Annotated in this window: 51 protein-coding genes and 1 pseudogene (1 of these 52 running past the window's edge); 5 read left to right on the plus strand and 47 right to left on the minus strand. The window is 37.6% G+C overall.

From position 1 onward, the window contains the following. The 5 genes and pseudogenes from J0A69_RS18775 to J0A69_RS18795 form a co-directional block, all read right to left on the minus strand. Nucleotides 1–244 (minus strand): annotated as a pseudogene (locus J0A69_RS18775) (hypothetical protein); the annotation flags it as partial. Between the two features lie 176 nt (nucleotides 245–420). Further along, on the minus strand, nucleotides 421–1,062 hold the full coding sequence (locus J0A69_RS18780) for a DUF6266 family protein (RefSeq protein WP_206588166.1): 642 nt from the start codon (nucleotides 1,060–1,062) through the stop codon (nucleotides 421–423). A 586-nt stretch (nucleotides 1,063–1,648) separates the two neighbouring features. Further along, complete coding sequence (locus J0A69_RS18785; protein WP_206588167.1) at nucleotides 1,649–1,843, minus strand: hypothetical protein; 195 nt, start codon at nucleotides 1,841–1,843, stop codon at nucleotides 1,649–1,651. A 17-nt stretch (nucleotides 1,844–1,860) separates the two neighbouring features. Then, a complete protein-coding gene (locus tag J0A69_RS18790; RefSeq protein ID WP_206588168.1) occupies nucleotides 1,861–2,787 on the minus strand; it encodes a terpene synthase family protein in 927 nt (308 codons plus the stop codon). After that, nucleotides 2,784–3,371, minus strand: a complete 588-nt coding sequence (locus J0A69_RS18795) for a cyclic nucleotide-binding domain-containing protein (RefSeq protein WP_206588169.1) — start codon at nucleotides 3,369–3,371, stop codon at nucleotides 2,784–2,786. The genes J0A69_RS18790 and J0A69_RS18795 overlap by 4 nt, the downstream gene beginning before the upstream one ends. 264 nt (nucleotides 3,372–3,635) lie before the next feature. On the opposite strand from J0A69_RS18795, the gene J0A69_RS18800 reads away from it, so the two are divergent. Beyond that, nucleotides 3,636–4,124 carry a MauE/DoxX family redox-associated membrane protein gene (locus J0A69_RS18800; RefSeq protein ID WP_206588170.1) on the plus strand — a complete coding sequence of 163 codons (489 nt, stop codon included), beginning with the start codon at nucleotides 3,636–3,638 and terminating at the stop codon, nucleotides 4,122–4,124. Nucleotides 4,125–6,240: 2,116 nt separating this feature from the next. Further along, complete coding sequence (locus J0A69_RS18805; RefSeq protein WP_206588171.1) at nucleotides 6,241–6,513, plus strand: DUF6520 family protein; 273 nt, start codon at nucleotides 6,241–6,243, stop codon at nucleotides 6,511–6,513. A 57-nt stretch (nucleotides 6,514–6,570) separates the two neighbouring features. On the opposite strand, the gene J0A69_RS18810 is transcribed toward J0A69_RS18805, so the two are convergent. The 5 genes from J0A69_RS18810 to J0A69_RS18830 form a co-directional block, all read right to left on the minus strand. Further along, nucleotides 6,571–7,923, minus strand: a complete 1,353-nt coding sequence (locus J0A69_RS18810) for a RagB/SusD family nutrient uptake outer membrane protein (RefSeq protein ID WP_206588172.1) — start codon at nucleotides 7,921–7,923, stop codon at nucleotides 6,571–6,573. 136 nt (nucleotides 7,924–8,059) lie between these two features. Continuing rightward, nucleotides 8,060–11,287 (minus strand): SusC/RagA family TonB-linked outer membrane protein, encoded by a 3,228-nt coding sequence (locus J0A69_RS18815; protein ID WP_206588173.1) that lies wholly within the window; start codon nucleotides 11,285–11,287, stop codon nucleotides 8,060–8,062. After that, complete coding sequence (locus J0A69_RS18820; protein ID WP_206588174.1) at nucleotides 11,284–12,948, minus strand: TlpA family protein disulfide reductase; 1,665 nt, start codon at nucleotides 12,946–12,948, stop codon at nucleotides 11,284–11,286. Before J0A69_RS18820 ends, J0A69_RS18815 begins: the two co-directional genes overlap by 4 nt. 402 nt (nucleotides 12,949–13,350) lie before the next feature. After that, nucleotides 13,351–13,512, minus strand: coding sequence for a hypothetical protein (locus tag J0A69_RS18825; protein ID WP_206588175.1), 162 nt, complete (start codon nucleotides 13,510–13,512; stop codon nucleotides 13,351–13,353). A 3-nt stretch (nucleotides 13,513–13,515) separates the two neighbouring features. Further along, nucleotides 13,516–13,740 (minus strand): hypothetical protein, encoded by a 225-nt coding sequence (locus J0A69_RS18830; RefSeq protein ID WP_206588176.1) that lies wholly within the window; start codon nucleotides 13,738–13,740, stop codon nucleotides 13,516–13,518. Nucleotides 13,741–13,853: 113 nt separating this feature from the next. On the opposite strand from J0A69_RS18830, the gene J0A69_RS18835 reads away from it, so the two are divergent. Continuing rightward, nucleotides 13,854–14,060, plus strand: a complete 207-nt coding sequence (locus J0A69_RS18835; RefSeq protein ID WP_206588177.1) for a helix-turn-helix domain-containing protein — start codon at nucleotides 13,854–13,856, stop codon at nucleotides 14,058–14,060. 52 nt (nucleotides 14,061–14,112) lie between these two features. Here the strand turns inward: J0A69_RS18835 and J0A69_RS18840 are convergent, their stop codons facing one another. The 6 genes from J0A69_RS18840 to J0A69_RS18865 form a co-directional block, all read right to left on the minus strand. Continuing rightward, the gene (locus tag J0A69_RS18840; RefSeq protein ID WP_206588178.1) at nucleotides 14,113–15,099 is read right to left on the minus strand and encodes a polysaccharide deacetylase family protein; all 987 of its coding nucleotides are present in this window, start codon (nucleotides 15,097–15,099) and stop codon (nucleotides 14,113–14,115) included. Between the two features lie 658 nt (nucleotides 15,100–15,757). Continuing rightward, on the minus strand, nucleotides 15,758–16,870 hold the full coding sequence (locus tag J0A69_RS18845) for a hypothetical protein (RefSeq protein WP_236033010.1): 1,113 nt from the start codon (nucleotides 16,868–16,870) through the stop codon (nucleotides 15,758–15,760). A 331-nt stretch (nucleotides 16,871–17,201) separates the two neighbouring features. Continuing rightward, the gene (locus J0A69_RS18850) at nucleotides 17,202–18,416 is read right to left on the minus strand and encodes a glycosyltransferase (RefSeq protein WP_206588180.1); all 1,215 of its coding nucleotides are present in this window, start codon (nucleotides 18,414–18,416) and stop codon (nucleotides 17,202–17,204) included. Nucleotides 18,417–18,453: 37 nt separating this feature from the next. Further along, on the minus strand, nucleotides 18,454–19,530 hold the full coding sequence (locus J0A69_RS18855) for a glycosyltransferase family 4 protein (RefSeq protein ID WP_206588181.1): 1,077 nt from the start codon (nucleotides 19,528–19,530) through the stop codon (nucleotides 18,454–18,456). Next, complete coding sequence (locus J0A69_RS18860; RefSeq protein WP_206588182.1) at nucleotides 19,527–21,161, minus strand: glucosamine inositolphosphorylceramide transferase family protein; 1,635 nt, start codon at nucleotides 21,159–21,161, stop codon at nucleotides 19,527–19,529. Before J0A69_RS18860 ends, J0A69_RS18855 begins: the two co-directional genes overlap by 4 nt. After that, nucleotides 21,151–22,380, minus strand: coding sequence for a glycosyltransferase (locus tag J0A69_RS18865; RefSeq protein WP_206588183.1), 1,230 nt, complete (start codon nucleotides 22,378–22,380; stop codon nucleotides 21,151–21,153). Before J0A69_RS18865 ends, J0A69_RS18860 begins: the two co-directional genes overlap by 11 nt. A gap of 160 nt (nucleotides 22,381–22,540) precedes the next feature. Here J0A69_RS18865 and J0A69_RS18870 point away from each other — a divergent pair, with 160 nt between their 5' ends. Further along, entirely contained in the window at nucleotides 22,541–23,311 is a 771-nt protein-coding gene (locus tag J0A69_RS18870; protein WP_206588184.1) for a methyltransferase domain-containing protein, read from the plus strand. Nucleotides 23,312–23,372: 61 nt separating this feature from the next. Here J0A69_RS18870 and J0A69_RS18875 read toward each other — a convergent pair whose 3' ends face one another. The 24 genes from J0A69_RS18875 to J0A69_RS18990 all read right to left on the minus strand — a co-directional run bounded on the left by J0A69_RS18875 (nucleotide 23,373) and on the right by J0A69_RS18990 (nucleotide 47,493). Beyond that, nucleotides 23,373–23,810 (minus strand): serine O-acetyltransferase, encoded by a 438-nt coding sequence (locus tag J0A69_RS18875; protein WP_206588185.1) that lies wholly within the window; start codon nucleotides 23,808–23,810, stop codon nucleotides 23,373–23,375. A gap of 106 nt (nucleotides 23,811–23,916) precedes the next feature. Beyond that, complete coding sequence (locus J0A69_RS18880; protein WP_206588186.1) at nucleotides 23,917–24,786, minus strand: glycosyltransferase; 870 nt, start codon at nucleotides 24,784–24,786, stop codon at nucleotides 23,917–23,919. 5 nt (nucleotides 24,787–24,791) lie between these two features. Further along, a complete protein-coding gene (locus J0A69_RS18885; protein ID WP_236033012.1) occupies nucleotides 24,792–25,700 on the minus strand; it encodes a glycosyltransferase family 2 protein in 909 nt (302 codons plus the stop codon). Between the two features lie 8 nt (nucleotides 25,701–25,708). Continuing rightward, nucleotides 25,709–26,596 carry a glycosyltransferase gene (locus tag J0A69_RS18890; RefSeq protein WP_206588187.1) on the minus strand — a complete coding sequence of 296 codons (888 nt, stop codon included), beginning with the start codon at nucleotides 26,594–26,596 and terminating at the stop codon, nucleotides 25,709–25,711. 11 nt (nucleotides 26,597–26,607) lie between these two features. Then, entirely contained in the window at nucleotides 26,608–27,456 is an 849-nt protein-coding gene (locus J0A69_RS18895; RefSeq protein ID WP_206588188.1) for a glycosyltransferase family 2 protein, read from the minus strand. Next, nucleotides 27,443–28,363 carry a glycosyltransferase family 2 protein gene (locus tag J0A69_RS18900; RefSeq protein ID WP_206588189.1) on the minus strand — a complete coding sequence of 307 codons (921 nt, stop codon included), beginning with the start codon at nucleotides 28,361–28,363 and terminating at the stop codon, nucleotides 27,443–27,445. The genes J0A69_RS18895 and J0A69_RS18900 overlap by 14 nt, the downstream gene beginning before the upstream one ends. Before the next feature lie 37 nt (nucleotides 28,364–28,400). Further along, nucleotides 28,401–29,519: a glycosyltransferase gene (locus J0A69_RS18905; protein WP_206588190.1), complete on the minus strand. Its 1,119-nt coding sequence runs from the start codon at nucleotides 29,517–29,519 to the stop codon at nucleotides 28,401–28,403. Beyond that, entirely contained in the window at nucleotides 29,516–30,442 is a 927-nt protein-coding gene (locus J0A69_RS18910; protein ID WP_206588191.1) for a glycosyltransferase family 10 domain-containing protein, read from the minus strand. Before J0A69_RS18910 ends, J0A69_RS18905 begins: the two co-directional genes overlap by 4 nt. A gap of 53 nt (nucleotides 30,443–30,495) precedes the next feature. After that, nucleotides 30,496–31,386 carry a glycosyltransferase gene (locus J0A69_RS18915; protein WP_206588192.1) on the minus strand — a complete coding sequence of 297 codons (891 nt, stop codon included), beginning with the start codon at nucleotides 31,384–31,386 and terminating at the stop codon, nucleotides 30,496–30,498. A gap of 2 nt (nucleotides 31,387–31,388) precedes the next feature. Next, nucleotides 31,389–32,108, minus strand: a complete 720-nt coding sequence (locus tag J0A69_RS18920; protein WP_206588193.1) for a class I SAM-dependent methyltransferase — start codon at nucleotides 32,106–32,108, stop codon at nucleotides 31,389–31,391. Beyond that, entirely contained in the window at nucleotides 32,101–32,727 is a 627-nt protein-coding gene (locus tag J0A69_RS18925) for a class I SAM-dependent methyltransferase (RefSeq protein ID WP_206588194.1), read from the minus strand. Before J0A69_RS18925 ends, J0A69_RS18920 begins: the two co-directional genes overlap by 8 nt. Next, a complete protein-coding gene (locus J0A69_RS18930; RefSeq protein ID WP_206588195.1) occupies nucleotides 32,724–33,641 on the minus strand; it encodes a glycosyltransferase family 10 domain-containing protein in 918 nt (305 codons plus the stop codon). Before J0A69_RS18930 ends, J0A69_RS18925 begins: the two co-directional genes overlap by 4 nt. Nucleotides 33,642–33,671: 30 nt before the next feature. Then, nucleotides 33,672–34,865 carry an ABC transporter ATP-binding protein gene (locus J0A69_RS18935; protein ID WP_236033013.1) on the minus strand — a complete coding sequence of 398 codons (1,194 nt, stop codon included), beginning with the start codon at nucleotides 34,863–34,865 and terminating at the stop codon, nucleotides 33,672–33,674. A 47-nt stretch (nucleotides 34,866–34,912) separates the two neighbouring features. Further along, nucleotides 34,913–35,779, minus strand: coding sequence for a polysaccharide pyruvyl transferase family protein (locus J0A69_RS18940; RefSeq protein WP_206588196.1), 867 nt, complete (start codon nucleotides 35,777–35,779; stop codon nucleotides 34,913–34,915). A 2-nt stretch (nucleotides 35,780–35,781) separates the two neighbouring features. Then, entirely contained in the window at nucleotides 35,782–36,744 is a 963-nt protein-coding gene (locus J0A69_RS18945) for a hypothetical protein (protein WP_206588197.1), read from the minus strand. After that, nucleotides 36,744–38,282, minus strand: coding sequence for an MBOAT family O-acyltransferase (locus tag J0A69_RS18950; protein WP_206588198.1), 1,539 nt, complete (start codon nucleotides 38,280–38,282; stop codon nucleotides 36,744–36,746). The genes J0A69_RS18945 and J0A69_RS18950 overlap by 1 nt, the downstream gene beginning before the upstream one ends. Before the next feature lie 3 nt (nucleotides 38,283–38,285). Beyond that, a complete protein-coding gene (locus J0A69_RS18955) occupies nucleotides 38,286–39,110 on the minus strand; it encodes an FkbM family methyltransferase (RefSeq protein WP_206588199.1) in 825 nt (274 codons plus the stop codon). A 604-nt stretch (nucleotides 39,111–39,714) separates the two neighbouring features. Next, complete coding sequence (gene rffA, locus J0A69_RS18960; protein ID WP_236033033.1) at nucleotides 39,715–40,848, minus strand: dTDP-4-amino-4,6-dideoxygalactose transaminase; 1,134 nt, start codon at nucleotides 40,846–40,848, stop codon at nucleotides 39,715–39,717. Nucleotides 40,849–41,483: 635 nt separating this feature from the next. Further along, nucleotides 41,484–42,389 carry a glycosyltransferase family 2 protein gene (locus J0A69_RS18965; protein WP_317194888.1) on the minus strand — a complete coding sequence of 302 codons (906 nt, stop codon included), beginning with the start codon at nucleotides 42,387–42,389 and terminating at the stop codon, nucleotides 41,484–41,486. Between the two features lie 540 nt (nucleotides 42,390–42,929). After that, nucleotides 42,930–43,586, minus strand: a complete 657-nt coding sequence (locus tag J0A69_RS18970; protein ID WP_206588200.1) for a GNAT family N-acetyltransferase — start codon at nucleotides 43,584–43,586, stop codon at nucleotides 42,930–42,932. An 821-nt stretch (nucleotides 43,587–44,407) separates the two neighbouring features. Continuing rightward, the gene (locus J0A69_RS18975; protein ID WP_206588201.1) at nucleotides 44,408–44,785 is read right to left on the minus strand and encodes an endonuclease domain-containing protein; all 378 of its coding nucleotides are present in this window, start codon (nucleotides 44,783–44,785) and stop codon (nucleotides 44,408–44,410) included. Nucleotides 44,786–44,958: 173 nt separating this feature from the next. Then, nucleotides 44,959–45,786, minus strand: a complete 828-nt coding sequence (locus tag J0A69_RS18980; RefSeq protein WP_206588202.1) for an ABC transporter permease — start codon at nucleotides 45,784–45,786, stop codon at nucleotides 44,959–44,961. Nucleotides 45,787–46,543: 757 nt separating this feature from the next. Then, nucleotides 46,544–47,050, minus strand: coding sequence for a winged helix-turn-helix domain-containing protein (locus J0A69_RS18985; RefSeq protein ID WP_206588203.1), 507 nt, complete (start codon nucleotides 47,048–47,050; stop codon nucleotides 46,544–46,546). Between the two features lie 86 nt (nucleotides 47,051–47,136). Continuing rightward, a complete protein-coding gene (locus tag J0A69_RS18990) occupies nucleotides 47,137–47,493 on the minus strand; it encodes a four helix bundle protein (protein ID WP_206588204.1) in 357 nt (118 codons plus the stop codon). 442 nt (nucleotides 47,494–47,935) lie between these two features. On the opposite strand from J0A69_RS18990, the gene J0A69_RS18995 reads away from it, so the two are divergent. Further along, a complete protein-coding gene (locus J0A69_RS18995; protein WP_206588205.1) occupies nucleotides 47,936–49,330 on the plus strand; it encodes a hypothetical protein in 1,395 nt (464 codons plus the stop codon). Here J0A69_RS18995 and J0A69_RS19000 read toward each other — a convergent pair. The 7 genes from J0A69_RS19000 to J0A69_RS19030 all read right to left on the minus strand — a co-directional run. After that, nucleotides 49,291–50,457, minus strand: coding sequence for a hypothetical protein (locus J0A69_RS19000; RefSeq protein WP_206588206.1), 1,167 nt, complete (start codon nucleotides 50,455–50,457; stop codon nucleotides 49,291–49,293). The genes J0A69_RS18995 and J0A69_RS19000 overlap by 40 nt on opposite strands. Continuing rightward, a complete protein-coding gene (locus J0A69_RS19005; RefSeq protein ID WP_206588207.1) occupies nucleotides 50,457–51,806 on the minus strand; it encodes a hypothetical protein in 1,350 nt (449 codons plus the stop codon). Before J0A69_RS19005 ends, J0A69_RS19000 begins: the two co-directional genes overlap by 1 nt. A 110-nt stretch (nucleotides 51,807–51,916) precedes the next feature. Then, the gene (locus J0A69_RS19010) at nucleotides 51,917–53,464 is read right to left on the minus strand and encodes a hypothetical protein (RefSeq protein ID WP_206588208.1); all 1,548 of its coding nucleotides are present in this window, start codon (nucleotides 53,462–53,464) and stop codon (nucleotides 51,917–51,919) included. 244 nt (nucleotides 53,465–53,708) lie between these two features. Next, nucleotides 53,709–56,159, minus strand: a complete 2,451-nt coding sequence (locus tag J0A69_RS19015) for a leucine-rich repeat domain-containing protein (protein WP_206588209.1) — start codon at nucleotides 56,157–56,159, stop codon at nucleotides 53,709–53,711. Next, the gene (locus J0A69_RS19020) at nucleotides 56,146–56,988 is read right to left on the minus strand and encodes a hypothetical protein (protein ID WP_206588210.1); all 843 of its coding nucleotides are present in this window, start codon (nucleotides 56,986–56,988) and stop codon (nucleotides 56,146–56,148) included. Before J0A69_RS19020 ends, J0A69_RS19015 begins: the two co-directional genes overlap by 14 nt. Then, complete coding sequence (locus J0A69_RS19025) at nucleotides 56,985–57,563, minus strand: hypothetical protein (protein ID WP_206588211.1); 579 nt, start codon at nucleotides 57,561–57,563, stop codon at nucleotides 56,985–56,987. Before J0A69_RS19025 ends, J0A69_RS19020 begins: the two co-directional genes overlap by 4 nt. Nucleotides 57,564–57,590: 27 nt before the next feature. Then, nucleotides 57,591–57,671 carry the 3' portion of a nucleoid-structuring protein H-NS gene (locus tag J0A69_RS19030; RefSeq protein ID WP_206588212.1) on the minus strand. It continues 390 nt past the right edge of the window, so 81 of the gene's 471 nt are visible here — the last part of the coding sequence; its start codon lies off the right edge, out of view; it ends in the stop codon at nucleotides 57,591–57,593.

A 57,671-nucleotide genomic window follows, 5' to 3' on the forward strand; every position in this document is an offset into this window, starting at 1 on the left:
TCAGTCGCTTGTCTCCGATCTGGGAGATCACCGGTCTCAAGGCATCTCTCAGCAGTTTGGAGGCATTGGCATTGTCGGTGAATTCTCGGATGTTTTCCCGGGTTCTTGCAAAGCGGGGATCATTCATAATCCTGGATTTCTCCACTCCTCCTTTTTCACGGGCCAAATAACCATCCTTGGTCTTGTAGAAAGACAATCTTCCTACAGGTCCTTTCAGTGTAATAATTCCTGTTTGTTTTGCCATATGTATATGGGTTTTAGGTTAAACATGCAGGAAAATTCAATCTTATTGAACTGGCTATCAATTGAATGTGCGGATATTGCGGATCTTTTGGATGAAGTGGTGTTGATGTGTGATTTTCGCTTTTACGATGTTTTATGATTGCTCTTCGGATGCTACGTTTTTATCATTTATTCAAATTATACCATTCCAAGGCAGCTTGAGTTTGAAAAGCTTAATGCTCCCTTTTTCTCTTGATAAAAGGACAGGTAAATCCATACTTCCTCACCGGTTTCCATTTGCCAAGGGATTTTAACTACTTCTAAACCTGATTTTCTAAAGGTGCCTTTGCGGAAAGCTGCTACTCGTTGCTGAACTGAATCATAAATCAGAACATAAGCGATATCACCTTCTCGGGCAGAACCCTCCCATGCATTAGGTTGCCAGCTAATTCTAAACTCATCTTCTGAGAGTCTTGCTGCAAAGGGATTTTCAGGACCGGGAAGAGTGCCCATAGAGACCATCAGTTTTTCTGGGAGCACTTTAGGAAATTCACCATGTACAATCCCATTTCTCAAAAGCCAACTTAAGCCCTGATGGAATCCTTTTTTACCTCCTTTTTCAAAAGCAGACATTGTAAAATTCAACTCTTCTTTGAATGGCTTTAAAAAGGATGTTGCAATTTTGAAAACCTGCTGATGGTACTTTTGTAGGGGGGATAGTTCTCTTTTTTCAGGATCTGGCTTTTTTCTGACAAGAGTTTGACCATCTCTTTCGTAAAAAATGAGGTTTCCGAGTTTGCCTTTAATTTTCCCTAATACTGATGATTCTAACTTCCCCATGTTTTTGATTATTAGAGTTTTACCAAATTTCTTTTATATAAGCAGAGAGCTTATTTTGTTTCTTAACAATGTAATTTTCTCCTTAAACAAAAAGAGGTTAAGAGTATCAAACCCAAGTAGGTTTTTGAAAGATGGCTTGGAGGTCTTAATTATATATTTCCTACCAACTTTTGATGGCCAAAAGTTGCAAAAGCCTTCGTCGTGGCAAAGCTTCAACCGCACAGACCCAACAGCCTGCCCCGCGGCCACGACAGCCCAACGCACAGACAAATTGACAATTCTTGAATCAGCAGCATTAAAAGGTCATTTCTAATTTGTTTTTCGAAGTGAAGTTTCTGACAGATTATTAAGCCAAGTTTCCAAAGCAGGGTAATTCCAAATTTTAAAATTCAATTCTCTTATTCTGTTCTTTCAATTGTTTTTTAACTAATCTATTTACCTCGTCATTGACATTGTTCTGATTCGAATCCTCTCCTAGTTTACTTCGAGTTCAACTCGTAGAAAAGTCGTAAGTGAGTCGTAGGAGAGTCGTAGCAAAGCGGTATAAGAAAAAGAAAAAACGGTCCATTTATTACCTCATTTTTTCTTAGTGTATAAAACTTTCTATGGTGTCTTTGGGGATACCTGAGAACTCTGCAAACTCGTCGACTGTGACAAATTGATGGGGCTTTTTACGAAAGATGATCCTGATCTTGCTGAGGATTACCTGTCCGTATCGCTCACTTCTGCCGGTGATATTCTGGATATCCTTGGGATAAATGACACAGCGTTTCTTGATCATGAAAGCTCCTTTTTCATTCAGTATTTTTCCATCCCGTTTATGATTCCGGAATACCGGACCGTGTCTTCCTCAGACCAAAACATGCATCCTCCCAGTAAGAGTAGGAGTTCATCTATCCAGCTTTTCGGTAAGTTTCCTGCTTGTTTTTCACACAGTTCCATCAACTGGAACAACTGCTCAAAAAGTCCCTGAACCTGCTTCTCTGCATATTCCTTTACAGCAGTTTCGGTACAACCTGTCTGATGTTGAAGCAAAAGCAATTCATTGTGAAAATCCCCTGCGCTCTTTTCCTTATCTGCAGATTTAATATCATTGGACAAACATATTATTCGGGCTGCTTTTCTTTCCAGCCAATTGACTGGGCAGGATTGATCAGGCCAATCCACCTTCAATAAATGAAGGGCCAGAAATACTCCCGAACTGAAAAGTCTCCTTTCTTGGTATTCGGAAAGCATGGGGAGTTCATTCTTACTTTTATTTTCTATCTCCCAGATCTGTGCGTCCAAGTAATCCTCCCATATCTCTATGAAGTCATTCATCCATACATCATTCCCTAAACATGATATCTGCCTAACAAGTAGGTTCAAATGATCAAAAAGGGAATCGATACTTGCTGGAAAATCTGTCACTGATTCTGATGCCTGAACCGGAGTTTCAAGGGTTTTCAACCTTTCAATTTTAAGGAGATAGTCCATTGCAAATTTGCCATCAAGCAAATCATCTAAGAGAAAAAGACAGTCAAAAAAGCGCATCACTGTTTCCAATCTTCCTGCTTCCATTTCAGGAAAAAGATAGGCAGCAAACCAACTGAATTTCTGTTGCTCAATCTGAAACAGCAGCCTCTGGTCAATCAGCAGTTTGCTACTGATCAACCAATCCAGAGTTTTCCTTTCCAAAGGAAATACCTGTAATGAAACTGCTATGGGAATAGGATAGCTTTTCATAGCTCGCCTTCTTTGAATTTCTTCTGAACTGAGCGGACAGTTCGGGCTGTACAGTTAAAATAGGAGGCAATCCTGCTTTGGGACAACAATGCTTCTATACCGGGAAATTCCTGAAGAAACTTTTTATATCCTTTATGGATACCCATGTTCTTGATGGAAGATCTTTTGACCAACCTATCCTGAAGGCGGTGGTTGATTGCCAGACCCAAGTCGACAAACTCAGGAAAGGTTTTGACAAGATCATGTTCTGATTTTTTACTTACTTCAAAATAAGTCACATCACTCAAGCAGCTCAGGTAAGACTTGGTCTTTTTGTTTCTCCAATAGGATTTGAAATCAAAGGCTACATCCGTTACTTTGAAAATCTCCTTTAGCACCTCTCCTTCCTCTTTCTGGACAAATAGTCCCAGGTAGCCATCACATACATACCTGCTACAGGTTTCAACAGAGTGGGCTTCCTTGAGAACCATTCCTTTTTTGCCCCTTCGGAGATACATGTAGAGCTTTAGCTTTTCATAATCAAGGTTGAGTCCGGGGACTAAATTGTCATAGTCCTCCCTCATTTTCATTAAGTTGTTATTCATAATTCACAGCGTTAAAAAATCTATTGAGTTGAATGGAAAGAGGGCCTTGCTACCCACTTACCCTAAAACTATACTGTTAATTTAAAAACAACTAATTCATAAATACAATAGTTAATTTTTAGTCATATATATTTTTCCTTATAAAAAGCGGAAATATTTCCTATAAAATCCTATTTATTTTATGATGGAGGAAATTTTACCTATAAGCTTTTGACAATTATCAAATAAGTTTGATGAGGTTTTCAAATCAAGAATATGGATAGAATGGCTTCAACGACCTCTCCCCAGCCCTCTCCTGAAAGAGAGGGAGTACAAGGCGTTTTTCAAAAAATTGGCTTGAAATTCTTTTTAGCGGCAGAAATAGTAAGCCCAATTTTTCTGATTCTCCTCTGGACCTATACAGGATTAGATAAACTGATCCGCTTTGAGGAAAGCCGAAAGGCTTTTCACAATCAGACTTTTCCTGAGGACTTGGCAGAGGTACTAGCCTATTCAATACCAATGGTGGAGTTGCTACTTGCCCTGCTCCTGCTTTTTTCTGTTACCCGTTGGTGGGGGTATCTGGGAAGTGTCTTATTGCTTTCGGTCTTTACCGCTTATGTGGGTTTGATTTGGGTGGGAGCTTTTCCTCGCGTTCCATGTAATTGTGCTGGGATTTTGGAAAGTCTGGGGTGGGCGGAGCACTTTGTTTTGAACCTGGGATTTATTTGGGTGGCAGTTTGGGGACTTTATAATTTAAAATGTAAGAATTAGAAATTTAAAATGGATTGGAGAATGATAATGAGAAATGAAGAATTAAAAATGAAGAATGAGGAGTGAAAGTCAGAAGGATAAAGTGAGAAAGCTGAAAAGACGGAAGACAGTGATCAGTCTCAGTGGGCAGTTAATTCAGAAGGATAAAGCCTGCCTACCGGAGGTAGGTTAGAAAGCTGAATTAAGAATGAGGAATGCTAAATGAGGAATGTTGAATGGTCCATGTGGCGATTTTTGATCAGACCCCGGAGGGGTCTAATATCAATAGCCCAGGGTTTCAACCCTGGGTAAAAAAGGAATACCTATGTATCAGCGCTGGGCCGGGATCGTCTTTCGGAGAGGATGGCGTGACGCCAGCAAGAGGAACACAAAAACGGATTGGAAATCCTATGATAAAGGTTCTGGATTACAAATCCAGAACAGCGAGGATATTTGATTTATGATCTTGGATACCAAATAAAGGATTGTAATCATGTACGCGAGTGGAGACACTCGCTATGGCTAAATAATCTAAAAAGATCCACCTGCGACACGAATCGCATTGAGAGAATGGTCTGTGAAGACCCGCCTGCGGACGGGCAGGCACAGACCAAGGATTGTAATCATTAACGCGAGTGGAGACACTCGCTTGGGCTAAATGTGTGGTTATTGAATCAAAAAACCTTCGGGGTTTTGGAAACCCCAAAGGTTTTGGTAAGCGGCGTTAAGTAAATCTGGTATTAAGCAACTTTACTATAAGTTAACTAATTAGCTCCAATGATTTACTCTTTTAGGTGATTATTATCAAATAAAAAAGGGCGGCCCTGTGAAACCGCCCCACAGCCCAAAAATGCAAGGATTGGACTGCAAAAAATGTAAAGGCAGCCAATGGCTGCGAGATATTCAATCCCCCTAACCCCCTTTATAAAGGGGGAGTTGTTTAGGGTTCAAAATTGAATAATAGAATAAAACCTAATTGGTCTGTGAGACCCGCCTTCGGACGGGCAGGCACAGACCATGGTTGAAAACAAATAAACGAGATCGCCACGCTTTGCAAAAGCAAGCTCGCGATGACGGTAAAAAGAGGCTCATTCCTCTCGAAAGCTTGACAGTAGGCAGTCTCAGATAGCAGTAGACAATGATAAAGCCTAAAAGCTTAATTAAGAATACTGAATGAGGAATGTTGAATGGTTCATGTGGCGAATTTTGATCCGACCCCAACGGGGTCAAATATTAATAGCCCAGGGTTTTAGCCCTGGGTATGAAGTAATGGTATTTCACCAGCGCTGGCTCGAGCACAGCAATTGGAAACGAAAAGGTTTTGCCAGCAAGATGAAAACAGATCGCATTGAGAGAATGGTCTGTGAAGGCACAGACCATGTTTGGGAAGACGCGAGTGGAGACACTCGCTTGGGCTAAATGTGTGGTTATTGAATCAAAAAACCTTCGGGGTTTTGGAAACCCCAAAGGTTTTGGCAAGCGGCGTTAAGTAAACCTGGTATTAAGCAACTTTACTATAAGTTAACTAATTAGCTCCAATGATTTACTCTTTTAGGTGATTATTATCAAATAAAAAAGGGCGGCCCTGTGAAACCGCCCCACAGCCCAAAATTGCAAGGATCGGACTGCAAAAAATGTCAAGGCAGCCAATGGCTGCGAGATATGCCAGCTCTTAGCTGGCGAAATATAGCCTCCTGCGGAGGCTGAAATATTAATCTTTTAAATGGTCTGTGGGACCCGCATTCTGGCGGGCGGGCACAGACCATGGATTAGGAGGCTTCGACTCCGCTCAGCCTGACAGGTTAGCAATTGTAAATGAACTCAAAATGGTCTGTGGAGACATAGACCATGGACGAATGACCCGCCTGCGGACGGGCAGGCACAGACCATGGTTGAAAACAAATAAACAAGATCGCCACGCTTTGCAAAAGCAAGCTCGCCTTCCTACCGGAAGGCAGGCGATGACAGTAAAAAGAGGCTCATTCCTCTCGAAAGCTTGAGTTGAGAGGCAAGCTTGCAACTGATGAACCTCCCAAAGGGAGATGCCGAAAACCCTTTTTTAGAGTAGGCAAACAACCTGAAACGGTTTTCCTGTTTTTGATCGGTTAAAAAACGGGACATAACGATGAATAAATTAATGAAATACCTTCCAGCCTTTGCCTTGGTATTGGCTTCAGGACTGGCTGTGGCAGTGAATCTGCCTGAAGGCCCAATTGAAAATCCTCCTTCCAAAATCTGGACACCAGATGTCGATGAGGATTCAGGTTACCGTGAGATCACCTCAGAAGTCCTAGGCACCAATTTTCAATGCAACAGCGGTGGTCCGGAATGTCGGGTTCAGTTTCATAATGATGACCCGATGACAGGTACTAAGTCTGTTTTGACGGCAGGGACTTATAATGCGCTGTAAGTATCCGATAGTCTGAATTTGAAATCCCGAGGGTTTTTGGCCTTCGGGATTCTTTCTTTATCGCTCATTCTGACGGATTCCGGTCAATTGGATTTCCTCCTGTGGAATCGGGAAAACATACTTTGGAGATTCAGGCTCAAGCTTTACCAAATTTCCATCTATTGTTCTTTCCAAGGTTTTCGAAAATCCGGTTTCCTGATTCAATCTCCTCAGATCTGAAAACCGAATTCCACGACCTACCAGCTCTTTCTGCCGCTCCTCCAATATTCTTCGAAGCAGATCATCCCCTCTCCCTTGAAGCTCTGGACTTTTTCCCTCTTCATACCTTCTGGAGAGGAAAGACCCCATTATTTCCAAGGACTCCTCTTCCCTGCCCGTCCTAATCAATCCTTCTGCAGCCATTAATTCGAGTTCGCCTACACTCAAACCTCCAAAGAGTGAGAAATTTCCAGTAAGCCTGCCTCTATATAAATACCTGTTTATCCCCACTGAATCAAAATATGCCGGAAACCGAAGGTCCTTTTCTTCATATTTTTCCATCAAAAGGGTGTCTAAAAACACTTCAGGAGAAGAGCTTAGCCTTACCGAAACCAATTCTGAATAAAAGACAGTCTCATCCCCAAAGATCACAAAGGGACGGCTCTGACTTACATCCAGCTCATTAAAGTCAAATCGGCCTGTATAAATCGATAGTGCTTCCATGGCCGATTCGGACACTTTTTCGAACTCAAACATGACTAAATAAACTCTTGCCAAGGCACCCAAAGCAGCAGCTTTTGTTGGACGGGTTTTGGGAACTTGGTTTTCCGGAAGAAGACTGACAGCCCTATTTAGATCATCCAAAACCTGTTGGTATGAGCTTTCCAAATCACTGCGAACAGCCTTTTCATTGATATCGGGACTGTTCTTTAATACTATCCCCAACAAAGCATCATTTCCACCTTCTTTTTGGTAGGCCGGTGCAAACTCCTGCAATAACTGAAAATATGCATAGCCTCTGTGGAACAAGGCCTCTCCCCTAAGCTGGTCCAACTCGGGTTGATCTGAGGAAGGTAAATTCTCCAGAGATTCCAAGGCAATATTGGCATAAAACACCTGCTGGTAAGGCACAAACCAATCGTCGATCCTATCTCCCTGGAAGGGATCATCCAGCCATTTATAAGTCCCAACTTCTGAATTACTCATGCCTGCCAAGCCTGCCTCTGTAATGAAAAACTCATCACCTGCATGGATATTCAAAACTGGCTGTCGGTTAAATACATTGGTATTATCCAATAAAGCCCTGACATCTGCTATAGAACTGGGAACGACCAGACTGTTGTCTGGCTTGGGATCCAGGAATTCCCCACATCCGCTGAGCATAATCATAAAGACCATGCCCCATGTATTTATTAAATTTCCTTTTTTCATAGAATGAATAATTGATAAAGGGGCTGTGGAATCCGAAAATCCCACAGCAGAGGAGAGATTTGGCAGGGAGGTAATATGCTCCCGATAGAAACCAGTATGAAGAAAGCTTCCTCTTTTCCCTTTGGTAAAACATTGGTTAAAAATCCAGGCTCAGGCCTACAGCCACACTTTTCCTGGGTCGGTTCCATCCATAGTCGGGATCCCAAGTGGAATCCGTCTTTTTCCAGAGTATTCCCAGATTATTGGCATAGAGGAAGAACTCTGCCTTTCGGAAGCTTTTCAAAAAGCCTTCCCCAGCAAGTTTTGGGCTGTATCCCAAGCGGATATCCTGCAATCGGATATGATCACCTTTTTCCACCAGCACTTCTGCCATAGAATAGAATCGGTCTCGAAAGGTATTTCTGGAAGCAGGCATAGAAGGGATTTGAGTTATCAATTCATCTCCTGGCTCCTGCCAACGATCTGCAAAATCGGAATGTCCCCCTCGAGCCATGAAAATGGTATTGTACTGGATAGATGATCTTTTGAAATAATAGCCGAACCTGTAGGATATATTTGCTGATATACTGAAAGGCCCATAGGAGAAGGTATTCCTGATTGAACCAAAAGTGGTGGGTCTGGCAGGACCATTGTAAAGAATATTTTCCATGGTTGCCCCATTGACGATAGTCCTGTAATCCTCAGAAAGCTCTCCATCCACATATCCTATCGGAGCTCCTGTTTCCGGATTCAGCCCAGCCCAAGGTAAACTGTATACCCCAAACAAAGGCCTCCCCTTCACTGGGAAATAAGTTCCTCCCAATCCTGCATCAGCATAATTCAATAGATTACTGACCACAGGTTCTATTTCATAAGAAGTCACTTCTTCCTTCAGCCCTGAAAGCAGCAGCACCGTGTTCCATTGGAAGGCTCCCCTCAGGTTCTTGCTTTCCAACATCAGATCATATCCTTTGGTACGCGTACTGGCATTGTTGCCAGTGAAAAACTGGATCCCAGCACTGGGAGCATAGGGAGACTGGCCGATCAGGTCCAGACCTTCCTTCCAATAGAATTCCAAAGTACCAGAGATCCTGTCTTCCTTGGTAGAAAAATCAAGTCCCAGATTCGTGATTTTGATCCGCTCCCATCTCAGGTTCCTGTTTGGGGAATTTACCACCTGCGCATATGGCAGTTGGGTCAGGTAATTGTTGGAAATAATCTGGGCCGTAGTAAATGCCGAAAGACTTCTGTCCACATTTCCATTGTATCCATAGGATCCCCGCAACTTCCAATAAGGAATAGCTTTCCATTTATAGAACCCCTCTTCACTACCTGTCCAACCCAGCCCTGCTGACCAAAGAGGAACCGCTTTTTGGTTTGTGGCAACCCCAAATAAATTGGAAGCATCCTTTCTCACACTTGCATTCAGCAAGTAGCGTTTTTTATAGATCAAAGCTGCATTAGCAAAAAGGGAATAAAAGCGGTCTTTTCCACCGGAAAGCCCATCCTGATAGGGAATCCTGGAAGTCAACCAGGAATCATTGAACTGGGGAAACAAAGTGGTATAATCTACCGGAAGCGTAGTGGACCGGTCCTTATCAAAGCCATAGTATCTAACCGAGGAACTCTCCCGATCCAAGGCTTTCAGCTCCGCTCCTGTCAATGCATCCAATCTCCAGTCTTCCTTCCAAGAATGGCTGTATTCCAAAAAGCCTCTCAGGGAATGGCTGTTGGATCTTACAAAAGACTGATCCCAGATTCCTCCCAGCGGGATGTTTCTTTGCAAATTCCCGCTTTCATCTATTTCGGTAAACAGGTTGATCAGTTCCCTTGCATAATAGCTATCCTGATGATACAGTGTTTCATTGGAGCTTGATTGCTGCCAATATTGGTAGAGTAATTTGGCATTCAGGCCTTTCAATAGCTGATAATCCAGCCCCAGATTAATCCGCCAATCATCCGAACGCATATGGCTAGGACTTTTGCCGATTTCATCCAATGGTATGTAATTCCAGTCCAAAAGGCCCTGCTGTCTTGCCTCCTCTTTGAAGGCATTGCTGAATTGGCGGTTCAGTATGGCAGGTCTTCCCGACTCATCTTTCAAGCTGGCATAAGGATACATGTCCTGAAGAGAAGTGAAATAAAGATCCTCCGGACCTGCATTTTGGTCGATGGAAAGAGTCTTGGTTCCATAAAAACCCAGTTGAATCCCCAAACGGTCTTTTAGTGCCTTGTATCCGTTTTTGATATTAAGCGTCAATCGATCAGAGGAATTGCCTACTACCGGCAACTGCTGATGATCATAACCCAGGGCCACCCGGTAATCGATCTGGTCACTTCCCCCAGAAAGCGCGAGGCTGTATTGTTGGTTGACTTGGGTACGGTAAAGGTAGCGGTTCAGGTCATTTCGGAGATCCTGTCTTTCCAAGGAAGCCAGTTGTGAATTCACTTCCTGATCTGAAAGTAATCCCTGCTTTTGTTTATTAAGGATTTCCACCACAGGAGTCACTGCAGGGCGGGATGAACTGTTCAAAGTAGAATTATAATAGCCGGTAGCAAAGAGCTGCTTTTCCACAGCTATGTAATCGGAAACGGATAGGTTTGGAGCAAGAAAAGGATCAGGATGTTGGATCCAATTGGTATTGGCCATCAGGCTGACCTGCATTTTTTCAGAAGCTTTTCCGGATTTGGTGGTGATGACGATCACCCCGTTACCTGCTCTCGCCCCCCAGATGGAAGCCGCAGCAGCATCTCTTAATACCGTGATAGATTCCACATCGTTGGGATTGATATCCTCCAGATTGCCGTCAAAGGGAAAATTATCTATGACGATCAAAGGCTGTGAAAAGCGGCCCAAAGTACTTCTACCACGGATAGAAATAGGATCCCTCCCCGTATCACCAGTCCGGTTGAAAATCAGACCGGAAGTCACGTCTTCCAATCTGTCAATCAGGTTGGTGCTGACCCTTCGATCTACCAGTTCTTCGTCAAGAGAAACAAAGGAACCCGAGGCCCTGCTGCGTGGGATTTCCTGATAACCTGTGGAAACCACTTCCACTGCATCCAGATCCAAATTGATGGAGTTCATCTCTAGGATCAGTTCTTGGGATAGAGGTAATTCCAGTTTTGTACTTAAGGTCTGGTAACCCAGAAACTGGACAATCAGCTCGTAATCACCCGGTTCAGCATTCAGGATAAATCTCCCTTCCTGATCGCTGATTACCGTCTGTCGCTTTGGGATCAGGGTGATCATTGCACCTGGGAGGGGTAAACTTGATTCACTATCCACAACCTTACCTTTAAGCGGTACTTGCTGGGCCATCACAGGAATACTTCCCAATAGAGACAAGAGGAATAAAATAATGAAATATGATGTATTTTTCATGGGGCAAGGAATTTAGGTTCAGAGATCTTTTTGAGTACGAGTACAGGTATTTGCTCCTCTCGGAGGATCAGGTCAAAGCCCTGTTTCTGAAGCGCATTTTTGAGGCTTTCGGGATCAGAAAGCCTTACTCTTAATTCCAGATCGATTGGATAATCAATCCCTGTTAGGTTGATGACAGGATAAGGGCTTTGGCTCAAAAAATAGGCGTTGAGATGGTACACAAATCCCTGAAGAGGATAGTTTGTCATTTTCAATCCCTGAGAAGTGGAATAGGATTTTTTAGAACCTGATGATTCGGGGTAATTCCTCCCTTCCTGCTGTAGCAGGGCATACACTTTTCGGGTTCGCCGCTCTACCTTGGCTTCAATATGCGGGAAGTAACGCTTCAGGTCCTCCCGCATCAATTGGTAGATGTCCAGGTTCTTGGGCGTAATGATTTCATACCCGAAGACATGGGTTCCCTCTGCCATCCAGTCATTATAATCCATCCCTGATTTATCAGACCAGAGTTCCTCAGGTTCGAAACCTTCTTGGATAATCCTGTTCCATCCGAAATAGTCTACCAGATCCTTTCCTGAAAAGGCAGTTTGGTAGTGGTAAAGCAGACTCATGTTTATGATCCGAATCTGGTTCATATCCTCAAATCTTTGGATCAGGGAGCCGGAAACCTCGGGGATATAGCCAGTCAGAGCTGATTCAAACCAGAGATTTTTATTTTTGAGCTCTGGAGTCTCTGTCAATAGTCTGGCTTCTATGGGTATTTCTATCTGCCTGTCTTCTTTGGCCCGGAAGAGATTCTCTCCCGAATCCAGAAGTTTGTCCAGCTTTTCCTGACTCAGGTCCTCAATTCCCGTAATCGCCAACACCTTACCTTCCCGATCCAGAATCACCACATGCGGGATAATAAAATGTGGGAAATATGCCGCAAGTTTTTGGGCATTGACCACGAGAGGCAATTCCATTTTTTCAATCTCAGGATAAGCTTGAAGCAGTGCCTGGATTTGTTTTTCCTGAAATACCGTGACAGGAATAATTTCAATATCCTGCTTATAGGAATCTTTTAGCATATCCAAATGGGGAAGCGAAGCAATACTTGCCGTGCAGGTAGGAGCCCAAAATTCCAGGATCACATACTTGCCCAGATAATCATCCAATCGGAGCTTATCATCATCAAAATTCAGCACTTCGGAGAACTCTATTCCAGATGGGATCTGATCACCGATAGTGAGAGTATCGGAACTGGCCTCCCCATCGGCAGGAGAGCCTAAACTCCCCTGCCCTGCGGGAATAGCGGTATCAACTAAACTAAATCCCTTTTTATTATAGTCATCAGTCTTCGGTCGACAGTCGACAGCCGATTCGTTTACGTCACTGCGAGGAGCCCCTAAGGGTGACGCGGCAGTCTGATTTAAAATTTCATTTCCAACAAGTTGGCTTTCTACTCTGACTTCAAACCCCGGACCGCCATCTATATCCAGTGCGGTAACAGAGTAGAAAGTATCGGAGCGGGTTACCCCACTCCGATGGGATCCTGCCAAAGCAGGCAATCCGGGGCAATCAACCAACTCAAACCCCGGTGGTGAACAAGCAACTTGTGCTTTTAAAGTGCTTCCGTAAAGACATAGCAATACCAGGAAGCATGAGAATAGAATTTTTTTCATGCTTTTGATTTTTTGATGCTGGAGCCGCCTAGGTCAGACAGGTGTTGGATGTCCGGTGTCCGAAGAATGGATCGTCATTGCGAGGCTAGGTACGAGCCGTGGCAATCTCGAAATAGGAAGTCTGAAAGCTTAAGTCAGAAATCTGAAAGCCTCAAATCCTCATATGACTTTTCCGAAAAGGACATTCATACGCCACGGCGCACAAGTCTCTCACCTTGCCCCAATCGAGCAACCAGCATTAATGAATAAATAAGATGTAAGTGTCAGCGCTACCAGCTATATCAGCTTGCTGACTTGAGAATTAGTAACCATACTTCTGGGAGCTGCGCAGGTCTCCTGGGGCATGTCCCACCCTCTTGCGCGAAGAATGGGAGCAAGTATGGTCTAAAAATACGGTAAGCCTCAAACAGGCTTTTTAGGCTTTAAAGGATACAGGCGGTCAACCGCGGTAATGCCGAATGCTCCTCTTTGAATTTCTTGTAACCTGATGAACTGAGCAAAAATCTTCCTCTCTCCTATTTGTAGGATATTTTTAGCTACTGAAGAAAATTGGATGCTGTTCATGACTTATTCTTTATCTGAAAAATACTCTAACAGCTGATAGATATGCTTAATATCTGCTTGCTGTACCTTCCGTTCAACATGACTTATTTGTTTATCGGATTTGCAATCTTCTAGCTTTACCAAGGCCAAGATCCTTAAAATGGATTCTCTAAACTGGCTTGCTTCATTTCTTGGAATCAGGACTGATTTTTCTAAATCCTGAGTATCTCCTTTGTTTCTATGAATCATTAATCATGTATTTCTGTAAATATATCATGTTTTTCTTGTTTTTACAAAACTAGTTATCATGTTTTTCATGATATTTTTAAAGAATTATTACATTTAAGTAAAGAAAAAAAGGAATGACACGACTTGGAGAAATTTTTAGCAGAAAATCGATTAACAAATCTGATGTTGCTAGAAAAACTGGATTAACACCACAGAGAATAGGTGTTCTTACTCTTGACGAGAAAGCTAAACTCACTGCAGCTGAATTATATTTAATTGCAAAAGCAATTGATGAGGATCCTTGCAAGCTATTGGATTATGTCTGTCAGGATTTAAAATAAAAAAGGAACCCGAGGGTTCCTTTATGATCATTAGATTAAAAGTAAGATTCTATTACATCTCTATAAGCTTTCTCTTTTCTACCAGCTCCCCTATTCCTTTCATATGTAAGGACTGCATGCCGTAGGTTTCATTTAATTTTTTGTACAAACCTAAAATCTGATCCAGTTCTTTCAGAGAGGCAATGGGATCCTTGCCGAAGTTATGAGGATGCCACCAGAGATGGTATACTTCTCCATGTTTAGCTGCAAATTCCATTTCATGGAGAATCCTACCTAGTCTCCTAGAATTCATTAAAACATTCCCTTTAATGACTGGTCTTAGAATCCTGGATGCTGGTATGATTATAGGTTCGTTTTCAAAGATCTTCACTTCTTCCAAATCGTAGCTTGTCCTTGTTCCCACTTGGAAAAAGCAATCCGCAGAACGGAAGAATTTCTTGCTTAGGTTTTCATGTTGGGTTTCCTGCCAGAACCAATTTTTTGGATTACCTCTAACATATTGATATCCTTCCTCCACACAAATTCCTAAATACAATTCATTGATGTGGTTTCTTGGAAATACCAAAGATTCTAGTTTTACCCCAAACTTATCTTTGGCGATTTTTTGGGTGGCTTGAAGATCTTGGCGGAACTGCTCGGGGCTTTGGCCACGCATCAAAGTATAATAATGTGCATAGGAATGGGAACCCAGCTCCTGTCCCGGTGTCTCCAAAATCTGTTGGATCAGTTCTGGTGCAAAATGTACTTCCGGACGGATGCCATGCTTCTTGATCCATTCATAAGCGGAGTATTTTCTATCTCTATAAGATGGTAAAAAGCTTGGAGAAAAAGCTCTCCACTCTTCTTCATTTTCGGCAAATAGCATCCCCACTGTAGCCCAGGTTACTTGGACTCCAGCCTTTGCAAATTTTTGCAGCATATCTGGAACGATATCTCGGGTATTCCGAAAGTAAGAGGGTTCGTAGCTTGTTCCTACCTTATCAAAGATTCCCCAGAGGAGTTCGAAGTCGAGGCTTATGGTTAAGGTTCCTAAGGGCATTTTGTTTTTTTTACTAAACTAAATTTAATCAATTGAAGTGAAGGTCTATTTAATTGTTGGATTGAAGTTTTGGGTTTTTAGAGAAAAAGGATTTTTATCAAGACGTTTTAAAGCGTTAGTGAAAACAAGGCTAAATCATGGATTCTTTTTCTGATACTTTTGAAACTATCTCTTACAAGTAATTGGAAGTTCTAAACAACTCCCCCTTGAATACCCAATTGTGATTGGATTTCAAATATTATTAAAGGGGGGTAAGGGGGTCTTAATCTAATTTATCCAACTTTTGAAGGCCAAAAGTTGGCAAAAGCCTTCGTCGCAGCAAAGCTTCATCCGCACAGATCCAACAGCCAGCCCCGCTGCTGCGACAACCCACCGCACAGTCCAATTGACGTCTTTTGGACTGACCCCGGCGGGGTCAAATGTCATAGCCCCGGGTATGGAGGTACGACGCAACCCGGGGATTGAATGATTTTTATTTGAACCAGCGCTAGCTCAAGAATGTATTTAGGAGACGTAAAAGTTTTGCCAGCAAGATGACCGTAAAACTAGATTACAAATCCTTCTAACGGTCTGTGGGACATAGTGCATGGTAAGAGGGATATATTATTTTTATTTAAAAATCTGAAAGGATAAATGAGGGCAAACAGCCCTTAAAACATCACTTCTCCACCAACTCAGCTTCGGCAAGGCGTCTTCTTTCTTCCTCCACAATTCTATTAAAAATCTCTCCTCGTTTTTTGATGCGATTGGTTTTTTGCCAATCCATAAAGGCGACCACCACAAAGAGCATAAAATACATAATCTGGGATTTTTGGCGGATGATGATCCCTAGATTAGACATTACAAAGGTCATAGAAATGGAAATGGAGATAAAAACCACTGCCGACATCTTCACCATTGCAGGAGCAATCTTGATATAAGTAATAAAATCCTTGCGAACGATTTTACTAAACATATAAATATACAATGCATTTTCAAAGGAAACTGCGATACCAAGTATATTTGGAGAATCTACAAAAAGTGGTCTAAACCAAAAAGTAAAAAGCTTCATTGGAAGACTATATGACCCCATATCTACTGCTGAACCTGCCGCCTGCAATCTTTGCATATTCAAAGCAGATTCTTCTTCAAAACTTCCAGCCAAGTTATTAGGATCATAGCCTAGATAAACTATTAAATCTTCATAGACATAAATACTCATACCAATTGCAAATACAACAACCATATACTTTTGATATAGTGGCACTTTTTCCCTTCCTAATACAAAGCCTACTCCCATCCCAATAAGAATAGCAAAAAGAATATGAGGTCTCACCATATAGCATAAAAAACTACCAAATGCGATGTGAGGAATTCGTTTTTGAGGCCAAGAAAGGCCATAAACTAAAAACCCAATCCCCGCAAATATCACAGCCCCTTTTCCTAATGAGGCAGTCCAAAAGTGCATATTGGGCAAAAACATAAAAATGGTAATGGCATCCCAACCCTCAAATTTGGGATTAAAGCGTAAATTCTCTTTAAAGAATAAATAAAAATAAACAAAGCCCCAAAACCCCAACCAAGTTGTCAGGAACATCATCATATCGTAATTAAAACCAAACCAACGCACAAAAGGAAAGGCCATCCATTCTATAAAATCCGTCCCAGCTGCAAATGAATCGAACCAATTTCTCCAAGCAAAGGTATGGTTATAATAATTTACAGAATCTGATCTATTCAACTGGGCATAGGTCCAATAAACTAATCCAAAGAACATATGGTACCAGTACATCTGATTCAGCAAACCCGCCTTGACCCATTTATGCTCTTTCTGGAGATTTCCCAGAATGGGTTGGCTTATGCCAAAGAGGAGGAGTATGAGGATGACGGCGCCTAACACTTCGTGAATTTAAAATTATTGGATGAGTAATTTAAAATTAAAGTAAGGAATTCAAATAGGAATTGGTGGACATTACATGTTTTGACAGAGCGTGCAGGAGAAACGGGATTATAGAAGGACTAGAACAAGAGATTGAAAGGAGTATGGGTTTCGACTTCGCTCAACCTGACATGGACTTAGCTCAACCTTAGATAGATTTATTTATGCTGCTTTTTTAAACTAGTTATTTGGCAATCACAGATTCATAAACCCCCTCCAATTCCTCTACCATTCTTTTCATACTGAATTGCTGAACCACACGTTCGCGGGCAGCGAGGGACATCTGGGAATGGAGCTCTGGATTTTGGATTAGTTGGATGCAGTAGTCTACCAAATCTTCGTATTCTTCTATTTCGGATAAGAAACCCTGAACTCCATGTTGAACCACTTCCCCTATCCCTCCTGCTCTGGTGGCAACAACAGGGACTTCACAAGACATGGCTTCCAGCATAGCAATGGGTAATCCCTCAAACTCGGAAGTACTGAGGTAAATATCCATAATTGAGAGATAAGGAATTACTTGTTTTTGAACTCCAACCCAATGGAATTTTTTGGACCTACCAGATAGAGCGATTTGCTCTAAAATTCGCTCTCTCCAATCTCCATCTCCAACAAGTAAAAAATGAGTGTCAGGACAAGTATCTAAAATCTTTAAGGCTAGCTCCACCCAAATCCATAAGCGCTTTTGAGAACGGAAAACGGCCACTTTACCGATTACTTTGGAATCAGTTGGAATGCCTAAGAATGATTTCAATTCGTCATTTTGAAGTGTGGAAAGATTAGAAGTATCCTTGTGATAGTCATTGGAAGAAGAGTCAAAATCTGACATCTGACATCTGACATCTGATATCCTTTTAAACACTTCGGTATTCACTCCATTCTGGATCATTTTGACTTTGAGGCGGGCTCCGCGCTGGTAAGGGTCGATCATGGAGTTGAGCTGCATGGACAGGGCTACTTCATTGGAAACTGCAATGGCAATATCCTGCTGCTTAAAGGTCATGCGATTACCCCAATACGAAAGCTTATTATATCGCTCCCAGGTATTATGCTCTGTGTAGACAATTGGAATATTAAGCTTATTTCCTACAAAGCGAGCTAAAATCCCAGCCCAAGGTAAGTGGGCATGGATGATATCAATTCCCAAATCTTTGGCAAATTTCCGTACTTTATTTACTTGAAAAAATAAACCCAAATTGCCCGAAGGAATCAAGTGAACTTTGATTCCTGCCGCCTCTAATTCATCCACAATATTCTTCTCCTGCTGATAGAAATACAGGCAATGAAACTCAAATCTATCTTGATGATGTACCAGAGCAGTTTCAGGAATCAACTTTTCCGCACCACCTCTGCCGAGGGATTTGATGAGGTGGAGTATTTTTATTTTTGTTTTTGACAAAGTGGGTAATTAGTAAATCAGTTTATTAGGAAATTAGTTACTTAATTATTTGAAAATAGAAGGATTCGAACTTTTTGGCAATTTGATGCAATTGGTAGTTTTTTAAAACAAATTCTTTTGCAGAAGTAGTGATTTTATCAATTGCTTTTGGGGATAAATTTATGACCTCTATGATAGCTTCTTCAAATTTCTTAGAATTTCCAGGATCAATTAGCCAACCTGTTTCACCATCTATTACTACTTCTGAAATCCCTCCAACAGCATAAGCAATTACTAGAATTTTATGGGCAAAGGCCTCCAGAATTACAGAAGGCAAACCCTCTATTATACTAGGCAAAACGAGAATTGCATTCTGTGGAATTTGTTCGAATGGATTTTCTACAACTCCTTTAAATAGAACTGTATTATTTAAACCTAAATCCATTATTGATTTTTGAATCTCTTGTTTTAAAGGTCCATCTCCAAACAACCATAGGTTGAGATCTGGAAATTTCGATTTCAGATTAGAAAAAATAGAAATCAGTTCTTGATGATTTTTCTCAAAGGTAAATCCACCAATATGCACTAACAAGGGAGTTTCTGAAGTCTTTTTCTCAAATTGCTTATTAGGAATTTCTATTCCAATTGGAATTACTTCATGAGCTTTATTAAAATGAAAAATTGAATTGAAATCTGATTTGGAACTTTGGCTTACAGACAAAATACCATCAACTTGTTTATACAGGTATTTATTAAAATTCTTAATTAATGCACTTTGGATGTACTGACTTATTTGAGAAGCATTTCTAAAAATTATTGGTGTTTTCCATCCAAATACTTTCTTGGAAAAAACGGTGAATTTTAAAGTATCAGCTGCATTTGCTTGAATAAGATCTGGCTTTTCAGTTTTAATTAATTCCGCAAATTCTCTCCAAGCTTTAAGATCCCAAAGTCTGTTTTTAATAGATCTTTTTAATTGAATTTGTTCTCCTGAAAAAGGTAATTCAAAATTTCCCTCAAAAAGAGAAATTAGAATAACCTCATGCCCTATTTCTTTTAGTTTTTCAGAAAGAAGGCAAGTAAAAAGTTCAACTCCTCTTGCTTGTGGCTTTTGAATAACCTGAAAAATTTTCATTTTCTATAGTAAGCGTCTGAAAAAACCCATTCATCCGTAAAATTAAATGTATGGGTACCCAGTTGATTTTTTGAATTATCTGGCTCTAGGACTGCCACCGTTGCTTCTTTATATTCTTCAGGGGTAAGATTTAAAATCTCCTGAATTTTCACTTTATGACCGTACCTCAAACCTGAATCCTGAGCTGGTCTAAATAATTTTCCTCCCTTTTGAAAAATCCTTCCAGCAGGCCTGGATGAATTAACATCAGACACTATTGGATTTAATGAATGGGCTATCCATTTTGGTTCTAATAAACTTGCTGAATAATAGGCATATAATTCTACAAAGGCTGAAGTACCTTTATGAGGCCTTTGATTCACAAACAACCAATACCTGTCTTCAACTTTTATTAGTGTGGGATCATAAGCTTCTCCTTCAAAAAACACTTCTACTTTTGTCCATTTAAAAGGGAATTCTAAAGCTTTGTAAATAAATAGCTTTCCTATTTCTCCCGATTCTGGGATCAAATAAAACTCATTATTTTCTACCCAAATAAAAGGGTAGGAAAGATGCCATTCTTCCTCCAATACATCTTTTGGGTCTATCATTTTCTTTCCATCCCATTCTGCGACAGAAATTTTTCCTTTATTGGAATGGTATTTAAAATCTTCAAAAAATACCCAGGTCTTTTTGTCTTTTTCTATAGGAAAAGGATCTGCCCAGAAAGATCCTTTTGAATGTAAACCTTTTGGAGGTTTAATGGAATGGAAATTAAAGACACTTAAATTTGATAAAATATTTCTCTCATTTCTAGCTACTACTATTTCCCAGTAAGGTTTTTTAAATCTCTCATTTATTTTCCTGAATATATTTCTGAAAGTAAGTTCAGAAGCCAAAATCGCCATCTTCACTAAGGCTGGAGGTGTTAAAAGTGGGACCTCTGACTTTATTGGGAATAGATTATTATGTAATTCTTTTTCCCATTTATCAATTCCACTTGTCTTTATTTGACGGATAACACGAGGGATTATAAAGCTTGAGAGCCAGAAAATTTTATTAGCATTTCTCTGTACGGAAAGTGGATCTGTTTGTGAAAAGGATTTATACAAAACTTGTCCATCATCAAGTCTTTCAGATAATCTTTGAAGAACCACTCCAGTAGTTTCCTTTTTCAACATTACTTCCCAAAACCCTGGAGGTCCTCCTTTATAAAATTGATTATCCCCATGATGGAAAGACCAGACGCCTAGTTTGGGGATCTCGAGAATTTTACCCCTGAGAATTCTAAAGCCAAAACGAAGAATAATATCAGGATTTATTGTACTGATTTTATCCAGATCCTCTTTTTGAAAATAATCTGAGTACTTCTTTTGAATTGGGGTAATTGGTATAGAAGGTATATCCCATCCTTTTATATTCCTGATATCTTTTTGTGCAAAAGCATCAGGAGTTATTAAAAAAAGTTTCCGGTCTATTGCTCTATACAAGCGGTACAGGAATGGGGATTTTTTACCGCTGGATTTAGGCTTTTGATTAATAGCAGCTAAAACTATTTCCGCATTTTTTTCTTTGAGGACTTGTTCAACAGCTTCAAGCACCCATGCAGAAACAATGAAGGAATCCAACAAAAGAATTACCCTAAGCTTCACTTCTTAAGTTTTGATAGATTTTATGCAATGTTTGTTCGTATTGGACAGCAATTTTCTCAATATCAAACCTGGTAATTGCTTCCTCCTTAGCCTTTTTTCCTAATTCCGCCATATGTACTGGATTTTCTATGGCAAAAACCATCTGATTGGCCAAATGTTCTGAATTTTGAACTTCAAAAATCAAAGCATTCTTAGTACTCACAGCCTCTAAATTCATAGAAATATTTGAGGCAATAATTGGAATTCCCGCCATCATGGCTTCTACTAGAGCACCCGAAAAACCTTCATACCAACTAGGGAACAGAAAACAGTTGAATGACGTCGGATGTCCGATGTCCGATGTCGGATGTTCTTGAAAGTTTTGATCAATCACTGATGAATTTCCACCTGAGGACAATAAGTCAATAGGATTGGGGATTTTTCCCGGAAGAAAGATCGAGTCTTTGAGGTTTAAATCCTGGATTAGCTTTTCAAACTCTGATCTAAAAGGCCCTTCCCCAAAAATAGTCAAGGAACAATTTGGGTACTTTTCGACAACTATCGAAAAAGCATTGATTGCATTTTGAAAGCCTTTGCGTTCCAGCAGTCTACCATAAGAGATAAAGTTAAACTGGCCGTCATTGCGAGGAGGAACGACCAAGCAATCTTGTTTATCATCACTACAATCAAGACTTTTAGGAAATATTAGAGGCACCTCCCTCCCCCTATATACAACTGAAATCTTTTTTGGGTCTAATCCAAGTGCCTTTACATGCGAGTCTGCCAAAGCATTAGCATTTGATATCCAGTGCTTAGGAATCCCAGCTGTCAATCGATCTAGCCAATAAACAAGTTTGTACTTTAATCCCTTTTTGTCCTTCCATGCAAATGTACCATAGCTATCATTTACTAAGGTTCCAACCAAGGGTACCCCGCTGATCTTTGAGGCAATTCTAGAGACAATATCCGCTCGCCAAAGGCTGGAAATCAGTAGATCTGGTTTTTCTCTTTGAATCAGTTTTAACAATCGGGAAACTGCCAATGGAAAATGATAGGACTCAGGAATATCTAAAAAAATAAGCCGGATTCCGGCTCTTTCATATTTTTCTCTTAATTCATGCCTAGGATAGAAGTACACAAAAAGGATTTCTACATCTTTCGAAAACCTAGAAAGAATTTCTAGATGACTTTTTTCTGCACCAGCATTTATTAAGGCATCTTGAGTAAAGATGATTTTCAAAAGAGAAAGTTTAAACTATTAAATGACATTTATCTTTTTGATTTTATTGCTTTATAATCAATACCCGCTGTATAGCCATAGATTTTATAGGTGTTACTTATGAAAAATTATTAAATAAGCTATTCGGGTAAAACAGAGTTTATATTTCTAAATTCAAAAGATGAAATCGAATAAATACTACAAAGACAATTTCTATAAATCCAGAGACTCAAACACTAAAGAATCGGCATCTCAAATACTCCAATTATTATTTAACTACTTTAAGCCAAAATCAATGGTTGACTTTGGCTGCGGCGTAGGCACTTGGGTTAAAATAGGACAAGAACTTGGGGTTCAAGAAATCCTTGGTCTTGAAGGAAATTGGCTTGACAAAAGTCATTTGGTAATTCCTGAAAGTAGTTTTCAGCATAAAGATTTAACTACGAGTTTTATCCTCAACAAAGAATACGATTTAGCAATTTCCTTAGAAGTCGCTGAGCATATCAATGAAAAGTATTCAACTAATTTCATAAACAATTTAACTTCAGCCTCTAAAATCATACTTTTTTCAGCAGCAATTCCTGGTCAAAGGGGTGCTGGACATGTTAATGAACAATGGCCAGAGTATTGGATAGAAAAATTTAAGTCAAAAGGATATGTAGCTCTTGATCTGATTCGGCCTTATATCTGGGACAACAATGATATCAAGAGTTGGTACAAACAAAATACCCTAGTGTTTATAGATAAAAACAAACTTGAGGAATTACCTGTACTGCTTAAATTTATTGATGAGAAGAAAAAAATGTGGGCTATTGTTCATCCGGATACTTTTAAAAGGCAGATCGATATATCTCACCCAAGATTTTCTACACTCCCCAAAGTTTTAGGAAGTATCCCAAGGTTAAGTTTTAATGCCATTAAAAATTTGGCAAAAAAAGCTCTCAATAGGTAAATAAAAATACTTTTTAGTTTTTAAAGTCAACTGAGTCATGAAAAGGTCAATAAAATGGATATTAATTATAAAAATTTATATAATCTTCAGAAGATTTACCTTCAATTATTTTCGCTGGGTTTCCAATTACCATGCAATTGTCAGGAACATCTATATTAACAAAAGTTAGTGGCGCGATAAGGACATTATCTCCTATGATGATATTTCCAGCAAGCACTGCATTGGGCCCAATCCATACTCTATTACCGACTAAAGGAGCACCTTTTCGTGGGCCTTTGTTAATTCGACCAATTGTAACCCCTTGAGCAATGTTACAATTTTCTCCGATTACCGCTTCATTGGAAATCACTATTCCACCGAAATGCCCCATGAATAAGCCTCCTGAGATTTTAGTGATGTGAGGAATTTGAAATCCATATTTGACCTGCATCCATTTAAAAAATAATCTCGATAAAAGGCCAATTGGATGCAACTTTGAATAATGAGAAGAAATCCTCATCAAAACCAGGAATCGAAATGCGGGATTTGAAACTCCATTTATAAATGTTGAACCATACCTCTTTCTATCCTGATTGATAAGTTCTTTTAAGCCCATATTTTTTTCTTCAAGAAATAAAACGAATTGTAATCGGGTCTAGGGTCATTCCTTTTTTGTTTAAAAGGCCATGCCATAAACCCATAAACTTTAATCCAATCCGCAGGGAGCGATCGGGAGCTGGTATGCAAGCTAAAACTCGCTTTGTGAAAAAAAATATAAAATCAGCAAAGGTGATTAAGGTAAAATGTTTTTTCACAAATAACACATAGTTTCTCTCTGTGTAATAACCTCTCCAAAGCGACGATTTAGTAAAACCAGAGCCATCTCCTAAGTGAAGCACCTCATGGAAATCATTTTCAACAACACCAATCCTAAAGCCTGCTTTTTTAATTCTGAAACAATATTCATAATCATCTACCATCATAAACCAATCCTCTTCAGGTATCCCAATATTCTTTACAACCTTAAAACTTAGTATTGCTCCATCAAATACAACAAAATCTACTTCTTGGATAGATTTATCTAATGGTTTTACAACATGGCGCTTTCCTACTTTATTTATACTTCCCAAAGGAGCTAACAAATCGTAAGGAGATTGATCAATTTGTCTAACTAAAATTTCTACAAGAGATTTAGAAGGGATACTATCATCTTCCAAAAAGACAACATATTCAGGATGAATAGGATTAGTAAGTAATAATTCTAGTGCCAGAGCTAATCCTGCACCATGTCCAATATTTGAATTTGCCCTTAATATATCTAATTGTAAAATGCCTGAAAACTGCCTTAATAATTCAGGAGTATGATCCGTACTACAATTATCTACTATGACAAAATTCAAATAATTCCAATTGTAGACTTTTATCTTTTTCAATAAAACTTCTAATTCATTAGCTCGATTATAAGTAACTAGAATTATCGAGACATTATTTTCCATTAAGATTACCGTCCAGAAATAGTAAATTTATTATTAGAAAGCTTTCCTGAGATCCCATGTACCACTCCTTTCACAATATTTTGAAAATTCTCTTTACCATAATTAAAGCCATACTTAAAACCAATTAAAGATTTTAAACAATTTTTAAATATTTGGTAAAGAAGTGCAAATATGAACCTATTCGACTTAAGAATGTAAATTAGGTTCCTTGTGCTATAATATTGTCTTTTAAGGCCAGCCGAAGACTTTTTTAAATAGATAGGCCTATTAAAATCAATTCTATTATACCTTTTTCTTAAAGACAAGAAAAAACCACTTTCAACAATTGATTTAAACCCTTTTTTCTTAAGTTTCAAATCAAAATCAAGTTCCTCAAATCCATAAAAAAGATTATGATTAGGAAGAACACCTGCTTCTATTACTGTCCTGTTTACAATTTTACATTGCCCACCAGATATTGTATCAACTTGTAGCAAATCTGAGTTTTGAAGTTCATAATCAGTGATCCTTATAATTTTTCCTAAATGACAATTAAATCTCTGACCAACTATTCCAAGTTGACCGATATTATGGATTTTAGAATCTTTTATTGCCAAAAACTGCTTTTCAAAAGTCTCAGGAACCGGTGGAGGGTCATCATCATCACCCCAAAGAATCCAGTCATAACCCGCATTAGAGACTAACTCCAAGCCAATTCTAGCAGCTCCTGCTGGTCCTGAATTGAATCCAACTCTATGGTATATCAATCGCTCATCTTCAAGATTCTTAATTAGATTTTGGGTGAACATATCTTCAGAATTATCGATAATCCACAATTTTTCAGGAGGACAGGATTGTGAAAATAATTTTTGAATAGTCTCGTGTAAGATATTTGGTCTTTGATAAGTGATAACAAATCCAGCAAACTTCAGCATGTTTGGTATCAATATTTAGAAGGATCATATGTTCTCCCTCTTCTATTTAAAAGGGCATCTCTTACGGCTCTAAACTTAAAGTGAAGCCTTTCTAGTTTCCTATCACCAAAAAAAATGATTGCGTAGGTATATTTTAATTCCCGTATTAACCATCCTTTAATTATCATAAAAGACTTTCGGTTAATACCAAGCCAAAGAAGATTTCTTGTATTATAATATTGTCTCCAAGGAGGGGTTCCCGATATGGATCCTAGTTTACCATCTTCTAAAAGTCCATTTGGTAAAACATAACAGGAATACCCTGCATCTTTAGCTCTTAAACAATAATCGTATTCATATACTCCCATGAAAAATTCAGGATCGCAATATCCAATTTTTGTTATTAATTCAGATGAAATCATACATCCATCAAATGTGATCAAATCGGTTTTGATCAATTTATCACTAATTGGAATTGAATACTGAACCCCAATTCCTTTCCATTTAAGTAATAAAGCTTCACCATTTGGATTTAAATTAGCCACTTTAAGAAAAGCCAACTTATGATCAGAGCATGAATTCAATGCTGAAATCATTGATTCTAAGCAACCTTTTTTTGGTCGTGAATCATCATTACATAAAAAACACCAATCATACCCTTTTTTAAAAGAAATCTCCAGTCCTTTTGCAAAACCTCCTGCAGATGCAATATTTTCTGGAAGGTTAATTAAACTCAAGTTTGGAAAAATTGATTCAATTAATTCTTGAGTCCCATCATTGCTATTGTTATTTATAACAAAAATATCACACTCTTGAAATCCATTAAATCTTAGAGACTTTATTGTTTTAATCAATTCATCTTTTCTATTGAATGTAACAACTAGTGCGGAAATTTTTAATTTTAAGTTAAATACCAAAATAATTTAATTTAACAATCCACCTCAGAAGAATAGAATAAAGTAGTTAAAAATGGAAATAGAGAAATAAAGAACCTAAATAAAGTAGAAACTTTATATGGTTTTAATAAAAAGGCTTGCCATAAATTAGCTCGAGCTTCTTTATAATTCCGAAATCTCATTTGATTGACTCCAATAATCTGATGATAAACATGCTTCATATTATTTGAAAGGGTATTCCTATGTTTTTCAAGAATCCTAATATTTGAATTTGTCATGTTTTTCAAATTCCTACTCCCCCCTAATTCATGTTTATGGTAATTAACCGTTACTATTTCTAAAGGGAACTCTTCACTATTTATCAATCTCATTCTGTGAAATAATTCCGTATTTTCACCAAAACTTAAATCCTCATCATATCCATTTAAAATATTAAAGGAGGTTTTCTTCAAACAAAATGCACCAGGTATTTTAGCTAAGTTTTTAACCTTACCAGGAAGACGTTCCATGCTACCAGAATTCGAAATAACATTTATCCCACCAACAATTAAATGAATATCATGAATTGTAGCCTCGGCAAATGCTGTTAGGGAATTTAATGTTAAAGTATCGTCAGAATCTAAAAAAATAAGCCATTCACCAATTGCCATTTTCACTCCAAAATTTCTTGCAGCTGAAACTCCACTATTCTCTTGAAAAAAATATGAAATTCTGCTATCAGTCAAATACTGACTTACTACTTCAGCCGTAAAATCCACACTCCCATCATCCACAATTATTAGTTCCCAATCTTCAAACGTCTGTTTCAATACACTTTGAATTGCAGAAGATAGCGATTGGACTCGGTTATATGTAGGAATAATAACACTAATCAAAGGCATACCTATCTCTGAGTTTCTTTAAAAATTCCTTTTTTTGAAATCTTTTCAAGGCAAAAGAACTAAAATAATTAATTCTTCTGATCCAATGATTTTTAAATATTCTGCTCTTTTCTCTAAGGCTTCTTTTATAGAAAATATTGACTTCAAAATCATAAAGATTATCCAAACCAATGTTATCAATTTGGATTGCCATCATTTTTAAGTGAGTTTCAATATTTCTTGAAGTGATATTATTCTTTCCATGCCTCCTGATTACTGACACAGGGTCTTCCCATTCAGAAGCTATAAAAACACCCCTTCTAATCAATCTATTCCACAATTCTGTATCTTCATGCAATCGGAGCCTCTCATCAAAGGTTTTATCTTTTATTAAAAATTCGCGCTTTAGGGTTACGGTATTAGTATGAAAAAGTACTCTATTTAATGTTATTTTCTTTTTGTAAAAGTCATAGGGCAAATCCCCTTCCTTAAAAGTAAAGCCTGGGTCATTCCGTATTCCGTATCTTTTTTCATTATTACCCAAATGCTCTTCTAGTATTGCACAAGAATATGCAGCATCAGCATAATTATTCTTCTCAAAAATAACTTTATCCTTATTAAACCGATGAGGCAAATACCAATCATCTGCATCCAAAAATGCAATATATGGATAAACGGCTTTCTCTATCCCAAAATTTCTGCTTGCGCTAATTCCCCTATTTATTCCGCTAGGATGTTGAAAACATCGTACTTTTTCAAATTGCTTTTCTAAATCTTTGCAAACTGACAAAGAATCATCAGGTGAACCATCCTCCACTAAGATTATTTCGGCAACTTCAGGCAAATTTACAGCAGATATTACAGCTTGGTTTATATATTCTGCAACATTATAGACTGGTATAATAACTGAAACTTTAAAATCAATCATTTAACGAAAACGATACCAATGTTAAAATCTAACAAGGTTAAGTGGAAAATGTCAATCGATTAACCAAAGCTCCTAGAAGTCTTCCGTATCGAAAATGATTCCATTTTTTCAATTGAGGAGAAAGTATAAGATTAGAAATTCGAACAGAATCTATATTTGAATAACCAAGTCTATTAAAAAATTCAAAAAGTTTAGGTTGTATCTTATCCAAAATAGTTTGGCAATCCTTTTTACTGAGGAAATATTTCCAATTCAGGTAGGAACTCATACGAGTCCATTCTTCTTCTTTTATATCCCATTTCCAAATTGACTTTTCCTCCAAATACCAAGAAATTGCCTCGGGGAGTTTATCCTGTTGAATAAGCAACCCTAGAAATGGAAGAAGATGCTTCTTTTGGATACTTGAATAATTAAGATTAAAAGGTTCCTTGAAAGGAGCAGATTCAGGAAGCCTATCATCTGATTGACCTACCCTTCTGGTAACTTCACTTAAAGACTCGTACATTAGTCTGGGATTTCTGCTCATGCTATAAGAGACATATCGATAGGCAACCAAAACTTCATTAATTGAAAAAATTTTAGCTCCAGCCCTTCCGGCACGTATCCAAAAATCCCAATCCTCACAACTTTTCAACTTAACATCAAATCCTCCGAGCTTTTGCGCAAATTCCCTCTGGATCAAAATCGAATGGCAAGGGCCAATATTTTGAGTCAAAACTTCTGGAAATATTTTGCCTTTACCTACTGGATTATGTCTATGGAAACAATATCCATCTGGATGATCCCAATAAGCATATCCACATCGAAATAATTGAAAGTCAGGATTTAATGAAATCAATTCGATGTATTTTTTCAATAAATCAGACTCCAACCAATCATCTGCATCCAGAAAAATAAGAAATTTCCCTTGAGCTTGATTCATTCCGGCGTTTCGCGCAGCTGAAAGGCCTTGGTTGGTTTGGTATAGGTAATGAATTTTAGTGTTACCTTCTAAAAATTGATGAGCCACTTGAGCTGTATTATCCTCGCTCCCATCATTTACAACCCAGACTTCCCAATCTTCAATTTTCTGATCCAGAATTGAATTTAGACAGTCCTTCAAAAAATGACCTTGATTGAAGCATGGAATAATAATTGAAAAGATTGGGAGGTTCATCTAAATGATTTTCTAAAATTTTTTGAATAAAAATTTCTAATCATTCTTAGAGCAATACCTATATTCTTTTTGGTACCAATAGATTTTGTCTTTTTATCTCCAGTAAAAATTTTATTGAAAAATATCTGAATATTTTCTTCTCTTAAATACGAATTAGGCTCATTTTTGTGAAAAACTGGTTGGGAAATGAACTCCAAATATGCTTCATTATTTTCATTCAAATATTTTATTCTTTCAATAAGCTCATCATCAGAATTAAAATCGAATCTATTAAGAATCCTCTTAGTGTTAAAATCTTTTTGGATTAACTGGCTTCCCCAATAAATCGGAATTGTGTTTGTAAAAAAGCATTCATAAATCTTTTCAGTGACATATCCAGGGTAGCTACTATTTTCAAAGGCAATCATGAATTTATAGGGACTCATAAATGCTAATTTATCGGAAACCAAGTACCCCATATTATTTTTAACCTTGCCTCCTGAATCCACAGTTTGATATTGACTCAATTTTTTGAAAAAATCTATTCGTCTAACAGATTTAGGATTAGAAACAACAAAACAACAAAATTTAGATTTTGGATGGTCATCTATTATATTTTTGAAATCTGGAAAAATTAATCTCTTATAGTCTAAGCTTTTCCAATAAACATAAAGAGGCAATCTTAGGTAGTTTTCCTTTTCAAGGAAATCAAAACCTAGAGCATAATCGCAAAGAAAAAAATTGGGGCGCACATTTTCTCCTGTAATGAAAATCTTTGTGCAGGAATATTCTAAATGACTATTTCCCCAAACAGAAAAAAAAATAAAATCAGGATCTTCAGATATCTCTAAATTAAAAAACCTAGAAAGCAAAATGTAAATACCATTATAGGTTTGATCAAAACCTGAAAAAAAGTCAACGAATTTAATCTTAATACTTTTCAAGATAACAGCTAATTATTTTGAATACTTTGATTGAGATTACCCAGAAGTAGTAATTACTTACCAAATTTCCCCCCTAATACCTCTTTATAATTTTCGATAGTTTCAAAACCAAATTCTTTCAGTGCTAATTCTTGATATTCATTCCCTCTATTTCTTAAACTCATATATTCCTCGGAATTAGGTGTCCATTGGTCATGAATGACTCCACAATGCCTAGTAGTTCCAACTTTTAATCCCGCTATTTTTGCACGAATGAAAAAATTCTGATGCTCTCCACCTTTAAGAATTGGGTTCCATCCACCAAACGATTTAACTTTTTCAGTATTTGCTAAAAAAAAATTATGAGTTAAATCACAAGGAGTCATAGGGTCTACATACTTAATTTTACTTAAATAGAGTTTTTCATCTTTAAATTCAATTCCAGATTGATATTCAAAAATTTGTGAAGAAGGTAAGACCCATCCAATTTTATTAAATGCCCTATTCAACATTAATAAATATTTTCCTTTTCTTGTTTTTCTGTTATGTTGGCGAAAAACTCCACCCAGAATATCTAAATTGTGTTGCTCTAATAATTTTAGCATTTTGGGAATTCTTGTCCTTCTATCAAAAACAAAATCATCATCGCACAACAAAAAATATTTCGTATTAGTAACCTCCAGCATCTTATTTCTTCCTTCTGCAGTTCCTGTATCATATGGTAAAGGCAAATAAGAAATTTTTAAATATGGAAACCGATATAGAATTTCATCTCCGTAAGGTATTTTACTATCATCACCAATAATTATAGGGCCTCTAAATCCATAGTGAGATATTGAATCCAATAAATTAATTAGGTGCTCTTTCCTTTCTAGCGTCTTAATCAGAATACTAACCTGATTTAATCTTTTAAGATCGTAATTTACTTTTGGTTCAAAAGGGGCAAGATTTATATACCTTGGCATAATTATTTAACTAAGGATTTGATCCATTTCTTTAGAGGGTGTATAGATAAATTACTTTCAAGATTCTTAATTCGTTTCTCATATCCCATAGTTAATCTCTCCAACAATTCAGGATGCACAAGTGGCAAATAAGAATCTGGAAATTTAGAAGCAAGCGGATGAGATTCTTTTACCACTAAGAAGATATTCTGTTTATACCAATAATCCACATTGGGATTATTCCAAATTACCGGTCTAATAATATCTAAAAAAACAAAGCCCCTATCAGAAAAGAGCCTATGCCAATATTTAGGCCATTGTTCGTTTAAATGATTCTGCCCCCCTTGCCCTGGGATAGCTGCAGAAAATAAAATTACGTCTGAATGCCTTATTAAAGAATCTATTAAATTCTCAGCGGAGCTTTCTGGTAAATGTTCAGCTACTTCAAGGCATATTACAAGATCGAATGATCGATCTAGGTCCAAATCTTTTCTAAGATCAACAGATTTAAAGAAGGATAAATCTAAATATCTACCTAAAAGCTTTTTATCTACATATTCTCCATCAACTCCAAAAATATCTTTCACCCCAAGATCTCTAGCTACAGATAACCACGTCCCCAATCCACAACCAACATCTAAGACCGAGTTCAATTTTAATAAATCAAATAATATTGGAAAGACTACTTTTGAGCTTTCCGTATTATGAATTTTTTCACTATGAACATAAGTGATATCACCCATTCCCTTTTTTTGCTAAAGACCAGACTACCAAGGGATATTTTGTTTCATTAATTAATGACATCCCTTTTTTATAATGTTTCCAATAATCAAGATTAGAGATCAAGCATTTTTTATTTCCCCAACCATCAACGAGGATTTGATTTAAAGGAAACCCTACTTCATTTAAAAAATATTTAAGTCCTGTAGGAGACCATCTGGTGCAATCATAAGGCACTTCATGTATTGGAATTAAGAAAGGAGTTGTGATTAAAAAATACCCTCCTGGATTTAACATTTTATAAATATTTGATAAAGCTTTGTAAGGATAAAGCAAATGTTCAAAAACTTGTTCTGCAATAATCAAATCAAACTTTTCATCTTTTACATCATTACAAATATCAAACTCAGGATAGTCAACATTTAAATAGGATTTAAATGGATGATCTTTCCATTTTGATCCAGAAATCTCTAGAACATTATATTGTTCAATTGTAAGTGATCTTATCAATTTTTCTGTTTCCTGATCCATGACTACTCTAAGCCATTGATCAGACGCGAAAGCACCTTTAGGTGGCAAAAAATACTTTTGATAAAATCTTACTAATGGACGGAATTTCTTTAACTCCTTTCTAATATTCATTTATAATTATTTTGAAGCTTAAAACTAATCCAAGAATTAATATCCTTAATTAAGTGGTAAATTCTACTTTTAAACTGATTAGATATCGGAGTATAATTTCCTATCAAGGAAAAAATATAACTAAAGTGCGAATATAAATTTTCAGATTTAAGATTATCAGGAATTTCATTTTCATGAAAAAAAGGTTTTCTCAACATATTGAAATATAAATCATCATTTAAATCTAATTCGATAATTTTTTCAACCACTGCGTCGAATGAATCATAATCATGAACATTTATAAAACTTTCGGGATTAAATTCTTGATGAATTAATGGGTTACCCCAATAAATTGGTATAGAGTTCGCCAGCATGGCATCATATATTTTTTCAGAGGTATAGCCTGGAGAGCTTTCATTTTCAAAACAAATAGTAAACTTATAATTAGAAATAAATTCACTTTTATTTTGAACTTGATATCCAAGGTTATTTAAAAATCTTCCGCCCGAATCTACCTTCTTATATTTAGAAAGTTTATTAAAAAAGTCTATTCTTTCTAACGCTTTATCATTAGAGTAAACAAAATTACAAAACTTCTTATTTCTTATATCGAATCCTTCAACTCTATTATTCAATAGTTTTTCATGCTCATTATACCACGCATATAAAGGAAAACGATAATTCTTTGGGCCTTTCATAAAATCAAACGAAAAAGCAAAATCACATTCAAGAAAATTTGGCTTGATATTCTCACCTGTATGAAAAATCTTAATACAATTGTATTTCCTATGTTCTCGTCCAAAAGGACCAAAAAAAAGTATTTCAGGTTTATCGGATATTTCTAACTCATACTTTTCAGAAAGAAACTTCCAAAAGAAACTTTCACGATATTCGAAATTTTGCCAGAAATCTGTAAAATTTATTTTAACCTTCACTTCAAATAAGTTTCCTATAATTACTTATACTTAACTAGTAAGTATTATTGAACTTGGATATATATATCCATGATTTTTAGAAAAGGGATATACCCTATTTAGAACAGGAGACTCAATAACTTCAAAAGTTATTATATCAATATAATGTCTATATGTTTCAGAGAAATGGGATCCTGCCCACACTGATATAGAGTAAGTACCCGGCATTATTGGAGGCAAATCACAGGAGATTTTAAAATCTTGAATTCCCAATTGTGGTTTAATGAACCCATTATAAGAAGGAATAAATTGTAGTACCGGATTACCATCATAGGATTTAATATCAATCGCAATGAATGCTGGATCATACTTATCTGAAGAGCTGAAACTTAAGGAAAGAACTAATTCAAGGTTTGGCTGAGTTCCTCTTAACTGAATACTTGAACTATTTAAATAAAATTCACCCTGTTTTGGGTTAGATTTATTTTCCCAAGAATTTGATTTTAAATTGTTTGTCTGGTTTCCTAAATACCTACTAATGCCCTCCTCAGTACTTCCTTCAAACATTTTATTTCCATTTGCTAATACCAAAACTCTATTGCAGAGGCTATTTACAGCTGATAGATTATGGCTCACAAAAAGTACTGTTCTTCCTTGTCCTGCTACATCTTCCATTTTACCTAGGCACTTCTTTTGAAATTCGTGATCTCCAACTGCCAATACTTCATCAATTATCAATATTTCGGGTTCTAAATGAGCCGCAACTGAAAATCCAAGACGAACCTTCATCCCAGAGGAATAAAACTTAACTGGGGTATCAACAAATTTTTCAACACCGGAAAAGTCTATAATCTCATCCAATTTGGAATCAATTTCTCCTCTAGTCATTCCCAAAATTGTTCCATTCATATAGATATTATCCCTACCCGAAAGTTCAGGATGGAATCCTGTACCTACTTCAAGAAGAGAAGCAACCCTCCCTCGAATTTCAATTTTCCCTGAGGTGGGCTCGGTGATTTGGGAAAGAATTTTAAGTAAGGTAGATTTCCCTGCTCCATTTTTACCAATAATACCAAGTACCTCTCCTTCTTTCACTTCAAAGTCAATGTCCTTTAAAGCCCAAAAATTAGATTCATCTTCCTGTTCAAACCTATTCAAATCACGAAGGGCCTGAAGATTTTTCCAAGGAGCTTTAATAATATTAACTATTTGACCTGATAAGGTTTTAGCTTGATCTTCTTTCAAGCCAAGTCTATACCGCTTGGAAAGGTCTTTAACTTGAATACAAGTTTTCAAATTATATTAGTTTTAGACTTCAAAGAATTGATTAATCCTTTACTATCATATTTGAGATCTTTAATCGTACAAGGAATTGAAAAAATAGTGTTTCGATCAAAATGCTCTAATAAATTAAATGGTCTTACAGCATTTAAAGGAATATTAACCCCGGAATAGTAATCTTCAAACTTAAAATCTCCACCTATAAGTTTATTTGAAATAGAAATACGAGCGGTTGGAATACCATAAGATTCCGCTAGGACTAAGCCATGTAAGGAGCTGCTTAGGATACTTTCACATTTGCTCACTTCATCAGCAAATTTAAAGATATCAATCGTGGGATTAATTATATTAATCTCAAAACCGTATTTGCTTTTAATATCCTGAATAACCTTTTCATCTAATTCCTTAAAATGGGGGATAATTCCAAGTTTATACTCTTTAGGAAAAGTAGGATGATAAAACTCTTTGAATAACAATCCAGGATCTCCAAATTGATCAGAAGATTTCCTAAACAAGCCATTAATTTTCTTTTCAGTAAGCTTTCCTCTAACAGCCAAAACTTCATTTGGTGAATGTATCAAGGTGTGTTTTTCAGAAAGAAATCCAGAACCCCAAATTGAATAGTTAGTTAATTTACTATTCAAAACGCTTCCTATTCCTGTAATAATTTCTTGGTTTTTAATATTAAATATTTTGTTAGAACTGTAAACATTTTTTTTTAAAATAGAATTAAAAATAAACTCATTGATTGAATCACCCCAATTCTTTTCATAATCCCAATAAAAAATTAGTGGATAATTTCTTGTTAAAAAATTAATAGAATCTATAATGTTTTTTGGATATACTTTAATTTTAATTTTGGAAAATATTCTCTTCATTCTTAATAAGAAAAAGTCTCTATAAAATCATCAATCAAAAATTTAGTATATTTTTTTGCTCCAATTCTATTAAGATGCATTTTATCCGTGAAATAACTAGTGTCTTTTCCAAAATTTGGAATTATTTCATTGTAATTTCTATAATCAACAATTAATTCATTTTCTTCAAATGATTCAAAGTATGAATTAATATAATTCCAATTAGTTATACATTTGTTATACTCATATGTGGTCGGAGATTGAACCAATAGAATCTTAACATTAGATTGGTTTAATAAATTTAGATTCTTTTCAAAAGCCAATTTCTGATATTCTAAAAAATCTATAGAATATAAATCTAATTTATCCCTATCATCAAAATCAAGATTATTTGATTCTACAAATCCTCCTTGAACATACTTTGTAGACCCTTTTATTTCCCTTTCATTATAATTATCAAATTCATCAAAAATTTGTCTCTTTAATGAGATAATTAATGTATTCCAAGCGATAATATCTGAAATAAAAACGCTTTGTTTCAATGCACCTTTATCAATATTTGAATTTGAAAAAATATCAATAAACGACTCTAATCCTCTATTTTGAAACGTAATTGGAGTAACCTCCCAAATTACATATTTAGGTGAAAACTGATTCAAATATTTATTTAGTAAATATTCTGTTTGTAATGGTGTTTGATAATTTGATCCAAGATTAAATGCTTTTAATCCGTACTCTTTGAAAATTCTAGTATCAATACCCCTTAAGGCGATTGAAGAACCTAAGATTAAAACATCTATATCTTTCGTAGTGTCCGCTTCATGCAGTTTACTCCACATAAAACTGTTTCCTCCTTGGTTAAAAATCAAGTTTTTAGTCAATCTTCTTTGAGTTAACCAATAAGATCCAAGGGAACCTATAAAAATTGGATAAACGATAACAGAAATTAAACAAAAAAAGAATATCTTAACTAAGAATTTTTTCATCAAAATTGAAAATAAATGAAATCCATTTTTTGAGTAAAAACTCCCCAATACATAATAGAAAAAGCTACAAGGAAATATACTGGATATCGATACCATTTAAGGGGTATTATTTCAATCCAATTAGATCGTTTTCTTCCTATCCATTCCAGTACAAGAAAAATCACCAATGCTACCCTTAAATGGTAACCAAACCAATTAAAGCTATTGGGAAATAAGGGGTTGGAAAATGTTCGTATTAAATACCCCAATGCATCTCCTATGCTATTAGCTCTGAAAAAAACCCAAGCTACACTAACCAAAGTAAATGTTGATATCATTTGAATTAGCTCTTTAAATGAGGGAATCATATGGTCCCCTTCATTTAAATGAACTCTATTCTTCCCAATCAAAAAGATCGGAATAAATAAAGCTGCATGGATCCCTCCCCAAGCGATAAAAGTCCAGTTGGCTCCATGCCAGAAACCTGAGACCAGGAATACGATAAAGATATTGCGGATGGCTTTAACTTTAGTAACTCTACTCCCACCTAAAGGGATGTAAACATAATCCCTAAACCATGTAGATAATGAAATATGCCATCTACGCCAGAACTCAGCTATATCTCTACTGAAATAGGGAGTTCGGAAATTTGTCATCAGATCGAAGCCAAAAAGCTTGGCTACTCCTATGGCTATATCCGAATAGCCTGAGAAGTCTCCATAGATCTGAAAGGCAAAGAGAATAGCTCCCATGATAAGCTCTAATCCTGAAGCAGTTTGATAATTCTCGAATATGGGATTGACTACCAAAGCACAGTTGTCAGCGATCACCATTTTCTTAAAGAGACCCCAAAGAATGAGTTTCATTCCATCAGATCCTTGTTGGTATTCGAATTCCCTCTTCTTAAAGAACTGAGGCAATAAGTTGGAAGCCCTTTCAATAGGACCTGCTACCAGTTGAGGGAAGAAAGCAACGAAAGTAAAGAAGGCGATTGGATCTTTGGTTGGCTTTAGCTTCCCTTTATAGACGTCTATGGAATAGCTTAAAGTCTGAAAGGTATAGAAAGAAATCCCAACAGGAAGTATCAAGTTAAGCGTGCTGATATGAGGTTGGAAACCTAATAAGGAGATAAAGTCAGCTGCAGAGTCTATGAAGAAATTGAAGTATTTGAAGAAGGCTAGTAGGCCGAGGTTGAAGGTGAGGGAGATGGTGAGGTAGAGTCTCTTTCCTGTCCACAGACCACTGACCATGGACCACGGCTGTTTTTTGGTTAAGTTTTTATTTCCCGTCTCCTTTCCAGGACCTTCAATAGTTGAATTTGCAGAGTTTTCTGTGGACTGCTGACTGTCGACTGTCGACATCTTTAATCCACACCAGTAATCCACTGCCGAACTCGCAATAATCAACCCCAGAAACCTCCAATCCCACCAACCATAAAACACATAGCTAGCTAGTAATAGAAAGGCATTCTGCAGCTTTAGGTTCTTCTGAAATACAAACCAGTAAAGTCCGAAAACTATGGGTAGGAAGATCAGGAAAGAAATAGAATTAAAAAGCATTAATTACTTTACTCTAAACCAAAATTTAGGTAGCACAACATCATCTTTGTCCACGTTGGGTTTGTCTAAAGGATGTGGAAATTTCGAAAAATAATCTGATGATGAAAATCTATCATTTCTTAATAATGTAATTTCCATCAGAGGAGGGATTTCAATACCATTTATGAATATTGGCCTCCCGTTATTATTTGGATGTAGATGCACTATCGAATGATTTGAAAGTAATTTTTCAAAAAAACGATTGAGTTGATTGAAAAAATAACGGTCAGCTATCCTATCAAGATGATGTAATTCAATCACAATTATCCTAAATCTGTCAAGCAAAGGCCTAGAAAGAGCAAGAATAACATCATACTCATAACCTTCAATATCCATTTGAAGTAATAATTCAGAATTTTTATTATCTGACAAGTTTTGGTTTACCCATGTGTCCATTGTCATATAATTACCCATATCATCAGCTCCAATGAACTTTTTACTAAATTCAAATTTTGGATGATCAATAGTAGGATTTTCAATTGAATAATCAGCCATAAAAACTTCAATTCCCATCTCTGCTAATTCAAATTCAAATCTTGATTCAATGTCAACCCCAGGAGAAAAACATGTTTCAATATCTTTTAAATCATTTGGCAAAAGATATCCCCCATCACCATTTGGTCCAATTCTTATAAGTTCAATTTTTGGGTCAATTGGGTGGAGTTTTTTTAAAAGCGATTTAATTTCATCATTTGAAACTGCACCTGTAAGATTCAACTCTAATCTTCTTGAAATTGGCTTTGCTATCCTATAAAATAGGTTTCTTATTTTTTTCTTTAAAAAGTTCATTTTTTGGTGGTCACGGGACTTATCTGAGTTATTAAAAGAAATCCATTGAGGGGTAAAATATAGCTAGCTAGTAATAGAAAAGCATTCTGAAGCTTCAAGTTCTTCTGAAATACAAACCAGTATAGTAAGAATACTATTGGAAGGAAGATCAAGAAGGTGAAGGAATTGAAAAGCACTTATGAATTAGAAATTGAGAATGAGGAATTGGTTGTTCGTTGTTCGTTGTTAGGTCTCTAACAGTGGGCAAGTGTTGGTTCGTATTTGGGATACTATCGGACTGATTACTGTAAACTGAGACTGTTAACTATCTAATAACAGCTTCGCCCTTTCACTCACGATATTGAGTTTGCGTGATTCTACTTGAATTGACTGAGTAATAAATTTACTCGGTTGATTTGGATAAGCAAATTTTAGGATGTTAGATTTTGGATTTATGCCTTATGAATACGTGACGCTCCCCTCTCGCTTTAGGAGAGGGGCTGGGGGTGAGGTAGTTTTTCGCCGAAGGCTTATTTCAGCGAAGCGTATTTCAAGCGACGAAGGAGCCAATATTTCAAGTAAGGTACGAGCTTCTATCTCGTCTTTGGTGTATTTCAGTTCCTGCCTACCTTTGACTTATTGCAGGCAATTCATAGAATAATGGCAACCTCAGCAAGCAATTTGAAAAGCGATCAGAATTGGGCAGACTGCGCTTATATTGATTCGGGAAATGCATTTTGGAGAATTCTGACTTGTGAAGACTTTGGTAATGGAAAACAGCTAAGATGCCTTGCTCTTTTAGCGCCTCCGAATAAGCCGTTCGAGTAGCTTGTGATGGGAAGAGGAGGTAGAAGAGATGGGCATTGGCCATAAATGAAGAATGAGAAATGTGGAATGAGGAATTAGGGGGATATTCATTCATCATTCTTAATTCATCATTGCTAATTGCCTTTAGAAATTGTAGGGATAGGGATTTTAAATTACTGGAATCTCCCTTGAAAAAACGAAAATAGTCCTCCCAAATGGCTTTTCTTCTTTCCTGGATCTTGTCTAGGTTTTCTAATTGTGCCCAGAGGTACGCTGCATTGAGTTCGGATGGTAAGAAAGAGCTTCCTATATCCACCCATCCATATTTATTTACTTCCCCACGGAAAAAGGCAGCCCTGTCTGTTCCTTTTTCCCAAAGGATTTCGGCTCTTTTAATGAATTGAGGATCATTGATCATCAGCATCCCTCCTTCTCCACATTGGATGTTTTTGGTTTCATGAAAACTCATGCATCCCAAGTGTCCAATACTTCCTAAGGCCTTCCCCTTATAAAAGCTATTTATTGCCTGAGCCGCATCTTCAATCACAAATAGATTATGCCTATTTGCTATCTCCATGATTGTATCCATCTCGCAAGCTTCTCCCCCATAATGAACCACTACAATTGCCTTGGTTTTAGGAGTGATAAGCTCTTCGATCAGCCTTTCATCCATATTGGGGTGATCTGAATGGCTATCCACAAAGACAACTTTTGCCCCCCTTAGCACAAAAGCATTGGCAGAGGAAACAAAAGTGAAACTGGGAATGATAACCTCATCTCCAGCTTGGATATCACAAAGAATCGCTGCCATTTCCAGAGCATCTGTGCAAGAGTTGGTCAACAGGCATTTTTGAATTCCATAGCGCTGCTCAAAGAACTCCTGGCAAAGATGGGTATAGTGGCCATTCCCGGAGATTTTACCGCGGTTGATCGCATCTTGGATGTATTCCAGTTCCTTCCCGGTTTGAAAGGGTTTGTTGAAAGGAATATTCGATTTTAGATTTATGATTTTAGATTTTTTGAAATACTGTTGAAATAGGCCCTAAGGGAGAAATATTACCGTCATTGCGCCTGCCCGCGGTGGCGGGAGCGAAGCGTGGCAATCTCGTGGAAGGGAATATTAGATATATGATATTAGAAATACTTTGAAATACTGTTGAAATAGGCCCTTCGGGCGAAATACTTTGAAATAGATATAAGATAGCCCTAAGGGCAGATATGGAGAGATATAAGATGTAAGATATATGATTTATGATTTTTAGAAATACAGTTGAAATACTTTGAAATTGATATAAGATAGCCCTGCGGGCAGATAGGGAGATATGCTCCTTGCGGGAGCGAGATATTTAAAGTTTTGAATGAAATACAATTGAGATACTTTTGAAATACTCCCTTCGGGAGAAATATTGATTGAAGAACAAATTATACTGGGACAGATTATTTCGCGAAGCGTATTTCAAGCGACGAAGGAGCTTCTATTTCGCCGCCTGCCTGCCGAAGGTAGGAAGCGTATATCAAGCAACGAAGGAGCTTCTATTTCGCCGAAGGCGTATTTCAGTGAAACTGTATTTCTTGCGACGAAGGAGCCTATATCTCTTTTTCTACAATATAAATCGGCCTATTTTTCACCCCTTCAAAGGTTTTTCCAATGTATAGCCCTACCATCCCCAGAGTAATCAAAAGAAAGCCAGTTAGAAGCCAGATGGAGATAATCAAGGAGGCATAACCAGCTACAATAATTTCTCCTATCCAATATCTATAAAGGGTATAGATTGCAAAAAGGAATCCCGTTAATGCTATCAAAAAGCCTAGTTTGACAGTTAAGCGGATTGGCTTGTCGCTATAGGCCAGCATGATATCCAAGGCCAGGTTGAAGAGTTTTTTGAAGTTATAATTGCTGCTACCCTCCTCTCTTTCCGCGTGGGTTACAGGAATGCTGCATTGCCTGAATCCCACCCATTTTACCATGGTGGGGAAATAACGGATGCTTTCCCGCATGCCGATGATTTGATTTATGACTTTGCGATGGTAAATACCAAAGTTGGCAATACTTTCATCCTGCTGGGATCCTGTCAGCCAAGCTAGGGTTCGATAGAAAATCTTAGAAGAAAGTCTTTTGAAAAAGTTGTCCTGTCTGTTTACCCTTCTTGCCAAAACCACATCAAATCCCTTTTGAGCTTCCTTATGGAGATTTGGAATTTCTTCAGGTCTATCCTGCAGATCGCAGTCCATCACTACTACCCATTCTCCCTTTGCTGCATCTAGGCCTGCTGTAATGGCATAGTGTTGCCCGAAATTCCTAGAAAGCTTAATCCCTCTTATTTCGGGATGGATTTCTGCCAGTCTTTCGATCTCATGCCAGGAATTATCCGGACTGGCATCGTCTACTAAGATGATTTCATACTCTTGATCCGGAATGCATGCTTTAATCCTGGAGACGAGTTCGCCGAGGGTATTTTCTGCGCGGTATAATGGAGAGATGATGGAGAGCACTTTTGGAATTAAGAATTAGGAGTTAGAAATGAGGAATTATGAATTATGAATTTAAAATGATGAATTAAAAATGATTGCGGGTAGGTGGTTGATATTAGAAATACTTTGAAATACTGTTGAAATAGGCCCTTCGGGAGAAATATTACCGTCATTGCGAGCACAGCGTGGCAATCTCGTGGATAGGAATTTAAGATTTCTGATTTTAGATTTTAGATTTTAGATTTTAGATTTTTTGAAATACTGTTGAAATACTCCCTTCGGGAGAAATACTACCGTCATTGCGAGCGAAGCGTGGCAATCTCGTGGAAGGGAATATTAGATATATGATATTAGAAATAGTTTGAAATACTGTTGAAATAGTCCCTTCGGGAGAAATATTGATTGAAGAACAAATTATACTTTGACAGATTATTTCGCCGAAGGCTTATTTCAGCCGAGGTACGAGGGTCTATTTCGCGAAGCATATTTCGGGAGCGAAGCGATCCTATCTCGCCGAAGGCGTATTTCAGGCGACGAAGGAGCATGTATTTCTATTTAAGATTATCTTTTCCACCAATGATAAACATATACTTTTTCGATTAGGCTGTAACCAAGGGAAGTGTATAAGTTGCAAGCAGGGATATTTTGTTCTTGGGTGGGGATTTGTATGAATTGGGCTCCTTGACTTAAAGCCTTGGATTCTGCTGCTTTAACTAGTTTTTTACCCCAGCCTTTTCCTTGTTGTTTTTCAGAGACTGCGATTAGGCCTATTTTACCCATTTCTTTTTCTGTGTCGACTGTTACCATCCCTGCCAAATCTGGAGCGCTCAGAATCTGCTTTCCTTCCCAAGCATTTTCTATCCAAATATTATAGAGATTTTCAAATTCTTTGTTCTTGAGTCTCCTGTCTAGCTTAAATCGGGAAAATGAACCGCTTAGAAAAGCCAAGTCTATCAATTCAGGTACCAGCTCTCCCTCCCATTTTTGAACTTCTGTTTCTTCATGTATTTGCTTCAGTTCCTTTTGGAAAGTGAGTTTTGTGTCTACATGGACAATGTCCTGACTCTCAAATTGAACTGGGTTTTGGGAGAAAATATAGATGAGTTGGTAGTCCTTTGCTTCTTCCAAAAACTCTTTTTCATTCCAATCTGATCCTTGGTTTGTTTTGCCTACGGGGTAATTGAAAAGGGAGGAGTCGAAGGGGAGTGGGGAGATCAATGGGGAATGAGGAATTTAGAATGAAGAATGAAGAATTAGAAATGAGGAATTTAAAATGAGGAATTAGAAATGAAGAATGAAGAATGAAGAATTGGGGTAGAATAAGATTTTAGATTTCTGATTTCTGATTTCTGATTTTTAGAGATACTGTTGAAATAGTCCCTTCGGGCGAAATATTACCGTCATTGCGCCTGCCCGCGGTGGCGGGAGCGAAGCGTGGCAATCTCGTGGAGAGGAATTTAAGATCTCTGATTTTAGATTTTAAATTTTTTGAAATACGGTTGAAATAGGCCCTGCGGGTGAAATATTACCGTCATTGCGAGCGAAGCGTGGCAATCTCGTTGATGAGAGTATTGGATTTTAGATTTCTGATTTTTGGAGATACGGTTGAAATAGGCCCTGCGGGTGAAATATTACCGTCATTGCGAGCGAAGCGTGGCAATCTCGTTGATGAGAGTATTGGATTTTAGATTTCTGATTTTTGGAGATACTATTGAGATACTGTTGAAATACTCCCTTCGGGAGAAATATCTAAAGGAAATTGAAGATAGCCCTCCGGGCAGATAAGAAGAGATATTATAGGTAAGATTCTAATTTCACGAATTACGACATTTGAAAACGCCACGCTCTCCCTCTCTCTTTAGGAGAGGCCTGTCCCGATAGCAAAGCGTATCGGGAGGCTGGGGTGAGGTTTAGCTACATCAGCAAGGACCCGTTCTACCCCCGACCCCTAAAGGGGAGAAATTCGGGTCTACTTCTAACCTGCGATTCTGAAAGTTTTTAAATGAAATTGATGGCCTTATTAAATTTCACAAAAGCCTCTATTTTGAAATTGATTTCTTAATTTTTTCGATTTCTAATAAAATCAACCTTAGAACCTCTTCTGTTTCTTGAATTACGAATTGATTTTTAAATCTTAAGACAAGAATTCCTAGAGCATTTAAATCTTCTTGTCTTGCTTTATCTCTTTCTTTTTGATCGAAATTATCATGAACCTCTCCATCAAGTTCAATTCCTAATTGATATTGATGACAATAGAAATCTAAAATATATTTTGAAATAGGGTGCTGACTTCTAAAATGAAGATTATTAAGTCTTTTTGCCCTTAACCTTTCCCATAAGATACTTTCTGAAGGAGTTAATTTTGTTCTTAATTCTTTTGCCCTTTTAAATATTTCCGGAGATGCCTTATGATGCATTTTTTTGAAAATTCTTTCGTCTTCGTTTTACCCCCGACCCCTAAAGGGGAGAATTAGCCTAGTCTTTATCTGATTGCTGTAAAGAAAGAGAAAATTTTAATAGCGAATAAAACACTTCAATTATCTAACATCTTATTCGTGACTTGCTCCCCCTTCAGGGGGCTGGGGGGCAGTTAAGCTACATCAGAGAATATCCTCTCCATTCGGCGAAAATACATCATGCCGAAGACGAATAAGACTAGGGCTATGATGGAGCCAGGCCAGATCCATTCCCAAGGCATGGGGCGGTTAAGAAATGCGGCTCTAAAGCCTTCTATCACTCCTACCATTGGGTTGAGAATGTAGAATTTCTGGTACTGCTCGGGAACTGCTGTTGTGCTGTAAACTACTGGAGCGGCGTAAAGTAAGAGTTGCACGACGAAAGTCAGGGCATGTTTAACATCCCTGTATTTAACAGCCATAGCGGAAAGCATCATTCCCATTCCTAGGCTACACATCAAAAGTTGGATAATAAGTAGTGGTAAGACCAATAATCCCCAACCTGGAGTGACTTGATAATAAATCATCATACCGATCACCACAACAAAGGCAATAATAAAATCCAGGAGTTTGGAAAGAATGGATGAAAGTGGCAGGACCATTCTAGGGAAGTAGACCTTGGTGATCATATTGGCATTTTGGATCAGGGAATTGGCGGATTCGGTGAGGGTGCCGGAAAAGTAGTTCCAAGGCCAAAGGGCCAAGTAGGAAAACAAGGTATAAGGGATTCCATCCGAATCCACCTTTGCCAAACCTCCGAAAACGATGGTAAAGACGACAGTTGTAAAAAGAGGTTGGATGATAGCCCATGCGACTCCTAGTACAGATTGGGCATATCGGGCTTTGATACCCCGTAGAGTCAAGAAATATAAAAGGTCCTTGTATCGCCAGAGTTCCTTGAAATCTATGAGTTGCCAGCCGGATGTGGGTTGGATGACCTTATAGTGTTGTTTTTGTTCCAAGATGGGGTATTAAGCTTGAGCGAGTGTCTCCACTCGCGATTTAGAAAGAATCAATTTCAATTTTCGGTTCTGGCTTCGTCTTGCTGGCAATAAGTTTAGTCTTTGAATTAATATTAGAGGGCCAGCGCTAATCAACCAATAAACATTCAAAACCCGGGTTACGTCGTACCTCCTTACCCGGGGCTATGACATTTGACCCCTTCAGGGTCTGTTTCCAAACTATAATTGGACAAATTGCCCTTGGAAGCAGCTGTTTTATTGGTGAGAAAGGGAGGCGTTAACAAAACAAACTAGCTCTGAGCTTGTCTCAGAGGTCCGTTTGTTTTTAGCCGGACTTTGAGCCAATAAATGAATTGTCCGCAGGCAATTCAAAGCTGATTTCGGGTGGGGCAGGCCGTTAGGAAATCTTTCAGTGAAAGATTTTAGGGCTGAGCCGGGAAGAGGGTAAGCTTTTGCCTGCCTGCCGGTAGGCAGGGGTACTTTTGCCTTTCAAAAGTACCATAAGAATATTCTCGGTTTCATCTTGCTGGCATTAAGTTTAGTCTTCGAATTACTATTTGAGGGCCAGCGCTGATCAACTAATAAACATTCAAATACCGTGTTACGTCGTACCTACTTACCCGGGGCTATGTCATTTGACCCCTTCAGGGTCTGTCTTCCAAGTTTTGTTTGGGTAATAGTCCATTGTTATGAAGCAGTTAACTCGATTTCAACTTTCATTCTTCAGAATTTTAAATTTATAATTCTTAATTCTTAATCATTTCCCATAAACCAAGATCCCTTGAATATCTCCTGGGTCCGTTTCTAAGATCTCCACTTCTACTTTCCGTTTGATTTTTTCATAGGTCTTATCAATGATAAATGCCAGGTACTCTTCATCCAGATCTTTACCGATCAATACCAAGTGCACTGTACCTGAATCAATACCCATTGCATAATCTCCTGTTATGATAGCCTTATCAACTTCACCCATTCGAAGGACTATCTTTTCCATGAGTTCGTCGAGGCCTAGAAACTTGCTGACCATCCCCTTGATTTCATCAAAAAATGGATGGGAGTTGTTTGCTCTATAGACTTTGGTCTTGCCTTCATCCTCAGAGACCAGTAATCCAGCATCTGTCAATCTATTCAATTCAACTCTTACGGAATTGGTGGATTCATCAAATTCCTTGGCCAATGAACGCAGGTATCCTGAATTGGCATGGGAAAAGAACTTCAGAAGAAGTTTAATTCTGGTTTTGGAAGTGACTAGGGATTCGAGCAATAGGAATTTAAAATGAAGAATTATGAATTATGAATGAGGAATTGGGAATGAGGAATTGGGAATTGGGAGTGGGAGATAATCGTGGTTTATTTTTTTAGATTTTTTCTGCTGCTAATCACAATTGAATTTAATATTTTGATTAGTTCCTCAATTTCATTTTTCAGGAAGGTAAACTCTTCCTCGTTTTCAATAAATTCTTTTCTATCTAGAAGTTTTAGCCAATATTTTGTCTCTCTAGCTTCTTTTGCTGCAATAATAATTTTAGCTATAAAATCTGCTTTTGAATGGGCGGCTTGTGCTTCTTCAACATTAGCTCCAATGGAAGTTGATGCCCCAACAAACTGGTCTGCCAGTCTAAAGTGCCCTTTTGATTTGAGATGTAAATAAAAGTCTAAAGATCTCTGGGCAAAGAAAAAGCTCTTGTCTACTATTTGATTTGGCATAATCCAAACAACTTAATTTCATAGTATTCAATTTCTAACTTTACATTTCCAATTCCTAATTTTTTAATTTTAAATTCCGCCTACGGCGGATGGCGGAAAGCTTCGCCCTTTCACTCCCAAATTGGAGTTAGAAATTATAAATGAGGAATTAAAGTCCTGATTATTGATCTGGGGATAAACTAATAAATACCCCACATTACTAGGATTCGCTCATAATAATTGTTCTAAAACTAGATTGGGAATAGCTATAAATTTTATAGCATGTTCCATTTCCGGAGATAGGAACAATTAGGTCAATAACTGAGTAAGAATTTTACTCGGTTAGACAAATTTAGAAGGGGAAATGGGAAATGCAAATGATAAAGCTTGGGACAAATCAAAGGTGACCTTGGGAAATGCGTAATTTCTACACATTTTTGGTTGACATTAAATCTCAAGGGCATTGCTAAAAAAATTAAATTCTAGTGATTGGGGAGGAAAGCAGGGTATTTACTTCTTGCTTTTTCTACTAATTGCCATTCTTGGGGTTTATGGATATTTTTTCTATTTCATAGATGGAAGCTATCTCCCTTATTATGGGGATGAGTATTTTTATTTTAAGAATTCAGAGAATTTCTATCTCAACAATAGCTTAAGAGCAGCTTTTACCTATAGCGGTCAGGGCTCAAAATACCTTGGAGTAGATGCCCATGGGGTAGCCTATCCTTTAATCTATGGATTGATTTCAAAGTTATTGGGCTGGAGTAACCAAAGCATCCTTTGGATAAATCTAGGCTTGTTGATTTGCTCTCTTATGATTTTGTGGTTCTGCCAGGAACTCACCAAAAAGAGAAAATTGCTTCAAATGCTATTGGTTTTGGGGAGTCCATTCGTGTTTTTTTATTCCATTACCTTTCTACCTGAACTCATGCATATTGCTGGGGGGATTTTATTATATGTGCTAATCTCCAATCAGCAAAAAGCGATGAAAAACTCAGGACTAGTCTATGTGGCTCTTCTCATTTTGGGTTTGGGGCTAATTCGAAGCACCTGGTTCTTTGCTTTTTTTGGTTTTCAATTTCTCAAGCAAAAACCCAGAAAAGTGGATTTTTTGTTTTTCGGCATATTGGGCCTTTTGTTAGCCTATGTTTTGCAGCAGTATTTTCATGAAAAGGTGCCCAATGTTTTTTCTGACCTGGGCGAGTCCTTGGCTGCTCAAAAATACAGTACTATAATATCCGACATCCTTTTTAACATCAAACGCAATATCTATTTCGCATTTACATATACCGAGGGGTATTTCTATACGGTATTAAAACTATGGATTCTGTGTACTATTTTATTTTCTTGGATATACTATAGACAATATAGAATCGTGAAATTTGGGCTAATGACTTTGGCCTGTGTCATGCTATTTAATCTTATTCTTTACAAAAATTACAGTTGGGTGGAGCTGCGGATGTATACAGTTTTCGCCATATTTTTGAATTTATCAATGGTTTGTTTTGCGAAGAAAATATGGAGTAACACTCTTTTACTTTCAATGAGCCTGTGCTCTTTTGTGCTCATTCTTCCATTTCAATTCAAAATAATACATCATAGAATTGATCCAGAAGTAAGAACAATACCTCCACTAATTATTGAGCAAATAAGGTTCGAAAAAGAGGCCCTAATTCTTTTGGATACTTTAGTAATTAAAGAATATGCGCTAGATCAACTTCCTTTACAGGGAAATTCTGGCCAGCCTATTCGATATATTCTTCCTTATTATTCACAGAAAATGGAAGAACCTCTACAAATTTTAGTAGAGGAAAATAATCAACTTAAGGTTCGCTCAACAAAAATCCTTAACCAATAACCCAGCCCCAGGCATACCTGCAAAACATAGACTAAAAAGAAAATGTAATGTTTTAGTTTAGTTTTCCCATTTTTTGAGAGATCAGCCAAGACTATAATCAAAATGCTTAGTGAGTTTAGAAAGAGAGCTATTGGAATCTGCCAATAAAAATTGCCATGAAGTTCACGAAATCCAGTTTCAGCAAATACCAGGTAAACCATAATCGCAAAAAACAGCAATAAACAGGTAAACTTAAAAAAGGTTGAATTGAGTCCTTCTTGACACCAATACAAAAAGAAAACTATAACTAGAGGAAAACTACCCACAAAATCAAAGATCGGCTCTTTGGAATAATACAGCCAGACTCTAAAAGGGTTGAATACCACCTTAGATTTCTCTGCATCTGTATAAAGCTCATCCTGCATAGGATCCCATGAGAAAATCAATTCTTTTTCTACTAGAAGTAATATGAAGAGTAAAACTGAAAAACCTGTAGCCCAGAGGAGTTGGGACGAGAGGCGCCTATCTCTCCATAAAATCAAAATCGGTAAGGTTGGTATGTAACAAAACAGAAAGCTAGGTTTGATCAAAATGATGGCTAAAGCCCAGAAAAACATCATCAGAAGTTTTGAAAAGTCTCCATTTTCAAGCCATTTAAGGGTTTCTTTAGTCAAAAGGATGCAAAATGGGAAGACACAGATCAGCGTAGAGTTATGCCAAATGGTTTGGGTAAACTTCCCTAAGTACCAAAAATCACCGTCAATGGCTGGTATGTAAATAGGTGAGAGAAACAAAAATCCGAGGGCTATAAAGGAGAGATAAGCTTCCTTTATTTTAATTGAACTGAGCAGCCAGGAATATAGAAGTTTGAATTTCCACCAAAGAAATAAAGTTAGTACCAATATAGAACTGGCAACAAATGGGTATTTGATTCTGATAATCAGGTCTACCAAATATATCATCAGGTAGTATCCAGGAGGAAGCGGAAAATATCCTGCATCCAGGTAATCTATCAATAGAAAATTATGGTCTTTTACATCGATAAAGCCCAATCCTCTGAATAAAAACGCTATAGTCCCAAGATATAAAAGCACTACAGCTATATGAAGAAGGATCCTTCCAAACGATGGAAAATTGAGAGTTTTCATCAGTCAAAAATCAGGATTTGAGGATCAATTTTTTGATTGGCTTTTAGAGATTCAAAATAACCTTTATTCATTTCAAACACCTGTTTTTCTACCCAATAGACTCTATTTTCTTTAATTGGGATAGATTGATATTTTGCCCAAAGAGTTGGCCATCCTAGCAATTTAAATTTAGGTCCCAATTGGGTAAGTGAGCTTTTATAGTGATGGTTTTGTGTAATGATAAATACCTCATCCACTTTGGTTTCCAGTAATGTATCAGGAAGCTTTACAGTCTCTTGCTTAGAATTCAAAAATGTAAAGGAATGGTAGGCCAAAACTATTAGCAAGAGAGGAAGGAATACTTGGGCATAAAACTTTGATTGTTTAGACTCTTTGAGACTAAGTGTCATCCATAACATGAATACCAAGCCCAAAATGGAATAAACCTGAACTTTCAACAAGAAAAAAGGAAGCATTCCAATAAGTAATACAACAAAAATCAAAAGTGTTTTTATGGTAGACTTCCAGTCATTAAGGGCAGCAAAGAAAAGAAAGAGGAAGGTGATAACTAAAAGAAAACGCTCATTGAGGATAAAGTAAGTTAGTGCCTTCCAAAAGGAGCTAAAGGAAAGCATTAGGTTTTGGTTTTCATCAAGATAATTTTTCCATTGCTCTAATTTTTCATTAGAAAGTTGATCAACTTGAAAATCCATCAAGCCATTGGAAAAATGAACCAAATCTGGATTTATATCACTCAATTCCTCTTGATGAAGTTGTAATACTGGGTGATCAAATACTGAGGATCTCAAGCGATTAGTTTCAGTAAAATCTTGAAGGCCTTGAATATAGATCCAGAAGAACTGCAAAAGATAGCCTGCAAATAGAATAGCTGAAGGGATAATAATTGCTTGAAAGTTGAGTTTTTTTTGAAAGTTGACAAAACCTAAGAAACAAAAGACGAGAAGCATGAATAACATTACCTCGATTCGAACAAGCATACCAGCAGAAATAAGGATATAACTTAAGATGGAACTTCTTTTATCTTGGCTATTACATCTAAGTGCTAAGCCTGCTGAAATTGTAAATCCTGCAACAATGGAAAATTGGAGGAAGAATAGAAAGTGTACCAACAAGGCTAATAATATACCAGCCCAGAGCATGGAAGTCCAAAGACTATTAAATCGCTTAAATACTACATTTAGCCAGACTAAGTAGCTGATCAACATAAGTCCAAACCATGTCAATCCATACAAATTTAAATTGGGATGAATGCTGTAAAGCTTTGAAAAAAGCCAACTTAGAATTGGATGAATAAACACTGCGTAGGATTCAGGAGTACCGGTATAAGCACCTGAAACAAGCCACATCATGATTTGATCATCATTGACTTGAAATCGCCAAGGTAGAAACCAAATGCATATTCCAGCTGCGATGCCAATACAGGTCCAAATAAGAAAGAAGTTTTTGTTCAGTTTTTCTATCACTGCGGGTTTTTCCTTAATTCAAGAATAAGATTCCCCTGCGCCATTTTGTATTCTTTGGATTCAAAGCTGGATGGAAGAGGATTTGGTAATTCCTGATAGGGAAAATACAGAATTGCTTTGAATCCAGCTGGAAAATCCGGATAAATGGATTGCAGCTGCTCCTTATCCCAGAATCCGGGACTGTGTGGGGATGTTCGATCTAATAAAACCAACCAACCAGGATTCCTGTAAACAGCAATGAATTCTTCGTCTTTGAGGTCAATTGTTTGTGCTTTGATATTCTCTAAAACTTCAACCATTTCCGAAGTCAAGTAAATATGTTTGCCAGGAGCATATTCCCAAGGAGTGTTAGAATTCCATAATGGGATTTCGCTAAATGGCATGATCCATATCCCAGATAAAAGCAAAACTGGGCTTAGGAAGGAGATACTCACTCCTACTCTTTTGATTAATTTTTCTTCTTTAGAAGTTAAGAGCATGGCTCCTATAAGCCAAAAAATCCAATAGTGTATAGAGAGTCGCATCCAATACACATTGGAACCAAAATGAAGTGCAAAAGGCAATAGTATCAGTACCAGCAATTGCTGCTTTTCCTGCAAAGGAACTTGCCTCCAGTCAGTTTTCCCAATGCGCCAAGCCAAGAACGCAGCGGTTCCTATCATGATAGCATGAGACCATTCCTGAGTAACCATGGTAACATAAGAGATAATCAAAGCTAAACAGACTATCAGGGCTAAATTCCAGGATTTGTTCGCGTATCTCATTATTGCCAAAAGGAAAGTAGGCAAAGCAATCAATGCTATCCAAAAGACACCTACTAAGTTATTTTTGATCAAAAGCAGCCATTGGTAATCCGGCCTGGCTCCTATTATATCAAAGCTGTTTTTGATTCTGTTGATTGCCGATTGATTTAGAGAAGTATAAAACAAAAGCTCCAAAATAAGAAAAGGCAGGATCAGACATATTGACGATTTCCAGTTGAACTCCTTCCTCCAGAACCAAAGTCCCATTGTGATTACTCCCAGTGTAAAAGCAGCCGTGATCTTAACATAAACCAAAAGGGCTAAGAGAAATCCGATCAATAGATGCGTTAGTAGTTTGCCTGATTCTTTACTAATTAAAGTTAGCCAAGCGCAAGCAATGACAACTGACAGGGAATTGTAAGATAGGCTTGGAGGCAAAAAGGCATAACCTGAAAAAAGAGCCAATAGGAATACCACTGCATAATTCCATGAATAAGTGGATTTTTGTTTTAAGTTTTTCCAGAATTCAGAGCAAAAGATGGCTGCCAGGAAGTAGAAGAGTAATCTCAAAACTCTGGAGTCGATGATTCCCAATTTAGTCCCGAAACCTTGAAATGCTAGCTTGAAAAAAAGGTCATAGAAATAAACCCCGGCAAAATTCTCCTGATCTGGATCCAGTAGTAAAAGGTATAGGCCCTCATCAGACCAATCAAATCCTTTGTTGATCCCAAAAAGAATCAAGGCAAGCGAAAACAGGCAGGAAAAAGTAAGAAGAATGTTAAATCGCTTATTTTTTTCCAAAACCATTTAATTTTTCACTCTTAAACAATTAATAACAATCTTCCTAAAAGACAAAATTTTCTTTCAAATAGCTAAAATTGTGGATAACTACCATGCCCATAAACAAAAAAATACCCAGTACTGGGTATTTTTTTCTCCAAGCTACTATATACCTTTATGTCAGGGTGATTAAGCAACTTTTCTCAACATTTTTCCTAGAAAATCATTAAGGGATTTTTTTCCATATTTTTTCTACCCTTATATTTTAATAATATCTGACCTCACAACCTGGAACAGCCGACTTGAAATTATCAACTGAGCGGCTGTTTAGCCGGGTATTGAAACAGGATAGTTTTTTCAATCCAGTTAGGCCTTCGATAGGTCTCAAAGATCTCAAATTGGTACTGGCCACATCAAGTTCCTCTAGATTTATCAATCCTTCCAAACCTCGAAGTACTTTCAAGTTGGTACCGGAAATATTCAGTTTCTTTAGGTTGATCAGATTTGCCAATGGCTCCAAATCCTCAATACCTGTATTGGAAATATCAAGTTCCTCGAGTTTAACCAAACCACTGATAGGTGAAAAATCGACAACTGGAACCTGTGAAACTTTCAAGGTTTGAAGCAATTTCATTTCTGCCAAAGGAGCGATATTCGTCAGAGGAGCATCAAAAATGGTCAGACTCCGAAGATTGCTAAACATGGTCAAGGCTTCGATATTCCCTAGGGAAACCCTTTCGAAGGTCAAGGAAGATTTACCAGTCATCGCATGCAATTGATCTGCATCAGGATTCTCAGGTGTTCCGTTTTGTTTTCGAAGTAGGTTTTTCCAAGTATCATCTAATCCCTCCCACCAAGTAAGTAAGGCATCAGTTCTGTAAATGATATTTAAGCCTGGTTTCTGAATCAAAATCTCCGGAACTTCCTCAGGGAAAATCGCAGAATTATTCACGTTGAGGTAGTTGAGTTCGGGTAGTGCCAAAACATCCATGATGCTTTCTACTGGCGAACCCTCCAAGTCTAGGCTTTCCAGCAACTCATTGTTTTTCAATGGAGAGATATCCTTGATTCCTGTGTTTTTTCCAGTGATTACCACCAATGTCTTTACTTCAGAGAGTGGAAGAAGATCTGTGACTTCATTTTCTGAGAAATCCACCTTCACTAGTTTGGCAAATCTGGTAACTGGGTTGAGCGTGACAATTCCTTTACCTGAAAGATCCAAGCTCTCCATTCCTATGGTTTCACTCAGGATTTCCACATTAGGATTGTCTGTGCGGATTTTTGGATTAGCCTCTTTCAAAGTGTTTTTCCATGCCTCAGAAAGACCAGCCCACCAGGATTCAAGATCTTTGACGTGGTGGATCAAAAGTACTTTTGGATTATTTCTGATGAAATTATCTGCAGCAATATTGGTCAGTTTGGATTGATCAGCTAGTACTTTGATCAATTTAGGTTTGGCGTTCAGCACAGAAATATCTGAAATCTGAGTAGAAGTAAGATCTACTACTTCAAGGCTATCCAATGAATTCAGAGGAGTCAGATCTTGAATATTTGTTTCTGATAAGTTGAGATAGGTCAGATTTTCAAGTTGCTGTAAGGATGTAAAATTGATCAAGTAATTTCTACTCAAGTCTAATTCTACCAAACGCTTCAAATCTTTTATGTTTTCGGTATTGTTGAAACCACTTTCTACCAAACTCAACTTTTTCAGGCTATCAAATTCATTCAAGACAGCAAAACTCATAATAGGAGTTTTATTGGCCTTGAGGCTAGTCAGGGATTTTAAATTAGCGAGCTCATCGATGTTCTGAATATTGGTATTGGAGATATCCAGATGCTTTAGGCGATCAGAGTATTTGATAAACTGAATATCTGATGCAGGAGTATTTGAAACATCCAGGTATTCCAAGAATGTCACATTCGAGATCGGACCAAGCGCAGTGATTTTGGTATTGCTTAGATTCACATATCTGAGTTCGCGCATGGCTTCCATTGGCTTCAGATCCAATAGGGAATCTGTTCCGGAGATATCCAAGGAATCCAATCCTACGAATTTGTAAAGCATGTCAACGTCTACGGAATCGTAAGGAGACAATTGGAATTTATCCTGGAAGAATGCCTTCCAATTAGGATCCAGAATCTCCCACCATTCTTTAAGCTCCTCATCTCTACTGAGCTTGGTGGTGTACATGCTGGCAATTTTAAGTTCCTGGGATTTATCATCCAGGTTGACCTCAACGAAGCGAGGTTTGGTATTGCTGATTTTTTCACCGGATTTGCCGGTTGCTGTGATGGTTCTATCTAGGGACACCAGGAAGAACACATCTCCATTATCTTTTTGGGAAGGTTTAACTTCCCTGATTTTGAATTTGAAATTGACATTATTGAAAAAGAATTCAATGTCTTTGAGGTAAGCAGTAACGTCCTTATTGGTCACCACTTTTCTATCCATGAGCAAATCATCTTCCACTTGGACTTGGGCATCTCTGAATATTTTGAGGTAGGACTCGCGGATTACCACATCTTTATCTCGGGCAGGGGTTTCCTGATTCCCTACGGTATTGAGCAGGTATTCCAAAAAACGCACCTGATCTTCCACCTTTCCGGAGAAGTCTTTGATTTCTTCCTGAGTATAGCCTTTGATACTTTGGGCTTTCGCAGCAAATGTGAGGCTAAAGAGGAATAAAAGGAATATGGATGCTTTACTCTTGATCATAAATGTATTTCAGGATTGTTTCCTTGTCCCCTGGATTTAATCTTACCAGGTTTGAAATCAGCCAGCCTGTATTAAAGCCAGGACGGTTGAATTGGTTGACTTCAAAATACCATCCTTCGATTTGGAAGAAATGGAATTTGACATCTTTGACAGTTTCGAATTTGATGTTGTTCTGTTTCATCTCATACAAAAACAGTGTCAAATAATCCGGTTCGAAACTGGATTTGGTAAAAGCCTCAGGCAAATTTGAGTCCTGAAAGGCTCTACGGAGGTTCATAAAGCCCAGTTCATGGCTTAAAGGGTGTAGGAAATCCTTTTCATTTCCTACCGGCTTGTTGAATAGATTCTTAAAAGGGGGAAAACTTACCCTATCTATGACCCATTCATACCCCAAGCCTTCTGGTTGGAGTTTTAGGAATAAGGTAGCCGTCTCCCGCTTTCCTTTGAAGAAGAAATCAGCCTGCACTTCTGCGAGCCAGCCTTCCCTGTGAAAGTTCAGATATTGCGGATAATCAGCAGAAAGTACATTCTTGATGAAGCTTTCTTTTAAATCGGATGAAATAGAAGAGGTCTGGTTATCAAACAATACTTTGATAAAACCTTCTCGTAATGCTCTATTGTGGTAAAGAGAATCACCGGGATAATACCTGACGTTTCCGTCGGTAGGTGATTCTTCGGCATTGAATCTTCTAAAAAATTGATTGACTTGTTTTGTTGATGCGGCGAATCTGCCATCATCTTTAATTGTCCCGGGGCTGCCTATGCCCTGCCCCGAGACAAAAAAGATGTTTGCGATAAATAGCGCAAAAATCAGGGAAATTAATCTCATGCGGAGGTTTCAGTAACTCTTACATCACCTAGCATAACGTCCCAGAATTCAATGGTACGGCCGGCAATTTGAGTCTGCTTTTTCTCAACGTAAATAGTAATATCTTTCTTAGTGGTATCCTTATAGTTCATCCCAGTTTCAATGGAAGTTCCTTCGAATCTCTGGAAAACTGTAATCACACCTACATATCTGCCGTCAGGCTGTCTTTCAAGATCAGAGATGTATTGAATGTCATACCAGGTGATATTTACCCTGTCGTAATTCAATGCCATCAATCTTTCGAAATAACGTCTTACTTTATAGTAAGCGATTTCGCTTGAGTTGATGCTTGATACACCCATTTCAGCACCTGGAGCGAAAAGCTCTTCAGCTCTGTCCATTACACGGTTTGCTTCAGAAAACTGAGTTTCCTTGCTTCCGATAATGGAAATATATTTACTTAAATCTTTTACTTTTTCTAGTGCCAGGGAATCGATAGCCTGCTTTCTAGCCGGGCTGATATCGTCTGCCTGAGCGAATACACTTACTGCTGTGGCTAAAAATAAGCCCAACATCAGGATCATTTTATTTTTCATAACAAATCAATATTTTCAGATGGGAATTTATTTTCTTCTAAGTTCCAATTCAGAAACTTTTCCATTTGCATCCAGACGAATGTCAGAGATGAAATTCAGGTTTTTCTT

Origin of the sequence: Algoriphagus pacificus, from assembly GCF_017254845.1 — a bacterium.
Classification (GTDB): domain Bacteria; phylum Bacteroidota; class Bacteroidia; order Cytophagales; family Cyclobacteriaceae; genus Algoriphagus; species Algoriphagus pacificus.

What these genes read in the sequence shown, in the direction of transcription:
- J0A69_RS18780 (WP_206588166.1), bottom strand. Translation starts at nt 1,062, where the DNA reads ATGGGGAAGTTAGAATCATCAGTATTAGGGAAAATTAAAGGCAAACTC.
- J0A69_RS18785 (WP_206588167.1), bottom strand. Translation starts at nt 1,843, where the DNA reads ATGATCAAGAAACGCTGTGTCATTTATCCCAAGGATATCCAGAATATC.
- J0A69_RS18790 (WP_206588168.1), bottom strand. Translation starts at nt 2,787, where the DNA reads ATGAAAAGCTATCCTATTCCCATAGCAGTTTCATTACAGGTATTTCCT.
- J0A69_RS18795 (WP_206588169.1), bottom strand. Translation starts at nt 3,371, where the DNA reads ATGAATAACAACTTAATGAAAATGAGGGAGGACTATGACAATTTAGTC.
- J0A69_RS18800 (WP_206588170.1), top strand. Translation starts at nt 3,636, where the DNA reads ATGGCTTCAACGACCTCTCCCCAGCCCTCTCCTGAAAGAGAGGGAGTA.
- J0A69_RS18805 (WP_206588171.1), top strand. Translation starts at nt 6,241, where the DNA reads ATGAAATACCTTCCAGCCTTTGCCTTGGTATTGGCTTCAGGACTGGCT.
- J0A69_RS18810 (WP_206588172.1), bottom strand. Translation starts at nt 7,923, where the DNA reads ATGAAAAAAGGAAATTTAATAAATACATGGGGCATGGTCTTTATGATT.
- J0A69_RS18815 (WP_206588173.1), bottom strand. Translation starts at nt 11,287, where the DNA reads ATGAAAAATACATCATATTTCATTATTTTATTCCTCTTGTCTCTATTG.
- J0A69_RS18820 (WP_206588174.1), bottom strand. Translation starts at nt 12,948, where the DNA reads ATGAAAAAAATTCTATTCTCATGCTTCCTGGTATTGCTATGTCTTTAC.
- J0A69_RS18825 (WP_206588175.1), bottom strand. Translation starts at nt 13,512, where the DNA reads ATGAACAGCATCCAATTTTCTTCAGTAGCTAAAAATATCCTACAAATA.
- J0A69_RS18830 (WP_206588176.1), bottom strand. Translation starts at nt 13,740, where the DNA reads ATGATTCATAGAAACAAAGGAGATACTCAGGATTTAGAAAAATCAGTC.
- J0A69_RS18835 (WP_206588177.1), top strand. Translation starts at nt 13,854, where the DNA reads ATGACACGACTTGGAGAAATTTTTAGCAGAAAATCGATTAACAAATCT.
- J0A69_RS18840 (WP_206588178.1), bottom strand. Translation starts at nt 15,099, where the DNA reads ATGCCCTTAGGAACCTTAACCATAAGCCTCGACTTCGAACTCCTCTGG.
- J0A69_RS18845 (WP_236033010.1), bottom strand. Translation starts at nt 16,870, where the DNA reads ATGTACTGGTACCATATGTTCTTTGGATTAGTTTATTGGACCTATGCC.
- J0A69_RS18855 (WP_206588181.1), bottom strand. Translation starts at nt 19,530, where the DNA reads ATGAAAATTTTTCAGGTTATTCAAAAGCCACAAGCAAGAGGAGTTGAA.
- J0A69_RS18870 (WP_206588184.1), top strand. Translation starts at nt 22,541, where the DNA reads ATGAAATCGAATAAATACTACAAAGACAATTTCTATAAATCCAGAGAC.
- J0A69_RS18875 (WP_206588185.1), bottom strand. Translation starts at nt 23,810, where the DNA reads ATGAGGATTTCTTCTCATTATTCAAAGTTGCATCCAATTGGCCTTTTA.
- J0A69_RS18880 (WP_206588186.1), bottom strand. Translation starts at nt 24,786, where the DNA reads ATGGAAAATAATGTCTCGATAATTCTAGTTACTTATAATCGAGCTAAT.
- J0A69_RS18885 (WP_236033012.1), bottom strand. Translation starts at nt 25,700, where the DNA reads ATGCTGAAGTTTGCTGGATTTGTTATCACTTATCAAAGACCAAATATC.
- J0A69_RS18895 (WP_206588188.1), bottom strand. Translation starts at nt 27,456, where the DNA reads ATGCCTTTGATTAGTGTTATTATTCCTACATATAACCGAGTCCAATCG.
- J0A69_RS18900 (WP_206588189.1), bottom strand. Translation starts at nt 28,363, where the DNA reads ATGATTGATTTTAAAGTTTCAGTTATTATACCAGTCTATAATGTTGCA.
- J0A69_RS18905 (WP_206588190.1), bottom strand. Translation starts at nt 29,519, where the DNA reads ATGAACCTCCCAATCTTTTCAATTATTATTCCATGCTTCAATCAAGGT.
- J0A69_RS18915 (WP_206588192.1), bottom strand. Translation starts at nt 31,386, where the DNA reads ATGCCAAGGTATATAAATCTTGCCCCTTTTGAACCAAAAGTAAATTAC.
- J0A69_RS18920 (WP_206588193.1), bottom strand. Translation starts at nt 32,108, where the DNA reads ATGGGTGATATCACTTATGTTCATAGTGAAAAAATTCATAATACGGAA.
- J0A69_RS18925 (WP_206588194.1), bottom strand. Translation starts at nt 32,727, where the DNA reads ATGAATATTAGAAAGGAGTTAAAGAAATTCCGTCCATTAGTAAGATTT.
- J0A69_RS18940 (WP_206588196.1), bottom strand. Translation starts at nt 35,779, where the DNA reads ATGAAGAGAATATTTTCCAAAATTAAAATTAAAGTATATCCAAAAAAC.
- J0A69_RS18945 (WP_206588197.1), bottom strand. Translation starts at nt 36,744, where the DNA reads ATGAAAAAATTCTTAGTTAAGATATTCTTTTTTTGTTTAATTTCTGTT.
- J0A69_RS18950 (WP_206588198.1), bottom strand. Translation starts at nt 38,282, where the DNA reads ATGCTTTTTAATTCTATTTCTTTCCTGATCTTCCTACCCATAGTTTTC.
- J0A69_RS18955 (WP_206588199.1), bottom strand. Translation starts at nt 39,110, where the DNA reads ATGAACTTTTTAAAGAAAAAAATAAGAAACCTATTTTATAGGATAGCA.
- J0A69_RS18975 (WP_206588201.1), bottom strand. Translation starts at nt 44,785, where the DNA reads ATGCATCATAAGGCATCTCCGGAAATATTTAAAAGGGCAAAAGAATTA.
- J0A69_RS18990 (WP_206588204.1), bottom strand. Translation starts at nt 47,493, where the DNA reads ATGCCAAATCAAATAGTAGACAAGAGCTTTTTCTTTGCCCAGAGATCT.
- J0A69_RS19000 (WP_206588206.1), bottom strand. Translation starts at nt 50,457, where the DNA reads ATGAAAACTCTCAATTTTCCATCGTTTGGAAGGATCCTTCTTCATATA.
- J0A69_RS19005 (WP_206588207.1), bottom strand. Translation starts at nt 51,806, where the DNA reads ATGATGTGGCTTGTTTCAGGTGCTTATACCGGTACTCCTGAATCCTAC.
- J0A69_RS19015 (WP_206588209.1), bottom strand. Translation starts at nt 56,159, where the DNA reads ATGATCAAGAGTAAAGCATCCATATTCCTTTTATTCCTCTTTAGCCTC.
- J0A69_RS19020 (WP_206588210.1), bottom strand. Translation starts at nt 56,988, where the DNA reads ATGAGATTAATTTCCCTGATTTTTGCGCTATTTATCGCAAACATCTTT.
- J0A69_RS19025 (WP_206588211.1), bottom strand. Translation starts at nt 57,563, where the DNA reads ATGAAAAATAAAATGATCCTGATGTTGGGCTTATTTTTAGCCACAGCA.